This is a genomic window from Ruegeria sp. BG7 (genome assembly GCF_056535685.1).
In genome coordinates, this window is the sequence record NZ_JBQFIU010000001.1 from 3347511 (window position 1) to 3403065 (window position 55555).

57 protein-coding genes (2 of these 57 only partly in view) are annotated in these 55555 nt (G+C 56.9%); 24 read left to right on the plus strand and 33 right to left on the minus strand.

Annotated elements, in window-relative coordinates:
• The 4 genes from ACR3EH_RS16545 to purB form a co-directional block, all read right to left on the minus strand.
• Window positions 1–401 carry the start of a lysophospholipid acyltransferase family protein gene (locus tag ACR3EH_RS16545; protein WP_171185869.1) on the minus strand. It extends 523 nt beyond the left edge of the window, so 401 of the gene's 924 nt are visible here — the first part of the coding sequence; it begins with the start codon at window positions 399–401; its stop codon lies beyond the left edge, outside the window.
• A gap of 126 nt (window positions 402–527) precedes the next feature.
• Entirely contained in the window at window positions 528–1622 is a 1095-nt protein-coding gene (locus tag ACR3EH_RS16550; RefSeq protein ID WP_171185867.1) for a flagellar motor switch protein FliG, read from the minus strand.
• 69 nt (window positions 1623–1691) lie between these two features.
• On the minus strand, window positions 1692–2240 hold the full coding sequence (locus tag ACR3EH_RS16555; protein WP_171676116.1) for a tetratricopeptide repeat protein: 549 nt from the start codon (window positions 2238–2240) through the stop codon (window positions 1692–1694).
• Window positions 2241–2618: 378 nt separating this feature from the next.
• Window positions 2619–3923 carry an adenylosuccinate lyase gene (gene purB, locus ACR3EH_RS16560; protein ID WP_171090749.1) on the minus strand — a complete coding sequence of 435 codons (1305 nt, stop codon included), beginning with the start codon at window positions 3921–3923 and terminating at the stop codon, window positions 2619–2621.
• An 88-nt stretch (window positions 3924–4011) separates the two neighbouring features.
• Between purB and ACR3EH_RS16565 the strand changes: the two genes are divergently transcribed.
• From ACR3EH_RS16565 to ACR3EH_RS16575, 3 genes are all read left to right on the plus strand, one after another.
• Complete coding sequence (locus ACR3EH_RS16565; protein ID WP_171185866.1) at window positions 4012–4344, plus strand: hypothetical protein; 333 nt, start codon at window positions 4012–4014, stop codon at window positions 4342–4344.
• Window positions 4345–4510: 166 nt separating this feature from the next.
• Window positions 4511–5071, plus strand: coding sequence for a hypothetical protein (locus ACR3EH_RS16570; RefSeq protein ID WP_253746596.1), 561 nt, complete (start codon window positions 4511–4513; stop codon window positions 5069–5071).
• A 12-nt stretch (window positions 5072–5083) separates the two neighbouring features.
• Window positions 5084–5413, plus strand: coding sequence for a hypothetical protein (locus tag ACR3EH_RS16575; protein WP_171185864.1), 330 nt, complete (start codon window positions 5084–5086; stop codon window positions 5411–5413).
• Window positions 5414–5445: 32 nt separating this feature from the next.
• Here the strand turns inward: ACR3EH_RS16575 and ACR3EH_RS16580 are convergent, their stop codons facing one another.
• Window positions 5446–6660, minus strand: a complete 1215-nt coding sequence (locus ACR3EH_RS16580) for a bifunctional alpha/beta hydrolase/OsmC family protein (protein ID WP_171185862.1) — start codon at window positions 6658–6660, stop codon at window positions 5446–5448.
• 281 nt (window positions 6661–6941) lie between these two features.
• Here ACR3EH_RS16580 and ACR3EH_RS16585 point away from each other — a divergent pair, with 281 nt between their 5' ends.
• A complete protein-coding gene (locus tag ACR3EH_RS16585; RefSeq protein ID WP_171185860.1) occupies window positions 6942–7136 on the plus strand; it encodes a hypothetical protein in 195 nt (64 codons plus the stop codon).
• 10 nt (window positions 7137–7146) lie between these two features.
• Here the strand turns inward: ACR3EH_RS16585 and dddP are convergent, their stop codons facing one another.
• Window positions 7147–8490: a dimethylsulfonioproprionate lyase DddP gene (gene dddP / locus ACR3EH_RS16590; RefSeq protein WP_171185858.1), complete on the minus strand. Its 1344-nt coding sequence runs from the start codon at window positions 8488–8490 to the stop codon at window positions 7147–7149.
• Window positions 8491–8612: 122 nt separating this feature from the next.
• Here dddP and ACR3EH_RS16595 point away from each other — a divergent pair, with 122 nt between their 5' ends.
• Window positions 8613–9356 carry a heme-dependent oxidative N-demethylase family protein gene (locus ACR3EH_RS16595; RefSeq protein WP_171185856.1) on the plus strand — a complete coding sequence of 248 codons (744 nt, stop codon included), beginning with the start codon at window positions 8613–8615 and terminating at the stop codon, window positions 9354–9356.
• Window positions 9357–9391: 35 nt separating this feature from the next.
• Here the strand turns inward: ACR3EH_RS16595 and ACR3EH_RS16600 are convergent, their stop codons facing one another.
• The 5 genes from ACR3EH_RS16600 to ACR3EH_RS16620 form a co-directional block, all read right to left on the minus strand.
• Window positions 9392–10303 (minus strand): hypothetical protein, encoded by a 912-nt coding sequence (locus ACR3EH_RS16600; protein ID WP_371810733.1) that lies wholly within the window; start codon window positions 10301–10303, stop codon window positions 9392–9394.
• 199 nt (window positions 10304–10502) lie between these two features.
• Window positions 10503–11291 carry a lytic murein transglycosylase gene (locus tag ACR3EH_RS16605; protein WP_171185852.1) on the minus strand — a complete coding sequence of 263 codons (789 nt, stop codon included), beginning with the start codon at window positions 11289–11291 and terminating at the stop codon, window positions 10503–10505.
• 66 nt (window positions 11292–11357) lie between these two features.
• The gene (locus tag ACR3EH_RS16610; RefSeq protein WP_171185850.1) at window positions 11358–12005 is read right to left on the minus strand and encodes an MSMEG_1061 family FMN-dependent PPOX-type flavoprotein; all 648 of its coding nucleotides are present in this window, start codon (window positions 12003–12005) and stop codon (window positions 11358–11360) included.
• A gap of 127 nt (window positions 12006–12132) precedes the next feature.
• Entirely contained in the window at window positions 12133–13539 is a 1407-nt protein-coding gene (gene glnA / locus ACR3EH_RS16615; protein ID WP_171185848.1) for a type I glutamate--ammonia ligase, read from the minus strand.
• A 43-nt stretch (window positions 13540–13582) separates the two neighbouring features.
• Entirely contained in the window at window positions 13583–13921 is a 339-nt protein-coding gene (locus tag ACR3EH_RS16620) for a P-II family nitrogen regulator (RefSeq protein WP_050602105.1), read from the minus strand.
• Between the two features lie 169 nt (window positions 13922–14090).
• On the opposite strand from ACR3EH_RS16620, the gene ACR3EH_RS16625 reads away from it, so the two are divergent.
• The 3 genes from ACR3EH_RS16625 (at window position 14091) to tig (ending at window position 18646) form a co-directional block, all read left to right on the plus strand.
• Complete coding sequence (locus ACR3EH_RS16625; RefSeq protein ID WP_171185846.1) at window positions 14091–15695, plus strand: NAD(P)H-hydrate dehydratase; 1605 nt, start codon at window positions 14091–14093, stop codon at window positions 15693–15695.
• A gap of 308 nt (window positions 15696–16003) precedes the next feature.
• Window positions 16004–17128, plus strand: coding sequence for a porin (locus tag ACR3EH_RS16630; RefSeq protein ID WP_171185844.1), 1125 nt, complete (start codon window positions 16004–16006; stop codon window positions 17126–17128).
• 186 nt (window positions 17129–17314) lie between these two features.
• Window positions 17315–18646 carry a trigger factor gene (gene tig, locus ACR3EH_RS16635; RefSeq protein WP_171091203.1) on the plus strand — a complete coding sequence of 444 codons (1332 nt, stop codon included), beginning with the start codon at window positions 17315–17317 and terminating at the stop codon, window positions 18644–18646.
• A 101-nt stretch (window positions 18647–18747) separates the two neighbouring features.
• Here the strand turns inward: tig and ACR3EH_RS16640 are convergent, their stop codons facing one another.
• From ACR3EH_RS16640 to rpsF, 6 genes are all read right to left on the minus strand, one after another.
• On the minus strand, window positions 18748–19602 hold the full coding sequence (locus ACR3EH_RS16640) for an acyl-homoserine-lactone synthase (protein WP_171185842.1): 855 nt from the start codon (window positions 19600–19602) through the stop codon (window positions 18748–18750).
• A gap of 107 nt (window positions 19603–19709) precedes the next feature.
• Window positions 19710–20411, minus strand: coding sequence for an autoinducer binding domain-containing protein (locus tag ACR3EH_RS16645; RefSeq protein WP_171185840.1), 702 nt, complete (start codon window positions 20409–20411; stop codon window positions 19710–19712).
• Between the two features lie 237 nt (window positions 20412–20648).
• Window positions 20649–21137, minus strand: coding sequence for a lytic transglycosylase domain-containing protein (locus ACR3EH_RS16650; protein ID WP_171185838.1), 489 nt, complete (start codon window positions 21135–21137; stop codon window positions 20649–20651).
• 151 nt (window positions 21138–21288) lie between these two features.
• Window positions 21289–21909 carry a 50S ribosomal protein L9 gene (rplI, locus tag ACR3EH_RS16655; protein WP_171676112.1) on the minus strand — a complete coding sequence of 207 codons (621 nt, stop codon included), beginning with the start codon at window positions 21907–21909 and terminating at the stop codon, window positions 21289–21291.
• A 12-nt stretch (window positions 21910–21921) separates the two neighbouring features.
• Window positions 21922–22149 carry a 30S ribosomal protein S18 gene (rpsR, locus tag ACR3EH_RS16660; RefSeq protein WP_005608650.1) on the minus strand — a complete coding sequence of 76 codons (228 nt, stop codon included), beginning with the start codon at window positions 22147–22149 and terminating at the stop codon, window positions 21922–21924.
• A 28-nt stretch (window positions 22150–22177) separates the two neighbouring features.
• Window positions 22178–22531, minus strand: coding sequence for a 30S ribosomal protein S6 (rpsF, locus tag ACR3EH_RS16665; protein WP_171090718.1), 354 nt, complete (start codon window positions 22529–22531; stop codon window positions 22178–22180).
• Window positions 22532–22814: 283 nt separating this feature from the next.
• On the opposite strand from rpsF, the gene ACR3EH_RS16670 reads away from it, so the two are divergent.
• Both ACR3EH_RS16670 and ACR3EH_RS16675 read left to right on the plus strand, forming a co-directional pair.
• Entirely contained in the window at window positions 22815–23333 is a 519-nt protein-coding gene (locus tag ACR3EH_RS16670) for a hypothetical protein (RefSeq protein WP_171185835.1), read from the plus strand.
• 127 nt (window positions 23334–23460) lie between these two features.
• Complete coding sequence (locus tag ACR3EH_RS16675; protein WP_171185833.1) at window positions 23461–24033, plus strand: YceI family protein; 573 nt, start codon at window positions 23461–23463, stop codon at window positions 24031–24033.
• Window positions 24034–24094: 61 nt separating this feature from the next.
• On the opposite strand, the gene ACR3EH_RS16680 is transcribed toward ACR3EH_RS16675, so the two are convergent.
• Window positions 24095–25315 carry a cytochrome b/b6 domain-containing protein gene (locus ACR3EH_RS16680; protein WP_171185830.1) on the minus strand — a complete coding sequence of 407 codons (1221 nt, stop codon included), beginning with the start codon at window positions 25313–25315 and terminating at the stop codon, window positions 24095–24097.
• Between the two features lie 174 nt (window positions 25316–25489).
• Here ACR3EH_RS16680 and fabD point away from each other — a divergent pair, with 174 nt between their 5' ends.
• The 7 genes from fabD (at window position 25490) to mltG (ending at window position 31811) form a co-directional block, all read left to right on the plus strand.
• Window positions 25490–26428, plus strand: coding sequence for an ACP S-malonyltransferase (gene fabD, locus ACR3EH_RS16685; protein ID WP_171185828.1), 939 nt, complete (start codon window positions 25490–25492; stop codon window positions 26426–26428).
• A gap of 41 nt (window positions 26429–26469) precedes the next feature.
• Window positions 26470–27207, plus strand: a complete 738-nt coding sequence (gene fabG, locus ACR3EH_RS16690) for a 3-oxoacyl-[acyl-carrier-protein] reductase (RefSeq protein ID WP_171185826.1) — start codon at window positions 26470–26472, stop codon at window positions 27205–27207.
• 208 nt (window positions 27208–27415) lie between these two features.
• Entirely contained in the window at window positions 27416–27649 is a 234-nt protein-coding gene (locus ACR3EH_RS16695) for an acyl carrier protein (RefSeq protein ID WP_050602116.1), read from the plus strand.
• A 137-nt stretch (window positions 27650–27786) separates the two neighbouring features.
• Window positions 27787–28326 carry a GNAT family N-acetyltransferase gene (locus ACR3EH_RS16700; RefSeq protein ID WP_171185824.1) on the plus strand — a complete coding sequence of 180 codons (540 nt, stop codon included), beginning with the start codon at window positions 27787–27789 and terminating at the stop codon, window positions 28324–28326.
• Between the two features lie 123 nt (window positions 28327–28449).
• Window positions 28450–29193: a 1-(5-phosphoribosyl)-5-[(5-phosphoribosylamino)methylideneamino]imidazole-4-carboxamide isomerase gene (locus ACR3EH_RS16705; RefSeq protein ID WP_171185822.1), complete on the plus strand. Its 744-nt coding sequence runs from the start codon at window positions 28450–28452 to the stop codon at window positions 29191–29193.
• 194 nt (window positions 29194–29387) lie between these two features.
• Window positions 29388–30653: a beta-ketoacyl-ACP synthase II gene (gene fabF, locus ACR3EH_RS16710; RefSeq protein ID WP_171185820.1), complete on the plus strand. Its 1266-nt coding sequence runs from the start codon at window positions 29388–29390 to the stop codon at window positions 30651–30653.
• Window positions 30654–31811 (plus strand): endolytic transglycosylase MltG, encoded by a 1158-nt coding sequence (gene mltG, locus ACR3EH_RS16715; protein WP_171185817.1) that lies wholly within the window; start codon window positions 30654–30656, stop codon window positions 31809–31811.
• Window positions 31812–31896: 85 nt separating this feature from the next.
• Here mltG and ACR3EH_RS16720 read toward each other — a convergent pair whose 3' ends face one another.
• Window positions 31897–33162 (minus strand): DEAD/DEAH box helicase, encoded by a 1266-nt coding sequence (locus ACR3EH_RS16720; protein ID WP_171185815.1) that lies wholly within the window; start codon window positions 33160–33162, stop codon window positions 31897–31899.
• A gap of 799 nt (window positions 33163–33961) precedes the next feature.
• On the opposite strand from ACR3EH_RS16720, the gene ACR3EH_RS16725 reads away from it, so the two are divergent.
• Together ACR3EH_RS16725 and ACR3EH_RS16730 are read left to right on the plus strand one after the other, a co-directional pair.
• Window positions 33962–36478: a baseplate megatron protein TIM-barrel domain-containing protein gene (locus ACR3EH_RS16725; protein ID WP_253762105.1), complete on the plus strand. Its 2517-nt coding sequence runs from the start codon at window positions 33962–33964 to the stop codon at window positions 36476–36478.
• Window positions 36478–36774 carry a DUF7742 family protein gene (locus tag ACR3EH_RS16730; protein WP_480634839.1) on the plus strand — a complete coding sequence of 99 codons (297 nt, stop codon included), beginning with the start codon at window positions 36478–36480 and terminating at the stop codon, window positions 36772–36774. The genes ACR3EH_RS16725 and ACR3EH_RS16730 overlap by 1 nt, the downstream gene beginning before the upstream one ends.
• Here the strand turns inward: ACR3EH_RS16730 and ACR3EH_RS16735 are convergent.
• A complete protein-coding gene (locus ACR3EH_RS16735; protein WP_171185813.1) occupies window positions 36755–37093 on the minus strand; it encodes a TraR/DksA family transcriptional regulator in 339 nt (112 codons plus the stop codon). The two genes, ACR3EH_RS16730 and ACR3EH_RS16735, sit on opposite strands and share 20 nt — an antisense overlap.
• Window positions 37094–37177: 84 nt before the next feature.
• Here ACR3EH_RS16735 and cysE point away from each other — a divergent pair, with 84 nt between their 5' ends.
• Window positions 37178–37987: a serine O-acetyltransferase gene (cysE, locus tag ACR3EH_RS16740; protein WP_171185811.1), complete on the plus strand. Its 810-nt coding sequence runs from the start codon at window positions 37178–37180 to the stop codon at window positions 37985–37987.
• 7 nt (window positions 37988–37994) lie between these two features.
• Here the strand turns inward: cysE and ACR3EH_RS16745 are convergent, their stop codons facing one another.
• The 6 genes from ACR3EH_RS16745 to ACR3EH_RS16770 all read right to left on the minus strand — a co-directional run bounded on the left by ACR3EH_RS16745 (window position 37995) and on the right by ACR3EH_RS16770 (window position 43911).
• Window positions 37995–38237: a hypothetical protein gene (locus tag ACR3EH_RS16745; protein ID WP_171676110.1), complete on the minus strand. Its 243-nt coding sequence runs from the start codon at window positions 38235–38237 to the stop codon at window positions 37995–37997.
• A 155-nt stretch (window positions 38238–38392) separates the two neighbouring features.
• A complete protein-coding gene (locus tag ACR3EH_RS16750) occupies window positions 38393–39691 on the minus strand; it encodes a pyruvate dehydrogenase complex dihydrolipoamide acetyltransferase (RefSeq protein ID WP_171185808.1) in 1299 nt (432 codons plus the stop codon).
• 14 nt (window positions 39692–39705) lie between these two features.
• Window positions 39706–41076 (minus strand): pyruvate dehydrogenase complex E1 component subunit beta, encoded by a 1371-nt coding sequence (locus ACR3EH_RS16755; protein ID WP_171090679.1) that lies wholly within the window; start codon window positions 41074–41076, stop codon window positions 39706–39708.
• A gap of 15 nt (window positions 41077–41091) precedes the next feature.
• A complete protein-coding gene (pdhA, locus tag ACR3EH_RS16760; protein WP_171090677.1) occupies window positions 41092–42081 on the minus strand; it encodes a pyruvate dehydrogenase (acetyl-transferring) E1 component subunit alpha in 990 nt (329 codons plus the stop codon).
• A 176-nt stretch (window positions 42082–42257) separates the two neighbouring features.
• A complete protein-coding gene (locus ACR3EH_RS16765; protein WP_171185806.1) occupies window positions 42258–42557 on the minus strand; it encodes an FtsB family cell division protein in 300 nt (99 codons plus the stop codon).
• Between the two features lie 163 nt (window positions 42558–42720).
• Window positions 42721–43911: a phosphoglycerate kinase gene (locus ACR3EH_RS16770; protein WP_171676108.1), complete on the minus strand. Its 1191-nt coding sequence runs from the start codon at window positions 43909–43911 to the stop codon at window positions 42721–42723.
• Window positions 43912–44044: 133 nt separating this feature from the next.
• On the opposite strand from ACR3EH_RS16770, the gene ACR3EH_RS16775 reads away from it, so the two are divergent.
• Both ACR3EH_RS16775 and ACR3EH_RS16780 read left to right on the plus strand, forming a co-directional pair.
• Window positions 44045–44551 (plus strand): peptidylprolyl isomerase, encoded by a 507-nt coding sequence (locus tag ACR3EH_RS16775; protein WP_171090671.1) that lies wholly within the window; start codon window positions 44045–44047, stop codon window positions 44549–44551.
• Window positions 44544–45101 (plus strand): peptidylprolyl isomerase, encoded by a 558-nt coding sequence (locus tag ACR3EH_RS16780; protein WP_171185802.1) that lies wholly within the window; start codon window positions 44544–44546, stop codon window positions 45099–45101. Before ACR3EH_RS16775 ends, ACR3EH_RS16780 begins: the two co-directional genes overlap by 8 nt.
• A gap of 46 nt (window positions 45102–45147) precedes the next feature.
• Here the strand turns inward: ACR3EH_RS16780 and ACR3EH_RS16785 are convergent, their stop codons facing one another.
• The 7 genes from ACR3EH_RS16785 to ACR3EH_RS16815 all read right to left on the minus strand — a co-directional run bounded on the left by ACR3EH_RS16785 (window position 45148) and on the right by ACR3EH_RS16815 (window position 51184).
• Window positions 45148–45990: an alpha/beta fold hydrolase gene (locus tag ACR3EH_RS16785; protein WP_171185799.1), complete on the minus strand. Its 843-nt coding sequence runs from the start codon at window positions 45988–45990 to the stop codon at window positions 45148–45150.
• A gap of 97 nt (window positions 45991–46087) precedes the next feature.
• Complete coding sequence (aqpZ, locus tag ACR3EH_RS16790) at window positions 46088–46777, minus strand: aquaporin Z (protein WP_171676106.1); 690 nt, start codon at window positions 46775–46777, stop codon at window positions 46088–46090.
• Between the two features lie 111 nt (window positions 46778–46888).
• Window positions 46889–47698 carry a M90 family metallopeptidase gene (locus ACR3EH_RS16795; RefSeq protein ID WP_171185795.1) on the minus strand — a complete coding sequence of 270 codons (810 nt, stop codon included), beginning with the start codon at window positions 47696–47698 and terminating at the stop codon, window positions 46889–46891.
• A gap of 119 nt (window positions 47699–47817) precedes the next feature.
• The gene (locus ACR3EH_RS16800) at window positions 47818–48318 is read right to left on the minus strand and encodes a bactofilin family protein (RefSeq protein ID WP_171090660.1); all 501 of its coding nucleotides are present in this window, start codon (window positions 48316–48318) and stop codon (window positions 47818–47820) included.
• The gene (locus ACR3EH_RS16805; RefSeq protein ID WP_171185793.1) at window positions 48308–49639 is read right to left on the minus strand and encodes a DUF5930 domain-containing protein; all 1332 of its coding nucleotides are present in this window, start codon (window positions 49637–49639) and stop codon (window positions 48308–48310) included. Before ACR3EH_RS16805 ends, ACR3EH_RS16800 begins: the two co-directional genes overlap by 11 nt.
• Window positions 49640–49813: 174 nt before the next feature.
• The gene (locus tag ACR3EH_RS16810) at window positions 49814–50704 is read right to left on the minus strand and encodes a ferritin-like domain-containing protein (protein ID WP_171185792.1); all 891 of its coding nucleotides are present in this window, start codon (window positions 50702–50704) and stop codon (window positions 49814–49816) included.
• 18 nt (window positions 50705–50722) lie between these two features.
• The gene (locus ACR3EH_RS16815) at window positions 50723–51184 is read right to left on the minus strand and encodes a peroxiredoxin (protein WP_171185790.1); all 462 of its coding nucleotides are present in this window, start codon (window positions 51182–51184) and stop codon (window positions 50723–50725) included.
• A 68-nt stretch (window positions 51185–51252) separates the two neighbouring features.
• On the opposite strand from ACR3EH_RS16815, the gene ACR3EH_RS16820 reads away from it, so the two are divergent.
• Both ACR3EH_RS16820 and queA read left to right on the plus strand, forming a co-directional pair.
• Window positions 51253–54630 (plus strand): YhdP family protein, encoded by a 3378-nt coding sequence (locus ACR3EH_RS16820; RefSeq protein ID WP_371732052.1) that lies wholly within the window; start codon window positions 51253–51255, stop codon window positions 54628–54630.
• 42 nt (window positions 54631–54672) lie between these two features.
• On the plus strand, window positions 54673–55555 hold the 5' portion of the coding sequence (queA, locus tag ACR3EH_RS16825; RefSeq protein WP_171186235.1) for a tRNA preQ1(34) S-adenosylmethionine ribosyltransferase-isomerase QueA. It continues 164 nt past the right edge of the window; only the first 883 of its 1047 coding nucleotides appear in the window; the start codon lies at window positions 54673–54675; the stop codon falls past the right edge of the window.

Consider the following 55555-nt stretch of genomic DNA (forward strand, 5'->3'; position numbering starts at 1 on the left):
CCAAAATGCGCAGTAATCATCATGACCGGGCGCCCTTCGGCGACTGCTGCATCAAAGGCGGCAATGCCTGGGCCTGAAATCTTTGCTGTACTCTGACGCTCGGTGAAGCCCTCTGGCGAAAAATGCTCCATGATCGCCCGACCTGCATTGTCCGGCACATCACGACAAATCTTTTTAACCTCGGCATCGGACAGGTCAGGGCAGGTGAGCTTCAGATTGCGACGGATACGTGTGCGAAAACCAACCACCGGGGCCAGTGATCGCATGATCGCGCCCATGGTCGCGATGCGCCGTTCATAAGGAAGCAGGCGCATTGCCCCGATAATCCCCTGAAGGACCAGATTGGTGACATAGTATTTTCCAAGCTCAAACTTGCTGAGCTCCGACTTTTCGACGGGCATGGAGGCATCTCACCGCGTGTTGCGAAGTTCTGTGCCAGACATACAGGCCGATGTTGGTAAGCTCAAGCGTTCAGCAAGGTGCCAATCAAAGTGGACGGATCGCGGCGCATAATCTTGACTTAAGTGCTATTCGGCCTCTTCTTCGGGATCGACCAAAGCGATTGTTCCTGCATCAGCCAATGTCCGAATGGCACCAACCACCTGTGTCATCGCGTCTTCAGCTTCAGATTGCTTGACGCGTCCACGTTCGCCCATCTCTTCGCGCAGATTATCCGCCATGCGGGACGAGATGTTGGACAAAAGAAACTCGACCGATGCTTTGTCATCATCGGCGGCTGCTCCGGTTAGGGCCGTGACCAGAACGGGTTGGTCCACTTCGCGCAGTATGGCGGGAACATCGCGGGCTGCGATACGGCTGGAGATATGGGCGAAGGTAAAGATTGATTGACGCACGAGATCGGCAAAAGCGGCGTCATCCTCATCCAGTGCATTCAGCAAATCGTCACGCGTTGCAGCCGCAGACTGGTTCAGGATCGCGCCAACACGCGCGCCGGGGCCGTCATCGAACGCCTGAGCCGGACGCTGATCCAATTGCGCAGCCAAAGACCAGCCAATTCGTTCGACCGATTCGGGGGTGACGTTAGCCGTCTTTGAAACCGCGTAAGTGATCCGACGGGCCACCGGGCCGGGCATATGACCCAGCATCTGAGCCGCCTGTGCGGTGTCCATTTTGGACAGCATCACAGCAGCCACTTCGGTGCTTTCCGCCTGAGCCATGGCGGCAAGATCCTCGGCAGGGATGTCGCGCAGTCTTTGCCACGGATCGCCAACCTGACGTACACCCGCCACTTTGCGCAGACGGGCGGCCGTTTTGGGGGCGATTTTTCCGGTTACTGCATCCAGTGCTCCTGCCAGCCCGTGCGGAAACGCCAGCCCAAGGTTATTCAAAGCCTCGCTGAATTCCTGCGCCACGGCATCCAGAGTTACACGATCCACCAGCCCCATCTCGCCAAGTTGATGTGTCAGCCTTTCTTGCAGATCATCTGGCAGTTCTTCCAAAGGAAGATCCGCGCCTTCGTTGAGCAAAAGGCGCACAACAACCGCGGCCTTCTGGCGGCTGGTCAATGTCCTGGGAACAAGTCGCGGTGTGTCGTCATTCCCTGTGGCAAGCGGAGCGGATGCCCCGGGTGCCGCTTGTATCAATGCGTTTGTGTCCTGCATCTGCCTGTGGTGCCAAAATTTCTGAACCACAGGCAGATTACGGAGAATCGGGTTAAATAACCTTGAAGTTTAGTAGTTATAGGTCAGCCCGGTGCGGATGGCTTCACGCAACGATGCCTCGGCCCAGGTTCCTTCGCCACCACGTGCTTTGATCTCGCGCCATTGCTCGATCGCAAGATCGGTTCTGCCTTCGGCGACAAAGCCCTGTCCCATGTAACTGCGGGCGAGGATGTTGTCGGGGTTAGAGTTGATGGCATTGCTGTAGAAGACGTTTGCTAGCTCAAGCTCACCCATTTTGCGGTACGTAAAACCCCAATACGTCAGGACGCGATCATCGTCCTGATCCATGATGCGCAGAATGTTCTGAGCGTTCTCGAATTGCCCGTCATAAGCCAGCTCGCGCACGGCGTCATACAGCTCATCATCGGTGAAATTGGTCTTGTTCGGTTTGACACAACGCCCCGCGTCCTTGTCGTAGACGCGGCCAAAAAGGCACCTCTTGGTCGTGTTCGTTGGTTTTGGTGGGGTCGTGGTGCTGCCACCATCGCCGGCTGCATACAAAGCCGGTGCGAAGGCGAAAGCCTGAAGGGCAATAGCTGAAACTAAAACAAGGCGCATTTTCCTACTCCGTTCTTTGGGCTGCTCTGATCAAGCATAGCGCGATTTGATAAAAGGCTAACAATTGCGCTGTCGCTTTTATTCACAAGTAGGAAAGAAAAACCTCAGCTATTGACGGTTTTTACGCAACTATGGGCCTCGGCGTCCCATTGTGTTCCCGGCGCGCAGGACTGCGTTCGTTCAGTATGGGCGCTGCAGGCCAAAGCGACAGAGGCTGAGCAGCCAAGGGCCAATGCGCAAATCAAAGTCCGGATCATCAAGCTTCTCCTGTTCAGGAATGCGCGGACAAGATAACCGATTTTTGATGATCTGGCAAAAGAACAAGGCCCGGATCGCTGCGTGCGAACCGGGCCCCTGAACTGCTTGATCGCTTAAGAATTATTCGCCGAACACTCGGGCAAAGATCGTATCGACATGCTTGGTGTGATAGCCGAGGTCGAATTTTTCTTCGATTTCTTCAGGGCTGAGCGCAGCGGTGACATCCGCATCTGCCAGCAACTCTTCTTTGAAGTCGGTGCGATGTTCCCAGACCTTCAGCGCGTTGCGTTGGACCATGGCGTATGCGTCTTCACGGCTGACCCCGGCTTGGGTCAGCGCCAACAAAACCCGCTGGCTCATAACAAGGCCAGGGAACTTGTTCATGTTCTCCATCATGTTTTCTGGGAAGATCAGCATCTTGTCGACCACGCCAGTCAGCCGCGCCAGCGCGAAATCGAGCGTGATCGTGGCGTCCGGCCCGATCATACGTTCAACCGACGAATGCGAAATATCACGCTCATGCCAGAGCGCAACGTTCTCCATCGCTGGGATCACGGCCGCGCGGACCATGCGCGCCAGACCTGTCAGGTTCTCGGTCAGAACAGGGTTTTTCTTGTGTGGCATAGCCGAGGAACCTTTTTGACCCATCGAGAAGAACTCGGCCCCTTCCAACACCTCGGTCCGCTGCATGTGGCGGATTTCGATGGCGATGTTTTCGATGCTGCTGGCGATGACGCCCAGAGTCGCAAAGAACGCGGCGTGGCGGTCACGCGGAATGACCTGCGTGCTGATCGGCTCAGGCACCAATCCCATCTGGTCGCAGACATGTTCCTCAACGCGTGGATCGATATTGGCGAAGGTGCCAACTGCGCCGCTGATCGCGCCGGTGGCGATTTCCGCGCGAGCGTCCCGCATCCGCGACAGGTTGCGGTCCATCTCGGCGTAGAAGCGGGCAAAGGTCAGGCCCATCGTGGTCGGCTCGGCATGGATGCCGTGGCTACGACCGATGCGTACAGTGTCCTTATGTTCAATCGCGCGGCGCTTGAGCGCGGCCAGAAGGCCTTCAAGATCGGCGATCAGGATGTCAGCGGCGCGGGTCAGTTGTACGTTCAGGCAGGTGTCCAGCACGTCGGAACTGGTCATGCCCTGATGCACAAAACGGGCTTCTTCGCTGCCCACATGCTCGGCCAGATGGGTCAGGAAGGCGATGACATCGTGTTTGGTGACGGCCTCAATCTCATCAATACGGGCTACGTCGAACTCCACGTCTTTGGCTTTCCACACGGCCTCAGCATTTTCGCGCGGGATGACGCCCAGATCGGCCATGGCATCGCAAGCGTGTGCCTCGATCTCGTACCAGATGCGGAACTTGCTCTCGGGCGACCAGATGGTGACCATGTCAGGGCGGGAATAACGAGGAATCATTGGCGGCAGCACCTTTTTGTGATTGGGATGAGGCGTTGGCGCGGGGTTTAGCCCTGTGTGCAGCAGGGAACAAGAAGAGAGAGCGCCTATGAGACGGTTTGCCCTGATTTTGGCCCTTTGGCCGGGTGTTTTGGCCGCAGATGGCTTTCAGAAATTGTTAGGTGACGAAATTCTGGCCGCGCTGACAGATAAGAAGCTCGAATATGGTGCAGGGGTTTGGCAAACCTTCGAGGCCAGCATGAGCACGCAGTACTTCTCGGGTGGGCCAAGCGCCGGGCGCTGGGCCGTGCGCGAGGATCAGTATTGTTCGATCTGGCCGCCTTCAGACTTGTGGGCCTGTTACGATGTCTTCCGCAATGAGGATACAATTCGGTTCGTCGACGATGCGGGCGGCGAGACAGATGGCGTTTACGCGCAATAGAGGCGCGGACTTGTTAAGTGATTTCAAACCCATTCGGCGACGGCGACTGCACTTTGAAAGCTCACATGCGGGATCGTAATCCGCCCGGTCTTTGCGTGCCGGTACTGGACAAACTGCGTCTGGAAGGGTCAAGCTGCGTTTGCGGAAATCATCAGGTTATTAAGATATGCGTTTATTTTCAGGATCATTGCTGGCCGCGTGCGCTGCCGTGTGGCTGAGCGCGGCAGGGTTAGTGACGGCCGATACTCCGGTGACGTACACGGAAGATGGTCGTGCGTTGTTTCGTTTCAGTGTCCCTGATTTCTGGGTGCTGCGCACTGGCGGCCCGCGAGAGATCGAGGATTCCGAGCTAGGTGACACGCGCGGAGTGTCACGTGTCATGGGGATGCGCCCTGTGACAGACGATACAGTCTGGATGGGGTTTGTTTCGCCCGACGGCGTTGCATCCATTCAGGATGGTGTCCGCTACTTGCAGGATATCGACAAGTTTCTGGTCAACGATCCAACCGTTACAAGCACAAGCGACACACGTATCGGAGGATTGCCTGCGAAGGTGTTCCGGGGCACCGGACGCCGCGAAGGCAGGGGGGTCAGCTTTACAGCAACGCTTATTGACCTGCCGCGGGGCCGCGTTGCAGTTGCCGTGGCCATTCTGCGCGATGGTGCGAATCCGGACTATGCTGACGATCTGAACGCAGTCTTCGCGTCGTTCCGGTCGCTTCAGTAAGGAGAGGGTGCGATGAATTTTCAAATGATCAGACGGATTTCTCTTGCACTTGGGCTGGGCGCTGCAAGCTTTGGCTTGTCGGCCTGTGAAGGCGTCTCGGTTGGCGTTGGGTATGGATATGGGTACGACCCGTTCTACGACTCGATGCTTTGGAACGACTATTACCGCCGAGACGTAAATATCGACATCGACCGCCCCGATCGACCAAACCGGCCTGACCGCCCGGTTCGTCCTGAACGTCCGAAACCGCCGGTTGCCAAACCGCCTGCACGGCCAAGGCCGCCGACGGCGCGTCCACCTGCCGCACGGCCACCCATTCATCGGCCATCACCGCGCCGCTAAAAATTAAAGGCCGCCAGACAGGCGGCCTTTTTTTACGGCAGAAGCTCGGTTGTGATATGGGCGGAACCTTCCAGCGTTCGGTGTACCGGGCATTTGTCAGCTATCTCAAGCAGGCGCTGTTTTTGCGCCTGATCCAGCGGACCGGTCAGCCGGATTTTCCGACGAAACTGATCCACTTTGCCCTCATTGGCCAGACCTGCATCCTGCGCATGCACTTTGTCATGACAGACATCAACACTGACATTTGTCAGGGGCCAGCGTTTGCGGCGGGCGTACATTCGGATCGTCATGGATGTGCAAGCGCCCAGACCAGCGGATACAAACCCGTAGGGGGACATGCCTTTGTCTGTACCGCCGTACGAGACCGGCTCATCCGCGACCGCGTGGTGATGGGGTCCGGCCTGAATATCTTGCATAAAGCCGTTTGGGTCAGCCTCGGTGATACGCACAACACCTTCCGGGGCACCGGGTGGCGGGGCGGGTGGGCAAAGCTTTACGTAACGCGAAACCCATGCGGTTATCACATCAGCCGCATATTCGGCATCCTCAGCACGTGTGATCAGGTGATCGGCATCGTCGAGAGTCACAAAGCTTTTGGGATGTTTTGCCGCCAGAAAAATCGTGCTGGCGTTATCGATGCTGACGGTTTCATCCCGCGGTGCGTGAAGGATCAACAACGCAGCTTTGAGTTCGGCAATCGACACCGACAAGGCAGATTGCGCGATGTCATCTACAAAGGCTTTGCCAATGCGGAAAGGACGCCCGCCTAACGTGACTTCGGCACTGCCGTCCTGCTCAATCTGCGGTAAAGCGGCTTCGAAATGATGCGAGACATGACTTGGGTCTGCCGGAGCCCCGATGGTCACCACGGCTTTTATCGACGGAATGCCCGCCCGTGCACGCAGAACGGCTGCGCCGCCCAGCGAATGTCCGATCAACAGGGCAGGTGCCATGCTCCGACCAGCCAGGTATTGCGCGGCGGCAATCAGGTCTTCGACATTCGAGGTAAAGGTCGTGTTCGCGAACTCTCCTTCGGAATGGCCCAGCCCGGTAAAGTCAAAGCGCAGAACTGCGATCCCCATGGCGGCCAGTCGGGCAGATATACGTCGGGCCGCTGGGATGTCCTTGGAACATGTAAAGCAATGGGCAAAGAGCGCTGTCGCCAGCACCGGACCGTCCGGAAGGTCAAGACGCGCGGCCAGTTGGCTGCCGTCATGTCCGGCAAAGGTAATGCGTTCCGTGGGCATGTCGGCTCCTTGAATGAGTTGGGGGAACACCGACAATAGTGGGTTTATGTTGGTCCGGTCTCAACCCTTATGTCAGTCGCGTCACGTGAAGGTGAGAACTTTGTGCGCGTTTTCTCACCTGTGAACCATCATGTAGCTAAGCGTAGTGATTGAGAGGGCGGTCTTACAAACTTGCACTTATAGCATCATGTATTGTGAAGTTAGGCAAATCAAACATTCATTTTACTTATATTTTATTGGGACACATCTATGGATCGCAGTTGTCGACCAAGGAGATACCCATGTCACACGCAGAAATCACCGCCCGCAGCCCTGTGATGCACCCTCTGTGGATCATCGCGTTGCTACTGGCCGGTGTCACAGGCTTTGTCGCTGGACAGTCCTGGCCCGCAAACTTGAGCAGGCCACAGGTTCAAGACGAACCGATCCTGGAAGACTGGCACGGCAATGTCCGCCGGTCGCATTGGTCAAAGTGAGGCGTTGGCCTCACTCTGCCCCCATTAAGCGGGCATCGAACGGGTACTTTGTAAGGTTCTCATAGCCGTCCTCGGTAATGAGAACCTGATCTTCAAGCTTGATGCTGAAATCACCGCCAACCTCGCCAACGCAAGCTTCGACACACAGGACCATTCCGGGTTCCAGCGCATAGTCATAGGATCCTTCGACGGCCTTATCCGGATAGGCCACAAGCGGCCACTCGTCACACAGGCCCACGCCATGCATCAGGCAGCCGTATTTCTGCGCCTGAAACTTGTCGTCCAACCTGTGGGAATTTGCCGTCAGTTCCGGGATCATCACACCGGGTTTGAGCATCTCCATATTGGTCATGATGTGTTCATGTGCGTGCTGCATGGCATAGATCATGTCCGCCCGTGGTTTTTGATCGCCAATCCACCAGCTGCGCGAAATGTCGATGCAAATTCCGTAGGATCCGATCAAATCGGTGTCGAACGAGATGATCTCGTTCTGCTGCGTTATCCGAGGGCCGCATTCCTGAAACCACGGGTTGGTTCGCTGGCCCGAGGCCAGGAGGCGGGTTTCGATCCATTCCCCGCCGCGTTTGATGTTTTCCGCATGCAGAACAGCCCATATGTCATCTTCTGAGGTCTTCCCATTGCCCACATTGGCACGGGCAAACTTCTCCATTTCAGCTACCGCTGTCTCGCACGCATGGCTGGCGCAGCGCATAGCAAGGATTTCGTCCGGTCCTTTGATGGCTCGGGTCTTTTCGGTCAGCTCTTCGCCTTCCATGATCTCGAAACCTTGCGCCTCAAGCGCGCGCAGGCCGTGCAGCATGATCTTGTCCACGGCAAGGCGTTTGTTGCCGCCGCTGTGCTCTTCGATCAGCACCCGCACTTCATTCGAGAACACATCCGCCGCCACGTCGACCTTGTCGCCCCGGTCGAAATAAAACAGGTCCGCGCCTGAGCGTTGTTCACGCACCAGTGGGTTGAACGTGCTGAGGAAGGGCGAGTTCTTGTAATCCCAAATCACCATGTACCCGTCGGCACACAACAAAACGGCACGGAACGGGTTATGCGTGTTCCACAGCTGCATATTTGTGCTGTCGGTCGCATAGCGAATGTTCAACGGATCGAACATCAGCACGCCGCCATACCCGCGATCCACTACAGCCTGCGTCAGCCGCTTCCAGCGATGTTCCCGCATACGGGTCAGGTTGGGCAATTCCAGTCCGGCTGCGGCCCATTCATCAAACGCCAGCTGCGTCGGTCCGATCTCAATCCGGTCATTGTCGTTCGGAGTGCCGTCGCCCAAAGTTGCGCCTTTGGTGGGATCGATCTTGCGCGTGTCTCTGTAGTGATGATTCATGGCTGGCCTCGTCATGTGTTTTGGTGAAACTAGTGTGCCGATCTACAGCGTCTGAAAAAAATGCGACCGCGAGGTAGTCGTTTTCGACCGACACGTCGTCTGGGGCATGCTAAGCCTTTGTCATGAGGCAGATTCTGCAAAACACAATTCCGTACGATGTCCGAAATCCGCGTGCCTTGCCGGGGATACAACCGACGACATTGGAAAACTGGCTGCATCAGGACGATGCATTTTCTGGTCAGATGCAACGCCGTGAAGAGCTGCTTTTTGACCATCGAGACGATGTTCTGGCCCTTGATCCACAGGCGGAACCTGCCGCCCGCGAGCTGTTGGATCTTGTTTTGGCCCAAGTCTACCCTTCAGCCGGGGAGACGGTTGTCAGGCCCGATGGTGCAATGGTTTCTATCGACTACAATCGACCGTTGGATACGCTGTGCAAGTTGGTGCAGGAAGATTTCTGTATTCTTCAAAAGCGCGGGGATGAGCATGTTCTGACCGGCGCGATCCTGTGCTTTCCAGCCAGCTGGCGTTTGGCGGAAAAATTCATGCGGCCACTGATCGACATTCACGTGCCCGTCGAAAGCTATGACGACAGTATTGCGATGAGGGTTCAGCGGTTGTTCGATGGCATTCAGCCCGGGCGCCCATTGTGGCGTTTCAATGCCCTCTGGTATGAAGATCCCGAGCTATTCCAGCCCCGCAGTGTGCACGCACCGCGGGAAATTCGGGACCGGCAACAGGACTCTTATCTTCGGAGTGAACGTCAAACCATGTTGCGGCTGCCCAAGACGAAAGCGGTCGTGTTTTCCATCCATACGTATGTTCTGGCTGCGCACGCGGTTTCAGAAATGGAAAACCCCGCCTGACGGCGGGGCCTCCAAGGAGGGTCTTGGTAATTTGGTTACATGCCCAAGGCGTTGGCAACGTCGGCAAACGCATTGCTGGCGTTCAGTGCGACAATGGCAAACGTGAACACGAGCACTTGAGTGTTGAGGCGGAAATCTTCGCCCCGGACCAAGTTGACTGCAGCCATCGACAGGGCGATCGGTCCAGATACGCTGGCCAGAACGCCTGTCATACACCAACTGCTGAGGCGCAGAATGTCGCTTGGTCGTTCCTCATCTGTCGCCACATCAGCACTAGGCGCTGCCTGATCAGATGGAGCGACGTCATCACTGCGGAACGCAATGCTGAGCAATTGCTCATCCGTAAGCTGGATCGGCCGAGCCGTCGGAGCGTGCAGGGCAGTGATGTTGTCATCCAGTTCAGGCATTTTGACGTCGGCGAACTGACCGGTCAGGGACTGAAAGATCTGTTTCCTGTCTCGCGTTTCGCGACTTGGGGTCAAGGTATCGAAAGCGCTCATGAATTGTTCGACCGTCAGCACCGTGTGCGGTGACAGCCATTCAACACGCCGGGTCGAGCAGATGTCGACCATGCGATACAAGACGACCACCAGCATCAGTTCCGAGATTTCGGTATTATCCAGTATCGGCGACACGGGGGTGACTGACAGTACAAGCCGGTTCTGAGGATGCGAGACGCGGGGCTTTGTTATGGTTTTTAGCCCCGCGGCGCGATCCATGCGCTCGTATCGGTCTTCCTGCTCGGGTGTGCCTGTATCCAGCGTCAGCCGAACCAGATATTGGCTCGAGACGATGCTGGCCTCGGAATAGCTGAGCAGTGCTTTGCGCTCGACCAGATGGCCGTAGTCCTCAAGCGTTGTCGCAACGATGGTTCCAAAGCGCTCGAGCGCGCCAGTTGCGTCACCATCAAATTGCAGACCGCCATGGTAGCTATGCTTCCGAGCCACTGCTTTGTCCTTATTCAAGCATTGTTCGAAAGACACTCTAGCAACCGTTCTGGGGGAGAATTTGGCAAAAAATGCAAAAAAACGAAATTTTCCCGCGATTGATTACGCTTTGGAAACCAAGAAACTAAAGGCTTTTGTTTGTCACTGTGGCGGAAATGTGGCGAAAACGAGCGTGGCGCGTGTTTTCCGTGCGGCGACGCTATTGATCGATTCGGGCGGCCATGATGGCAATGGATTGCTGATACACAGAGGCCGCGTTCCACTGCTGCAAAACACGAAAATTTGGTTCTCCGGGCTGGTAACCGCGACCGGGTTTCCACCCTTTCTTGCGAAGAAAATTCGCGGTTGAGGCCAGAGCGTCCGTCATATTGTAGAAATCCACACGCCGGTCACCAGTGGCATCGACGCCATAGGTCAACGCGTTGCCGGGCAGGAATTGGGTATGGCCCAATTCGCCATGTTTTGCCCCTTTTGTCGCCATTGTGATACTGCCCATATCCACCAGTTTCAGTGCCCCAATTGCATGGGGAATAAAGAACTCGGATCGGCGACAATCATAAGCCAGAGTGGTTATTGCGGAAACAATCTGGCTATCACCCATGAAATTGCCAAAGCCGGTTTCCATGCCATGAATGGCGATCAGCACACCAGCTGGCACACCGTACTGGCGCTCGAAGGCTGCATAATAATTGGGGTTAGCGGCTTTGCGTTTACGTCCTTGCGCCACGATTGTGTCTGCCCCGCGGACCCGCATGAACTTGTCCAGCGAGTATTTGAAGCTTTTCTGGTTGCGATCTGCTGCAATGGTGCGCGTTGCGTACTGTGTCTGCGACAGCGCTTGCAGCCCCTTTTTCTTGACCCCGGCCTTACGTGCCTGTTTCGCAAAATCGGCTTTCCACGCTTCAAACCCGGCGCTGGTGTTCCCGCAGGGCGCGGCCAAAACAGGCGAGGTCAGTGACAAAGCGAGGATAGCTGCAAGGCGAAACATGGGCACAATCCGTTTGAGATGAAGTCTGAAGTCAGCGTAGCTGGGGCCTTGGGTTCGGGAAAGAAGTTAGTAGAGGTCCAGCTCTCCTTTCTCTTTAAGTGTTTCGAACCATTCGTCCGGGGTGGCCTTTATGCGGGCATGTTTCACCATCATGGCGTTCATGTTCGGCAGGTTTGAGGAATCCGGCCACGCGTCGGGCTGCCACAGGTTTGAGCGAATGACGCATTTGGGGCAATGCGCAAACACCGTATGAACGTGGATCAGCAGCGCCAGTTTCGGCGCATGGCCAGCAATGGCCATTTGCTCCAGTAGCTGCGGGTCCGCGCAGATCCGGGCCTCGCCCCGAAGTCTGAGGGTCTCCATCTTGCCGGGAACAAAGAAAATCACACTCACACGCGGGTCTTTGAGAACGTTGTGGAAGGTATCCACCCGTTTGTTGCCCGGACGGTCCGGGATAGCGATCAGTGTATCGGACAAGGCCTGAACAAAACCTGCAGGATCCCCACGAGGGGAGATATCCAGATATCCGTCGGGGTTGGCCGAGGCGATCAGGCAGAAGGGCGAAGTAGCGATGAAGTCGCGGCACATCTGGTCCAGTTCAGAGAGTTCTTTGGCAATGATCTGCGGGAGAGGGGTGCCGGAAATCTGAAGCAGTTCTTTTTCGGATGTCACGAAATTTGAGTATTTCGAAAAAGGTGAAGTGCTGAAGGCCATACTGTTGTCTCCGGTTGGGAGTGTCCTCTTGAGTTTGTTGAAACTCAGGCGACGCGTCAAATCATACCGGTAGAAAAGACAAGGGCGCCCGATTGGACGCCCTTGCAGATGTAAACCCAAATCCGGTTTAGCAGCTGTAATACATGCCGTATTCAACCGGATGCGGGGTGTGCTCGTAGGTTTCGACCTCTTCCATCTTCAGTGCGATGTAGCCGTCGATCTGGTCTTTGGTGAACACGTCGCCCTGCAGCAGGAAGTCGTGATCCGATGCCAGAGCTTCCAGAGCTTCGCGCAGGCTGCCGCAAACGGTTGGGATGTCAGCCAGTTCTTCGGCAGGCAGATCGTACAGGTTCTTGTCCATGGCTTCGCCCGGATCGATCTTGTTCTTGATGCCGTCCAGACCAGCCATCAGCAGCGCAGCAAACGCCAGATAGGGGTTCGCAGCCGGATCGGGGAAGCGGGCCTCGACGCGCTTTGCTTTCGGGCTTTCGGTCCACGGAATACGCACACAACCCGAACGGTTACGGGCCGAGTAGGCGCGCAGAACGGGTGCTTCGAAGCCCGGGATCAGGCGCTTGTAGCTGTTGGTCGCCGGGTTGGTGAAGGCGTTCAGGGTCTTGGCGTGCTTCAGGATGCCGCCAATGAAGTACAGCGCTTCGTCCGACAGATCAGCATACTTGTCACCTGCGAACAGAGGCTTGCCGTCTTTCCAGATCGACATGTTCACGTGCATGCCGGTTCCGTTGTCGCCTGCGATCGGCTTCGGCATGAAGGTGGCCGATTTACCATAGGCGTGGGCTACGTTGTGAATGACGTATTTGTACTTCTGCAGTTCGTCAGCCTGCTTGGTCAGGCTGTCGAAGATCAGGCCCAGTTCGTGCTGGCACGAGGCAACCTCGTGGTGGTGCTTGTCGACCTTCATGCCCAGACGCTTCATGGTCGATAGCATTTCCGAACGCAGATCCTGCGCCTCGTCAACGGGGTTCACCGGGAAGTAGCCACCCTTGACGCCCGGACGGTGGCCCATGTTGCCCATCTCATACTCGGTGTCGGTGTTCCACGACGCATCAGTTGCATCAACTTCGTAAGATACCTTGTTGATACTGTTAGAGAAACGGACGTCGTCAAACAGGAAGAATTCGGCTTCCGGACCCATGTAGGCGACGTCACCGATACCCGATGATTTCAGGTAAGCTTCGGCTTTCTGAGCGGTGCCGCGCGGGTCACGCTCGTACGCCTCGCCGGTGTCGGGCTCAACAACCGAGCAGTGAACACAGATGGTTTTTTCTGCGTAGAACGGATCGACATAGGCGCTTTCGGTGTCGGGCATCAGTTTCATGTCGGATGCTTCGATCGACTTCCAACCGGCAATGGAAGAACCATCGAACATGAAGCCTTCTTCCAGAAAGCCTTCGTCGACCTGATCGGCCATGATGGTCACGTGCTGAAGCTTGCCGCGCGGGTCGGTGAAACGGATGTCGACGTATTCTGCGTCTTCGTCCTTGATCAGCTTAAGAACTGCGTCCTTGCTCATTCTCTAGATTCCTCTGACTTGAAGATTGGAGGGTTTTGGAGGGTTATAGTGCGTCCGAACCGGTCTCGCCGGTGCGGATACGGATAGCTTGTTCGACGGGCGAGACGAAAATCTTGCCATCGCCGATCTTGTCGGTTTTGGCGGCCGAAACGATGGCTTCGATGGCGGCATCGACCTGATCATCGTCCAGAACGACTTCGACCTTCACTTTGGGCAGAAAATCGACGACATATTCCGCGCCGCGATACAGTTCGGTATGGCCTTTCTGACGACCGAAGCCTTTGACCTCGATCACGCTGAGGCCCTGGACGCCCACGTCCTGCAATGCCTCTTTCACTTCGTCCAGTTTGAACGGCTTGATGATCGCTTCGATCTTTTTCATCCCGGCTCACCTTGAATGGTTGTCTCAGGGGCAGTGATCACGTCTAAGATCGGGCGGCAATGTGATTGCGGATTTGGGCAGGTTGGGATGCATCGAAATCTGGCGACGTGCTAATTTATGGGCGTGTTGCACAAAAACTAATCAAAATTGAATCGAATGAGGGTGTGGGATGACGGAATTGCTGACAGCGGCGCAGATGCGGGCCATTGAGCAGGCTGCCATCGAATCCGGTGAGGTGACAGGTCTTGAGCTGATGGAGCGGGCCGGGCAGGGCGTTGTTGAGGCAATTTTCGAGGAGTGGCCAGAGTGGGACAGGCGAGGGGCCAGCCCCTCGCGCTCCCCGAGGTATTTGGGGCCAGATGAAGGGGATCCGCTGCGTGCGGTGGTGCTGTGCGGGCCGGGGAACAATGGTGGCGATGGCTTTGTTGTCGCCAGGTTGTTGCGGGAGTTGGGATGGGAGGTTGAGGTCTTTCTGTACGGGGATCCGGAGAAGCTGCCGCCGGATGCGCGTGTGAATTATGAGCGGTGGCTGGATGAAGGCGACGTTAATGTGTTCGCCGTCGATGCCAGCCCAAGTGACGCGGAATATCTTCAGCTTCCGAAGGACACTGATCTGATTGTCGATGGAGCGTTCGGAACCGGTCTTACCCGACCGTTTACAGGTGTGTTCTCTTTATTGGCGAATACTGAGACAAGGGCATTGCTGTGGGATCGAGGTGTAAAGGTCGTCGCAGTTGATACGCCAAGTGGCTTGTGCGCCGATAGTGGCCGCGTTTTAGGCAACGTCATTGTCGCCGACTTGACGGTCACGTTTCACAGTAAAAAGGTCGGGCATGTTTTAGGCGATGGTCCAACGTCCTGCGGGAAGGTGCAAACAAAATCGATTGGGCTCGAAACAGCTAAAAGCAGCCAGATTGTCCAAATGGCTTCCGTCGATGGGGCGAGACTGCGGAAGAAGACAGAAGGCCACAAGTACTCTCATGGACACGCTCTGATCTTGTCCGGAGGGGGCGGAAAAACAGGCGCGGCGCGATTGGCCGCGCGCGGGGCGTTGCGGATTGGTGCGGGATTGGTGACGTTGGGTGTACCGCCTGCGGCGGTCTTGGAAGTGGCTAGTCAGATCACGGCGCTCATGTTGCAGCGCGTTGAGGGAAAAGATGGCCTGGTCGAGGTTCTGAGTGACCCGCGCCTCAATGCGCTTTGTCTCGGCCCCGGGCTGGGAGTGGAACGCGCGCGTGAGTTGGTTCCGGTGGCTTTGGCAGCGCGCCGGGCAACGGTGTTGGATGCGGATGCGTTGTCGGCCTTTGCGGACGACCGGGATGCTTTGTTTGCGCAGTTACACGAAAACTGCGTGCTCACCCCGCACGGAGGAGAGTTTGCGCGGCTTTTCCCCGACATTGCGGACAATTTGAAAGCTGCGCCGACACAAGGCCCTGCCTATTCCAAGGTTGACGCAACGCGGGCGGCTGCAAAGCGCGCTGGGTGCGTGGTTCTGTTCAAGGGGTCGGATACCGTGATTGCCGCACCTGACGGGCGATGTTCGGTCAACTCGGCCTCGTACGAGAGGGCGGCTCCTTGGTTGGCGACCGCTGGATCTGGCGATGTGCTGGCGGGATTCATCACCGGGTTGCTGGCACGTGGGTATCAACCGTTGCAAGCTGCAGAGACTGCCGCGTGGCTGCATGTGGAATGCGCACTGCAATTTGGGCCCGGCCTGATTGCCGAGGACTTGCCGGAACAGCTGCCTGACGTGTTTAGAAAGATGAATATTTGAGTGTGTTGGCGGGGAATGGCCCAATCTACGTCAGATCGGCGAATTTTCGCCGATCAGGGCTGCGGGGGTGCAGAGTGAGTGTTTGCCAGACGCACAGACCGGAGGCAAAGTTGTTTTGAGCACCTCCGAAACGGACTGGTGGTGATGTATTTAAGCAAATGAAATACATTATAAAATTCTCTTGGCCTCTGCGTTCTGTGTTGCGAATTTGCCATTCCTTTACGAGACAGCGCGCGGGCATCTGGAACGTCGGTGCTCGATGATCAATTGGACGGGGCGTAACACCCGAACCATTCATGGTGAGTGAAATGACTTCTAAATTCAAAACCCTTTCCGCTGCCGCTGCGCTAACTGCAACGGCGGCAATTCCGGCTGCAGCTGAGCTGAAATACGAAAACAACACAGGCGGTTATGTGTTGCTTTATGGGCAGTTGCACCCAGCCCTGATTTCGGTCGATGACGGGCAGGACACCGAGACGCGGGTCCTCGACAACGACCTGTCGAACAGCCGGGTGGGCCTGCGCCTGATGCAGCCTTACGGTAGCAATGAGTTCCAGTTTTGGTTTGAAACAGGGCTTGGCCTGCCTGGTTCGGCGTCTGCTGATCAGTTTGGAACCAACGCTGATGGCTGGAATCGCGAAGATATTCGTCACGTGGATTTCTCGCTGAAAGGTGGGTACGGCAAGTTTTCGGCGGGGCAGGGCAGTATGGTCGCTGACGGTGCCGCTGAGGTGGATCTGTCATATGTCGGAACCGCGCTGTATTCGTTCACCAACGATGAAAACGCCGGCTTCTTCTATCGCGACACCGCTGGAATGCTGAGCGGTATCACGGTTGGCGATAGTTCCAGCAACTTTGACGGCTCGCGCCGTGGGCGCATCCGGTATGACACCCCAGCATTCAACGGGTTCTCGGCGGGCTTCGCCTATGGGCAAAACATTCTGTCCAGCAGCGACGACGATGACTACTACGACGTTGGTCTTTTCTATGAAAACACCTTCGCCGGTGGCGTGGAATTCGCGGCAGCTGTTGCATATTCGGTGCGCGACCGGGACGACAATTCCGGCGATCGCAAGGACACGATTGGTTCGGCGTCTGTCCTTCTGCCAAGCGGGCTGGGATTTACGATTGCTGGCGGTACGCGTGACGACGATCAGGCCGGGGCGACGGATCCGAATTACTGGTATGGCAAAATCTCATACGAAGGAAATTGGATCGCCTGGGGTAAGACCGGTGTCGGCATAGACTACTATGACGGTTCAGACTTCGACAGCAACGGGTCGGACACCAAAGCCTGGGGTATCGCAGTTGTTCAGAAGGTTGATGCAATCAAGACAGATGTTTATCTGAAGTACCGCAACCACGACTTCGATGATGGTTCATCCTTTGACAACAACGAAGCATGGGTTCTAGGCGCACGCTGGAAGTTCTGATCGCTGTAACTGGATTAAAAACGAGCGCCCCGGTTTCCGGGGCGTTCTTTTTTGGGGGAATAGGCGATCAAATACAGGTGGATTCTGCCTTTGCCCCTTGCACGTACGCTGCTGGGCAAATAGAAGGCGTCAAATTTGCCCGGCGCGCCCTTTTTGCGCGCCCCGAATCCTATGGGGACTACCATAATGCAGGTTACAGAGACGCTGAACGAAGGTCTGAAACGCGGCTACAACATCGTTGTGACCGCAGCCGAGCTGGACGACAAGGTCAATGAAAAGCTGACCGAAGCGCAGCCGGAAATCGAAATGAAAGGTTTCCGCAAAGGTAAGGTGCCGATGGCACTGCTGAAAAAGCAGTTTGGTCAACGCCTGCTGGGCGAAGCGATGCAGGAAAGCATCGATGGCGCGATGAACAAGCACTTTGAAGACAGCGGTGACCGCCCTGCGCTGCAGCCCGAAGTCAAGATGACCAATGAAGATTGGAAAGAAGGCGACGACGTTGAAGTGGCCATGTCTTACGAGGCACTGCCAGCGATCCCCGAAGTTGACCTGAAATCCGTCGAGCTGGAGAAGCTGGTGGTCAAAGCTGACGACGCGGCTGTGGAAGAAGCGCTGAACAACCTGGCTGAAACCGCGCAGGATTTCAAAGCGCGCCGCAAGGGCTCGAAGGCGAAAGACGGCGACCAGATCGTTTTTGATTTCGTTGGCAAGGTTGACGGCGAAGAATTCGACGGCGGTTCGGCTGAAGAGTACCCTCTGGTACTGGGCTCGAACAGCTTCATCCCCGGTTTCGAAGAGCAGCTGGTTGGTGTGAAGGCCGAGGAAGTCAAAGACGTCAACGTGACCTTCCCTGCAGAGTACGGTGCCGAGCACCTGGCCGGCAAAGACGCTGTTTTCACCTGCACCATCAAAGAGGTGAAAGAACCGGTGGCCGCAGAGGTCAACGACGATCTGGCCATGAAGTTCGGTGCTGAAGATCTGGATGCCTTGAAGGGGCAGATTTCGGAACGTCTGGAAGCAGAATACGCAGGTGCATCGCGTGCTGTGATGAAGCGTGCTCTGCTGGACGTGCTGGACGAGAAAGTGTCGTTCGACCTGCCACCGTCGCTGGTGGACGCTGAAGCCAAGCAGATCGCACATCAGCTGTTCCACGAGGAAAACCCGGACGTGGAAGGCCACGATCACGGCGAGATTGAGCCGACTGAAGAGCACACCAAACTGGCCGAACGCCGCGTGCGTCTGGGTCTGTTGCTGGCCGAGTTGGGTCAGAAGGCCGAGGTCGAAGTGACCGACGCAGAAATGACCCAGGCGATCATGAACCAGGCGCGTCAGTACCCGGGTCAAGAGCGTCAGTTCTTTGAATTTGTTCAACAGAACGCTCAAATGCAGCAGCAGATGCGCGCACCCATCTTCGAAGACAAAGTCGTCGACTATGTGTTCGAACTGGCTCAGGTCAACGAAAAAGACGTGAGCAAAGACGATCTGCAAAAAGCCGTTGAGGCACTGGAAGAGGAGTAATCCTCTTCCGCCCATTCTTACGAATGGGCACAAAAAAACGGAGCCGCCTGCTAATCAGACGGCTCCGCATGGGTGGCTTTTGTACCTATGAGGTGAGGGGGTCAGGCCTCATGAGCAAAAGCACGGGGGGTTTGTAGCAGAGCAGTCTTCTGCTCTGGTGTGAACGTGTTCGAGAGCGTTTCGATCAGCCTCAGCACATCTTGCCGTTCAGCTTCTGTCTTCGCGGCGCTCATCTGTTCCACAAAATACTTTTCAAGATCAGTCAGTGGTTTGTGATCCTGATTGGCAGGGCTTTGTGCTGCGGCTTTCTTGGCTGCAAAGAGGGCCAGTGCCTCTTCGTCGTCGATGAAGACATCGTTGTGAATGTCCGCAAACTCACGCAGACCCGCGATGCGTTCGTCTGTGCAATCCAGCAGAGCAGCCAGCGCATGAACTTTCCCCATTGGGACAGTTTGGCCGACATAGTCATACGGGGCGCAATTCGAGCGTTTCAGGACCCGATCCATGACCGGATCGATCACGGTGATGATGTCCTGAATGCCTGCGTTCTTGGCATATTCCAAAGAACCGATCATCAATTCGCAGGTTGCGTATGAAACCGAGTTCTTTTCTTTGCCGCGTGTGAGACGCTGGGTATCTACGCAAAAGCGGGTCGATTCCCACATGGTTGCGCTGCGCAGTGGTGCTTCGCCGCAAAGGATCGCCGAGAAGACATCCGACAACATGTGAGGGCCGGTGGTCTGGAGGGCACGCACGGCTGCGACGACATTCCCCTCATCGTCGAGTCCGATTACATATGCCGGGTCCAGATGATCGAACTCGTCGATTTCTTTTCCGTCTTCTATTTTGACGTCCCATCCAAGACGTTCGCCAAATACACGTGCTCTCAACTCGAACATTTCGTCAAGAACTTCGCTGAACATATGTCTGTTCAGGCCATCTACCACGATGATCATTTCTTCCCCCTTCGAGTGGTTGTTCGGTAAATACGACGTTACCGGTCCCAGGGGATTTTTCTATTGGGGGTTTCCCGTATTTTGGCGAAATTAAGCGCTTTTTTTGATTAACCTGGGGTAATTAGCCCAATCGCAATCGCGCGTCCAACAGCCTGCGGGGTGGTCAGGGCACTAAGCTTTTCCCGACTCGAACGCAAGTGTACTTCGACGGTCCGGTGCGAAATCGACAAAATATCGCCGATGTCCTGCTGAGATTTGCCAGCTGCGACCCATTGCAGGATCTCTGCTTCTCGGGTCGACAGGGTTGGATGGTAGAGCGCGCTGGTCAGCTGATCCGACGAAACGACGTTGTCGTGAATGTGTACTGCCATGGATTGCAGGTCGCTTATCACGTGGGTGTAGAGCTTGCGCCACTCTTCCTTACTGCAGTCGCGGGTTGCACTGAGCAGCCCGATATCGCCGTAAGGACCGCGCACAGGAATCGTAACACCTTGACTGGGCAGGCCAAAATCATGAGCGTCTCGGAAAACACGCTGGAAATCGGGGCTGCGTTCAAGGCGGCTCCAATCCACCGGAGCAATGCTGCGGCGTGCCATGTGGATGGTTGGGTCGATCATGATCAGACCCTGGTTCTGGTAATGCTCTGTCCACTCATCGTCATACGTGACAAAGCCAGCCACAGATCCAGCGGCAGGGTTCATGCCTGCATAAGCAGCATGGTCCATTTCATGCTTGTCACAGATTTGCCTTAGAAATTCGGTGTAGCGAACTTCTGAATCCGGCAGAGTGCTCAGATCGACAATTTCCATGCGGCGCCTACCAGCTGCGGCCCATCTTAACTGCCCGATGGTGTCGTCGAGCATACGTATTCAACAGAGTGGAACCCGGTTACCTCACTCAACCAGAACATCATATTTTCTTAATCCTGACAAGCAGAGGCATCAATTGTCTGCGCTATTCAGGATATTGTGACATTCAATAGAGCATTTTTGTCACTATCCCGCCTCAAGTGCTAATTTTCAGGCGAAAACTGACGCTAACTACCGTCAAGGTGCGGGTTTGAGCCCGGTTTCTACCAACAATCCCCGTGCTTTGGCTTCGGGCCAATACCCTTTCGCATACAAAAAGATCGCGCGTTGCTGGTCTCCGTCGGACAGCAGCCATGCTCCGCGCAAGTACTTGCCCGCGAATTCCAGGTTGGTGTCCGCATTTAATAGTCCCTCGGCGTTACCTTTGTACCCCATCGATCGTGCGGTGGCTGGAAGGATCTGTAGCAGCCCATAGTAGGGGCGGTTCACGGCCCAAGGGCGGTGTGTGCTTTCGCGAATAGCCAGCTTGTGGACAAGCTCGCGCGGAAGCTCGTAGTGATCAGCCCATTTGTTGATCGAGGCTCTGAGTTCCGGCGTCTCATTTGGATAGAGGGGCGGATTGAATTGAGTGGTGTCGGCTTTGGAGACTTCACCTCCACCGCATGCAAGCAGCGGAGTTGTGAGCAACAGGGCAAGGAAGCTGCGGCGGGGGAAAACGGGCATCATGAATCTCCGGTCAATAAGGCGGTATGATATGGAACGTCTGTTCGGTCGCAACTCTAGCGATCAATTTGGGCCTAAATTTGCTGGTTTGGCTGCGGCATAAAAAAGGCCGCACAAAACGTGCGGCCTTTGTCTTGTTCAAAGCGTAGCCAGATCAGGCTTTGGCTTCGTCTTCCTCAACCGGAGCAGCTTCGGCAGCCAGGTCATCGTCTTCCGATGCGGCCGAGCCGATGTCGTCGAACAGTTCGGCGATTTCGAATTCAGCGGCGGCTTCTTCTTCAGCAGCCAGTTCCTGAATCGATTTGCCAGATGCCTGCAATTCGGCTTCTTCTTCCGAACGGGCAACATTCATCTTGATCTCAACTTCGACCTCGGGGTGCAGGCGGACAGCAACAGAGTGCAGACCCAGTTCTTTGATCGGAGCGACCAGAACGACCTGTTTCTTGTCGACTGTGAAGCCTGCTTCGGTTGCAGCGTCTGCGGCGTCACGCGGGGTGACCGAGCCGTACAGAGCGCCAGCATCCGATGCCGAGCGAATCACGATGAACTGCTGACCGTCCAGCTTTTCAGCCAGTGCTTCAGCTTCTTTCTTGGTTTCCAGGTTGCGGGCTTCCAGCTGCGCTTTCTGAGCTTCGAACGAGGCAATGTTCGTCTCGGATGCACTCAGGGCTTTGCCTTGGGGCAGCAGGAAGTTGCGGGCGTAGCCGGGCTTGACGTCAACGACGTCGCCCATCTGACCCAGTTTCGCAACGCGTTCCAGAAGGATAACTTGCATCTCAGTCTCTCCTTACTTCACGGCGTAGGGCAGCAGGGCGAGGAAGCGGGCGCGCTTGATAGCACGAGCCAGTTCACGCTGCTTTTTCGCCGAAACGGCGGTGATGCGCGAAGGAACAATCTTGCCGCGCTCAGAGATGTAGCGCTGCAGCAGACGGGTGTCCTTGTAGTCGATTTTCGGCGCGTTCTCACCCGAGAACGGGCAGACCTTACGACGGCGGAAAAATGGTTTTGCGGCCATGGTTTAGTGTCCTTTCCTCAGGCGGTGATCAACGGCGCTCGCGGCGGTCGCCACGCTCGTCACGCTTCTGCATCTGAACCGACGGGCCATCTTCGTGACCGTCGACCTTGATGGTCAAAACGCGCATGACATCGTCATGCAGGCGCATCAGGCGTTCCATTTCCTGAACCGCACCCGAGGGGGCATCGGTCTTCAGGAAGGCATAGTGGCCTTTGCGGTTCTTGTTGATCTTATAGGCCATCGTCTTGACGCCCCAGTACTCGCTGTCGACAAGGCTGCCGCCGTTGTCCGCCAGTACGGTGCCAAAGTGTTCAACGAGGCTTTCCGCCTGCGCGTTGGACAGGTCCTGACGCGCGATCATTACATGCTCATACAGTGGCATGTGCACTCCTGTTTATATCAAGGCGCATTTCATAGGCGGGGCCATTTGGTCCTTCGCGACCCTGCCACGAGAGGCTGCGCGATTCATATGACTGCGAAGGATGGCCCCGTATACACGTTTGAACCGCAGGGGCAAGACCCGCCACATATGCCTTGGTGAAGTCGCCCAATTTCCTTTGGGGTGCCCAATTGCTGACGCTTTTCGGCTCAAAGTTGTTTTACATACCGGACATTACCCGGAACCAACTGAAAACCGACAGTAACCTTATAAAGGGTGAAACGTTATGACCGCGACGAACACAAACACATACCGGGAAGAAGCGGCTGGATCGCGCTTTGAACACTCGGTTCCGGTAATGATCGCATTTGCACCGAATTGGAAGGCGCGCTTGATCCTGGCGCGGATGGTTGGCGCATTCCTGATCGTGTCAGCGTTTTCAATGTGGCTGATGCCGGGGTCGGTCATCGGTGCGGATGTCTGGCCGATCAAGATGGTTGCTTCGATGCTGTTTCTGATCGTTGGGGTCAGCTTGCTGACGATTGAGGTTCTGGATCCGCGTCCCGATGCGTATTTCGATCCTATTCGTCGCGAGGTGCGGGTATTGCAAAAGAACGAAGATGGGCGCCCACAGACTGTTTTGCGTCGCAGCTACGACTCCTTGGGTGGTGCACGCTTTGAAGAGAACGAAGTGCACTTGTTCGACGTGGACGGCAGCCTGTTGATGAAACTGCCGCTTGAATCGGCGGATGTCAGCCGAGCCCTCAAAGGGCAATTGAGCAAAAGCGTAACAATTTTCGGCTGATTTTTATTCTGTTCATAAAGGAACAGAGATTGTTAGCCAAAAGAGGTTGTGTGCCGCCCTAGGGCGGCACATCTTGTTTGTGAGCAACCCCCATCGGCTTGCACACAAAAAAAACGCGGAGATTGTTATGAAATCCATCCTTCTTGCTGCGGCTTTGGCCGTTTCGGCAACTGCTGCATTTGCCAGTGCCGAGAAATATGTACTGGACCCCAGCCACAGCCAGGTCATCTTCAACTATGATCACCTTGGCTTTTCGACCACTTACGGCATGTTCTCGGGCTTTGAGGGCGAGATCATGTTCGATCAGGAAAACCCGGCGGCATCCAGCGTTACGGTTTCAATGCCGGTTATGGAGATGTTCACAGGATGGAAGCCTCGGGAAGACCACTTCATGACCGAAGACTTCTTTGGCGCTGCCGAGGGTGATCTGATCACTTTCGTCTCGACCGGGATCGAGGTGACGGGTGATGATACCGCCAATATCACCGGCGACCTGACCATGAATGGCGTAACCAAATCGGTTGTTCTGGATGCCAAGTTGAACAAAGTGGACAATCACCCGATGGCCAACAAGCCTTGGGCAGGTTTCAACGCGACCACAACGCTGGTTCGCAGTGAATTTGACCTGGGACAATTTGCACCGTTCGTAAGCGACGAAGTGCAGATTCAGATCTCGGTTGAGGCTCAAAAGGCTGAGTAAGTCGAAGGACTTGAAAGATTAAACCGCCGGTGAGTATCTCACCGGCGGTTTTTTGTTGGCATTAATGACTGCGGCTGGCGGTCAGGTCGACAGAAACAGAGACGGCAAAGCCCAGGGACTCTTCGGTCGGCTGTGACGTGCCGACGTTGAAATCCAACCGGTTGAGTTCAACAGAACCCAACATGGTGGCCGTATCGCCCTGAAGCTCCAGGGAAAACGGCAGAACGATATCCATTGTTTTGTCGCGGATGGTCAGCGGGCCACGGGCTTCGTACCCGGTTTCGGTCTTGAACAAATCTGCGGTGAACTGCGCCGTAGGGAATTGTGATGTGTCAAAGAAATCGGAACCCATGGCCTGATCGGTGACCGAACCAAGGCTCAGAGAGCCGATGGCTATGTTAACGTCCACAGATCCCGCAGGGCCGACTTGTGCAGGTTCGTCGAAGGTGATGGCAGCGGTCCAGTCGGCAAAAGATCCGGTGACCGGGCTGCCCAACTGAGAGATTGTTATCGACAAGGCCCCGGTCTGCACTTGCCAGTCAGATTGAACTTCGGCGAGTTCGATGTCGGCATCGTCGGCCTCGCGTGCGAATTCACCTGTGACCCAGCCGCCAGTCAGAACCATGCCCCAAACCGCCACGGCAGCAAGCGCAGGGACAAGTGAATGGTGTTGATGCGGCGGTTCTGGTGCGTCCGAATGACCAGGCAGCATTCTTCGCAATGTACTGTCCTTGTCGATGACGTGATGTTTCAGCGCGCCAACAATGTGCAGCGCCAATGAACCCACCAGAACCCACATGAACAGCCAGTGAAGGACTCCGGTCATCTCGGCCACGGCTTCGGACTTGGGAACAAACGGCAGGTTTTGCCCAAAAGGCCAGAGGATCGGTGCGAACCCTTCTGTCGCGGCGTGGTGGATCCAACCGCTGAGTGGAACAAGGACCAGCGAACCGTATAGAAGCCAATGAACGGTTTCAGCTGCAAAGGCCTCGGGCTTGTTGTCTGCATTTAACAAGCCGGGTTTTGTTTGTGTGAAAGCCCACAAAATGCGCGCCAATGCCACGAAGAAGACAGCGATCCCTACAGTTTTATGCAGCGAAAAGACGCGCGCGGCGCGGGCGATCTGGGCCTCGGTTGGGGCGGTGTCTGCGTGAAGAACCGCGTATGCCAAGTTATCTGCGATCCAGCCAAGCGGCAGGGCTGTCAGGATCAGAAGGGCTGTGAGCCAGTGAAACGTCTTTGCAACGCTTCCGTAACTGGAAAATGAATTGGTCGCGGCCATGAAAATAAGACTCCGGGATTCTCTGTCGCGTCCAACGTAAAGACGCGTGAAACTGACACAAGTAAGCGCGGACGCACAGCAACGGTGCCAGAATGCAGAATGCAGGCAGCGCTTGTGCCAGACGAGCAGTCAGTTTACACCCCGCCGCAACCTAACAGTATGCATGAGGTTGCAATGACACTCGCGTTCGTTTTTCCAGGGCAGGGCGCCCAGACAATCGGTATGGGCAAAGCTTTGGCCGAGGCTTATCCGGCGGCGCAAGCCATCTTTGATGAGGTGGACGACGCTCTGGGTGAGAAACTGAGCAGCCTTATCTGGGAAGGCGACATTGCTGAGTTGACGCTGACACAAAATGCGCAGCCCGCATTGATGGCGACGTCAATGGCCGCAATGCGCGCCTTGGAGGCCGAGGGTGTTTCGATCAGCAAAGCCGCATTTGTGGCGGGGCACTCGCTTGGTGAGTATTCCGCTTTGGCCGCTGCTGGAACGTTGTCTGTCGCTGACACCGCGCGCCTGTTGCGCACGCGCGGGCAAGCCATGCAAAGCGCTGTGCCTGTGGGCGAGGGCGCGATGGCTGCCATTCTTGGCTTGGATCTTGACGCCGTGCGCTCTGTTGCTGAAGAGGCCGCGCAGGGCGAAGTGTGTCAGGCGGCAAATGACAACGATCCAACCCAAGTTGTCGTGTCCGGTTCAAAAGCCGCTGTCGAGCGCGCTGCCGAGATTGCCAAGGAAAAAGGTGCAAAACGGGCTGTTATGTTGCCCGTAAGTGCTCCATTTCACTGTGCGCTGATGCAACCTGCTGCAGATGTAATGGCGGAAGCCCTTGCTGCGGTCGAAATCAAGGCACCCGCTGTGCCCCTGGTGGCGAACGTACGCGCCGAGGCGGTCAGTGATCCGGATTTGATCCGGCAGTTGCTTGTCGAACAGGTGACTGGGTCGGTCCGCTGGCGCGAGAGTGTGCAGTTCATGGCGGCGCAGGGTGTGACTGAGACATGGGAGATCGGCGCAGGCAAAGCGCTGTCTGGTATGATCCGCAAGATCGACCGTGCCATTGCAGGCAAAGCTGTGGGCACGCCGGAAGATGTTCAAAAGGCCCTTCAGGCCGAATCGTAAGCTAATGCGCGTCTTTGCCGACGCACCAAGAGGGAAACTGTATGTTTGATTTGACAGGTAAGAATGCGCTGATCACCGGTGCATCGGGTGGTATCGGTGGCGACATTGCGCGTGCACTGCACGGGGCGGGTGCAACGGTTGGATTGTCCGGTACGCGAGTCGAACCACTGCAAGCCCTGGCAGATGATCTGGGCGAGCGCGCGCATGTGCTGCCCTGCAATCTGAGCGATCCGGAAGCCGTGGAGGCGTTGCCAAAGCAGGCGGCCGCGGCGATGGGATCGGTGGACATTCTGGTCAACAACGCCGGAATCACACGCGACAACCTGTTCATGCGCATGTCCGACGAAGAATGGCAGAACGTTATTGACGTGAACATGACCTCGACCATGAAACTGTGCAAAGGCGTGATCCGGGGCATGATGAAATCGCGCTGGGGCCGGATCGTGAATGTCTCGTCCGTGGTGGCTGCAATCGGCAACCCTGGGCAGGCGAACTATGCGGCATCAAAAGCCGGAATGATCGGCTTTTCCAAGGCCTTGGCCCACGAAGTTGCAACGCGTGGGATCACAGTGAACGCTGTGGCACCGGGATTCATCACGACGGCTATGACCGAGAAACTGACCGAGGAACAGAAAAAGGGTCTGTTGGTCAAAGTTCCTGCGGGTCGCATGGGCGATCCTAAAGAAATTGCTGCGGCTGTTTTGTACCTTGCAAGCCCCGAGGCGGGTTATGTCACTGGAAGTACCTTGCATGTGAACGGCGGTATGGCCATGTTGTGATCGCGACAGGGGCGAACGCGAAAGCGTTTGCCTCTCGCGTCGACTATGCTATAGGCGGCGCATCTATGCGGGGCCGGTCTTTCAGGTCGGCCTTCTACTTTCCCGGTTTCCCGGGACCCAAACCGCCCGAAACGGGCAAATCAAGGCCAACCCGTGCGGGCAAGGGCAGAATCGGGCAGACCGCCCTGTAAAGGAATGAGGAATAGACATGAGCGACGTCGCAGATCGCGTTAAGAAGATCGTTGTTGAGCACCTGGGTGTTGAAGAAGACAAAGTCGTGGAAAACGCGTCTTTCATCGACGATCTGGGCGCAGACAGCCTGGACACCGTTGAGCTGGTTATGGCGTTCGAAGAAGAGTTCGGCATCGAGATTCCCGATGACGCAGCCGAAACCATCCAGACCTTCGGCGACGCGGTCAAGTTCATCAGCGAAGCGTCCTAAACGTTTCTTTCTGATCAAAAGCGGCGCTTCCGAGCAACGGAGGCGCCGTTTTTTATGTCCGCGCAAAATTCGCACTTGCGTGGCCATTTTCCACTGCGCACTGTTTCCATTGAGGCAAAACTCAAAGTGGACAGGGCATGATAAGATCCACTCCAATGATAAATACCGCGCGTTTGACGCTCTGCGCCATGCGCCCGGAGGATTTTGAACGGTTCGCTGAAATATGGCGTGACCCGTGTGTCGTGCAGCACATTGGCGGTACGCCCCGATCGCGAGGCGAAGCTTGGGACTCTTTTCTGCGCAATGCCGGGCACTGGCAAATGGCCGGATTTGGCCAATGGGGCGTGATGCAGCAATCGACGCGCACGCTGATTGGGCAGGCGGGGTTCTTTTATGGCAACCGACGTTTGGGCGAGGATTTTGATGGCTTCCCCGAAGCAGGTTGGATTTTGGCCCCCGAGGCACAGGGTCAAGGGTTGGGGTATGAGGCGGCCAAGGCGGCTCATGACTGGTTCGACCGTGTGATTCCGGGGCCTTTGGTGGCGATGGTAAACGCATCCAATTTGTCGTCCCAGAAGCTGGCCAAAAAGCTGGGCTATGTTTTGATGCGCGAAGGGGTGTATAATGAAACCCCGGTTCATTTGTTGCGGCGCAACGGACCACCCGCCCGCGCGTAATTCCGCCAGTTCGCGTATATGCCGCAAAATGGCCAAACTGTGCCGATCCCGGTAAATCGGGTTTGGAACGTTCGACCTATGCTACCGGGGATTTTCAGAGCGATTGAGCGGAGGAACAAGCTCATGAGGATTTACCCCACGATGGAACTGCAGAATGGCCGGTGTGTCACGCTGGACAAAGGCCGTCTGGATAACGCGATGATCTGGCACGTGAATCCGGTTGAAACCGCGCGGAGCTGGGCTGAGGCGGGTGCCGAATGGATGCATCTGACCGATTTCGACGCGATTGAAGGCAAAGATACCAACGTCGAACTGGTCGAGGAAATCATTCGCGGAGCAGAGATTCCTGTGCAACTGGCCGGTGGTATGCGCACGCGGGAACAGGTGGAGCATTGGATCGACAAAGGCGTAGGGCGCGTTGTCATCGGCACTTTGGCCGCGCTGGAGCCGAATCTGGTCAAGGAACTTGCCAAGCTGTACCCAGACCAAATTGTGCTGTCTGTCGATGTCTGGCAGGGGTATGTCATGACCGATGGTTGGCGCAACCAGAGCGCGTTCACACCCGAAGCATTCATTGACGCATTCGAAGGCGTACCATTTGCTGCGATTGTCGTGACAGATATCGACAGTGACATGAAAGATGTAGACGCTCAGCTTGGTCTGATTTCCGGAATCGCCGGGCATTCGAGGACCCCGGTGATTGCGAGCGGTGTTGTGCGCACGGCGGACGATATTTCCCGTCTGGCTTATATTCCGAATATCTCGGGCGCAATTGTCGGGCGGGCGCTGTTCCGTAAGTCGCTTGAGTTGTCAGATGCTCTGGAGATGGCTAAGGCCGCACACGAGCCAGTGGCGCAGTTCCAGTAAGCCGAATAAACAAACCATTCCGCCCTTTCTGCTGCGCGCGTGAAAGGGCGGGTACTGAGTTTTTCCCAAAATACGCGTTTCTCTGGGTGATCGGCGGCAGGATGCCGGCGCGGAAATCGCCCTTGCTCTTGCCCCCGCACCCCGGGCCGGGGTATGAGCGGTTCTCATAACAGGAAGCAGGCAAGAGGCACTTCATGCGCAGAGTCGTTGTAACCGGTCTTGGATTGGTCACTCCTTTGGCCAGCGGGGTCGAGGAAACATGGTCGCGGTTGCTGGACGGGGAATCCGGCGCAGGCCCCATCACGCACTTTGATGCGGTCGGCAGCGGGGTCACAACGACCTATGCCTGCGAGGTGCCGCGCGGGGATGGAACCGACGGAACGTTCAATCCCGATGATTGGATGCCGCCGAAAGAACAGCGCAAGATCGAAGACTTCATCCTGTATTCGATTGCGGCTGCGGAAATGGCCTGCAAGGACGCGAACTGGTTGCCGGAGGATGAGGAAGACCGTCTGCGGACAGGTGTTCTGATTGGTTCGGGTATCGGGGGGCTGGGCTCGATTGCCAATACAGCCAATCTGATCCGCGACAAGGGTCCGCGTCGGGTGTCGCCGTTCTTTATTCCGGGTGCTCTGATCAATCTGGCCTCGGGTCAGGTGTCTATCCGCCACGGGTTCAAGGGACCGAACCACTCTGTTGTGACGGCATGTTCGACTGGTGCCCATGCAATTGGCGATGCCAGCCGGATTATCCGCGCTGGTGATGCGGATGTCATGGTTGCAGGTGGCGGCGAAGGCTGCATCTGCGAGATCGGGATTGCAGGTTTCAACGCCTGTAAGGCTTTGTCGACGAAATATGCAGACGACCCGAAGAAAGCCAGCCGTCCCTATGATGTCGACCGTGACGGGTTCGTCATGGGTGAGGGCGCGGGCATCGTGGTTCTGGAAGACTACGAACACGCCAAGGCGCGTGGAGCGAAGATTTATGCCGAGGTTCTGGGCTATGGCATGTCGGGTGATGCCTATCACATCACCGCGCCGTCAGAGGATGGCGATGGGGCCGAACGTTCGATGAAGGCCGCGCTGCGCAGTGCCGGGCTGGAGCCGAAAGATCTGGACTACATCAACGCGCATGGCACCTCGACCATGGCGGATACGATTGAGTTGGGTGCTGTGGAACGCCTGCTGGGCGATCATGCGTCAAACGCCACAATGACCTCGACGAAGTCGGCCACCGGGCACTTGCTGGGGGCTGCGGGCGCGATTGAAGCGATCTTCTCGATCCTGGCGATCCGGGATCAGGTGGCGCCGCCGACGATCAACTTGGACAACCCGGCTGTCGAAACACCGATTGATCTGGCACCGAATGCCAAGCGCGAGCGCGAGATCAACGTGGCTCTGTCAAACTCGTTTGGGTTTGGCGGTACCAATGCCAGCGTGATCTTTGGAAAGGTCAGCTAAATGTGGCGGGCCATTGCTTCGAATGCGCTGACCATGTTGGTGGTCGGCCTGTTCCTGATGGGCGGACTGATCCTTTGGGGGCAATCTCAGTACAAAGCGGAAGGCCCGCTTGAAACCGCTATCTGCCTACAAGTCAGAAGCGGGTCGAATATGACGCGTGTCAGTCAGGAACTGGAAGATCAGGGCGCGATCCGCAATGCAACATTGTTCCGTATGGCTGCGGATTATACGGACCGCGCACAGCAGCTGAAAGCCGGTAGCTTTCTGGTACGCGAAGGTGCGTCGATGGAGCAGATCATTGCCGAGATCACCAGCAGCGGGGCCAGCACGTGTGGATCCGAGATCGAATACCGCATCGGCGTGACCCGTGCCCAGACACGGGTACGCGAGTTGAACCCGGCGACGTTGGATTTTGATGAAATCGCGTCTTTTGATGCTTTGGAGGAAGAGGCCCCAGCAGCCTATACCGAAAAGCGTAGTGAAGCGGACACTCGGTATCGCGTATCCTTGGCCGAAGGCGTGACCTCATGGCAGGTGGTTGAAGCGTTGAAGTCCTTTGAGGCGCTGACCGGAGAAGTGACTGAGATCCCGGCTGAGGGTATGTTGGCCCCGGACAGCTATGATGTTGTGGCTGGTCAGGACCGCAATGATGTCCTGAAGGCTATGCAAGACAAACAGCAGCTTCGAATCAACGCGGCCTGGGAAAACCGTCAGGATGGCTTGCCGTTGGAAAGCCCCGAAGAGATGCTGATCCTTGCTTCGATCATCGAAAAGGAAACCGGAGTTCCCGAAGAGCGCGGACAAGTAGCCAGCGTGTTCGTGAACCGCCTGAATCAAGGGATGCGGTTGCAGACGGACCCGACAGTCATCTATGGCGTGACCAAGGGGCAAGGCACTTTGGGTCGGGGTCTGCGGCGCAGTGAGTTGAACCGCCCAACGCCGTGGAACACGTATCAGATCGATGGGTTGCCGCCGACCCCGATTGCGAACCCCGGTTTAGCAAGTCTTGAGGCCGCCGTTGCGCCGGATGACACCAGCTTTGTGTTCTTTGTGGCCGATGGCACGGGCGGTCATGCCTTTGCAGAGACATTGCAGGAGCACAATCGTAACGTAGCCAAGTGGCGCGAGATTGAAGCTGAACGGAACTCGGGAAACTAGACCCAAATTTCAAAACTACGAAAAGAAACGCCGACGTCAGAGGAATATCCGACGTCGGCGTTTCTTTTTGTATTGGCTTTTGGTGTTAAGCGGCAGGGCGTCTGCGGCGGGGTCGGCGACCCTTTCCAGCCGAAGGCTTTCCATCGCCATTGGCTGGTTTGGGTTTGAACCCACGACGGCGATTATTTTGGCGGCGCGCTGGTTTTTGGGGTTCAACACCTTCAGGCATTGTGCCGCTTGCGACGGGAATTTCGATCTTCATCAGTTTCTGAATCTGACGCAGCAGATCGACTTCTTCAGGTGCACAAAATGCAATGGCCTCACCTTCACGCCCGGCACGCGCCGTGCGGCCGATCCGGTGGACATAGTTGTCAGGCACTTCGGGTAGATCGAAATTGAAAACATAAGCAACGCCAGGGATATCGATGCCACGCGCGGCAACGTCGGTGGCCACCAGAATGGTTACCTCACCTTCGCGAAACGCCTTGATCGCGCGGTCCCTTTGCCCCTGGCTTTTGTTGCCGTGGATCGAAGCCGCGTTGTACCCATCGGCAACCAGACCCTTCATCAACCGTTCGGCCCCGTGTTTGGTGCGGGTGAACACCAATGTCAGCGCATCGCTGTCTCGTGAGAGTATTTCTCGCAGCTTTGCTGGTTTTCCGGGTTTCGACACAAAGTGCAGCGACTGTGTGATCTTGTCAGCGGCCTTGCCTGGAGGCGATACCTGAACTCGTTGGGGGTTGGTCAGGTACGCGCGGCTAAGCTCTTCCATCTGTTTTGGCATGGTAGCCGAAAACAACATGGTTTGGCGTGGAGTACCCAGCGCTGGTGCAATTTTGCGCAGGGCGTGGATAAACCCCAAATCCAGCATCTGGTCAGCTTCGTCCAAAACCAGATGGCGAACCGAGCTGAGATCGACGGCGCCACGGTCCATCAGGTCAATCAGGCGACCCGGAGTGGCGACTAGAATATCTGTGCCACGCGCCAGGAACATGATCTGCTTGTTGATCGATTGTCCGCCCACAACTGTCCCAACGCGCAGCTTGGTGCCTTTGGTCAAGACGCGCAGGCTTTCGGCGATCTGGTTCACCAATTCGCGGGTCGGCGCAAGGATCAACGCCTTGGCTGTCTTGGGATCAGGTTTTCCAGGCTGAGCCAGCAGGTGATCAATCAGAGGCAGGCCGAAGGCCAGTGTCTTGCCGGTACCTGTTTGGGCAAGACCCAGAATGTCGTGGCCGTTCAGCGCAAGCGGGATGGCTTGGTTCTGAATCGGGGTAGGCTGTGTGAAATTGGCGCTTTTCAGCGCTTTGTTGAGTGCGGGGGCAAGGCCCAGCATGTCGAAGTCGAACAAAAAACTATCCTTTATGTCCGGAGCTATTGCCCACGGACAGGTCGTGACGGGTCGCGCGCGGCGACCTGCAGGGGTTGTGCGAGACCTCGGGACAGGCAGGCGCACCCTGCGCTATCCGGTCGTCGCGTCAAGAACCCTGCGTGATGGGGAACTGTAATGTGGATCGGGCGCTGTAGGGCGGAAGAGGTCCGCGCAAGCTCACGCAGCAGCGCTTTGATTGGCGGCAAATGGGGGTTGAGGGAAGGATTGTCAAGCTGGCATTTGTAAATGGAGCCATGCGTTGGAAGTGAGGGTGTCAAAATTAACGCGATTCTTAGCCCGGTTTCGAGTGACGCCCTGAAGCAAGAGGGTGGTTTTAATGGTTTTTCAACGAGAGCAGTATTCGCGAAGCAGCTATGTCGGGGGCTAAAATCTTACTTCTGCGTACGCTCCCCGTTGCGTTCGTGTTGCGTAACAAATTGACATTGCGTACTTAAATCCGTATGAGTTGTGTCATGCTAGAAGAAGTGGGCAACGGAGGCGGGGAAACCCGGCGGCCGTTTTTCGTTTCTCTCGTGCGGAGAAAACTCACGCATGAGATCTCAGGCAAACATGACTTTGATTACCCCGGAAGAGCGGATTTCCCAGACGGCTGACTTGTTGCAGTCGCTTGAGAGGTCCATTCGCGATCTGCGGCAAGCGGCGGAAGACCTGCGCAAACAGATCGGTGCCGGGGAGGATGCAGATCTTGCTGGTTCAGCCAGGCAACTCGGGCAGTTAGAGGGGCTGATCCGAAGTTGTCAGAAAGTGGAGACAAGCTTTGTCGAACAACATCACAGACAAGCCGGAATCGCCCAAGGGGGCTATGCGCTCGACCTTGAGCGCGCTCGATTTGAAATCGGGTGCAGGTTGGCTCGCCTCCGCCGATGCTGCGGTGCGAGAGAGATTTCTGAGTGAGATCGGGGAGGGGGGGCTGTGTGCCCTCCCTTTCCTGTTTGAGTTTTGGGCGCTGCCGCATCAGTTGCCTCCCGAAGGAAATTGGCGGTCCTGGGTGATTATGGGCGGGCGCGAGGCTGGCAAAACGCGGGCCGGATCTGAATGGGTGCGGTCGATGGTTGAAGGGTCCAAGCCGTTGAATCGTGGTGAGGCGCGTCGTGTGGCGTTGGTCGGTGAGACCTTTGATCAGGTGCGCGATGTGATGATCTTTGGCGATAGCGGGATTTTGCAATGTTCGCCGCCGGATCGACGGCCTGTTTGGAAGGCATCCGAGCGCAAGTTGATTTGGCCCAACGGGGCCGAGGCGCAGGCGTTTTCGGCGCATGATCCTGAGGGATTGCGGGGGCCGCAGTTTGATGCGGCGTGGGTGGATGAGCTGGGCTGTGCGGCAATCGACAAGGGCACAAACCAGCCAAACAAGTTCCTCGACCCCAAGTCCTCGGAATCGCTGTTGCCAGCTTTTTCGAACGGATTGAGGGATGATTACATTCAGGCGCAGTATTTGACCGCGACACTAGGATACTGGAGCGATCCCGCAGTTAATCCAGTGTCACATATCTATGGCGCTCGGATGCTGGATTTGGCGAACGCGTACGTTTGGGCGTGGGATACCCGTCCGTTTCCAACATTTCCAAATCTGCAGAGCCAATGGGACGATGGAGAAAACTATGCCAGAGGGCATTGGCTGAACGGGCGGTCCGGGTCGCGGACACTTGCATCTGTAGTGACCGAAATCTGCCATGGGGCAGGGGTGACAGACATCGATGTTTCGCGGCTTCACGGCGTGGTTCGGGGCTATGTGATCGAAGATGTGACAAACGCACGGTCCGCTTTGCAACCTTTGATGCTGCGTTACGGGTTTGATGCAATTGAACGGGACGGTCAGTTGCGGTTTCAGATGCGAGACGGTTACGGTGCGGTCGCACTCAACCCTGATCATCTGGCCATCAGCAGCGATCTGGAAGGCGCGGTTGAACATCGGCGTGAGGCTGAGGCCGAGATGACTGGTCGGGTTCGCCTGCGCTTTGTGCAGTCGGATGCGGACCATGATCTTGTCGTAGAAGAGGCCGTACTCCCTCAGGACAAAACCCATTCCGTTTCGGTGAATGAAATGCCGTTGTCGATGACCCGGGCAGAGGGTCGTCAAACCGCGGAACGCTGGCTGAGTGAGGCAAGGGCCTCGCGTGATACCGTGCGCTTTGCGCTGCCGCCGTCGCAGATACATCTGGGTGCCGGGGATCTGGTGCGATTATCAGAGGTCGAAAACAGCCCGATTTACCGCATTGACCGACTGGAAACATCGGACCTGCAACTGGCCGAGGCGGTTCGGGTCGAACAAGGTGTCTACAAGGCTTCGGACCTGCGCGAAGATGCTCCGACAGTGAAACCCTATGCTGCGCCGACCCCTTTGCTGCCGGTTTTTCTGGACCTGCCGTTGTTCACTGGCGCAGAAATTCCGCATGCCCCTTATCTGGCTGTCACGGGCGATCCGTGGCCCGGCGCGGCTGCGGTCTATACCTCGTCAAGTGACGAAGCTTACGCGCTGGGCGACATAATCCAGGGCCAAGCGATTGTTGGTGTCACCGAAACCCCGCTGTATCGTGCCAGCGCAGGTGTGTGGGACGAGGGTCCGGCGTTGCGGATCAAGTTGGTGACGGGTCAGTTGGAATCCCGCCCCCGTGGTTCCGTTCTGAATGGCTTGAATCTGGCCGCTATCGGCGATGGGTCGCCGGGCAACTGGGAGGTTTTTCAGTTTTCCGATGCGGTTCTCGAAGCGCCCGGACTCTACGCCTTGTCCGGGCGTCTCAGGGGGCAGTTGGGCACTGACGCGTTGATGCCGGATGTCTGGCCGGATGGCTCAGTTTTTGTTCTTCTGAATTCTCAGATCCAGCAGACAAGTTTGTTGCGCAATGAGCGTCGGATGGCCAAACACTACCGCATCGGGCCTGTGGATCGCAGTTACGATGATCCGTCTTTCCAACATCTGATAGCGTCTTTCGATGGTAACGGATTGCGTCCTTACGCACCGGTGCACCTGAAAGTTCAATCCGGTCTGTCCGGCGATGCATTTTCATGGATCAGACGCGCGCGTCTGGACGCGGATGATTGGTCGGGGCTGGAGATACCTCTGGGCGAAGAAACCGAATTCTATCTGGTGCGCATCCGTGCAGATGGAACATTGCTGCGCGAAGATCTGATCGCGGAACCACGCTGGACCTATTCCGCAACAATAAAGGGGGCGGACGGTTTGACCGGCGCGTATGAGGTCGAAGTGGCGCAGGTGTCAGCCGTCTACGGCCCCGGTCCGTCAACCCGTCTTTTGGTGGGGCAGGCAGCCTGATGCGGCCGGTTCTGCATGGAGATGTCAGTGCCGCAGCGCGTGCTTTATTGGCAGCGCCTCAGGCAGACCGGACCCGTCTATGCGTTCGGATGATTCATGAAGCAGAACTGGCTGACAGGCATCTTGAACGCACGGGGCGACTTCATCCCGTTTACGGCAACGGCTCGCTGATGGCCGTTGCTCGAAACAGAACCCTGGCGCATGAGCCGGGGTTCGACGACTTGCAATATTGCCAATGTTTTGAGACGGTTTTGCACCATCTTTCCAAATTTTTAGTCACCCGGCAGCGCAGTTGACACATCTGATGGCGGCCAAGTCCAGCGTCAGCCGTGCATCCGGAATTCGGTCGCCGCAATCCTCGCAATACCCGTATTCCTCCTCTTCAATGCGTACCAAGGCGGCTTGAAGACGGCTTTTTTCAATATCGCGATTGGTTTGTTGCGCCTTTGCCATGGCCTGGTTTTGCAAGGCATCCATGCGACTCAGTCGGCCAACCGCTTGTTGATCCAGTTCAACGACAGCCTGCGCCTTTTGACCTGACGCTGAAAGCTGTTCCAACTCGGCCAGTCGCTCGCGAATTTTTGTTTCAAAATATGAGCTTTCGAACTCATTCATTTTTGTTGCATTGCAGATCACGGGTTTGCGTTTGGTCTTTTTACCACTAAATGGCATTCTAGGCGCAGCAAAGGATGAAAAGCCATGTTTGAAAAGCGCAGTCACGTAACACCGGTTGATCCGGTTTGGACCCGCATCACATCCGAGGCCCACGCGGCCGTAGAAAAAGAACCACTCATGGGTGGTCTTGTGCACGCCTGTATCCTGCATCACCGCAGCCTTGAACGCGCGCTTTCCTATCGGATTTCGGCCAAGCTGTGCTCGAACGAGATGTCGATGATGGTCTTGCGAGAGATTGTCGACGAAGCATATGCCGATGATCCACATCTGATCGAAGCGGCGCGGGCCGATCTGATGGCCGTTTACGAGCGTGACCCCGCATGTCACCGCCTGTTGCAGCCGATCCTTTACTTCAAAGGGTATCAGGCGATGCAGGCCTATCGGGTTGCGCATTGGCTGTGGACAAAGGGTCGCTATGATCTGGCCTATTTTTTCCAGATGCGCTCGTCCGAGATTTTCGGGATCGATATTCACCCGGCTGCAAAGATCGGTAAGGGCATCATGATTGACCATGCCCATTCCATCGTTATTGGAGAAACAGCGGTTGTCGGCGATAACGTTTCAATGTTGCATTCGGTAACGCTGGGCGGAACCGGCAAGGAAGAGGAACAGCGCCACCCCAAGATCGGCAACGGGGTTCTGATTGGGGCCGGAGCGAAAGTTCTGGGCAATATCGAAGTTGGCCATTGCAGCCGTATCGCTGCGGGTTCAGTGGTTCTGCAACCTGTACCGGCTTGCAAAACAGTTGCCGGTATTCCAGCGAAGATCGTGGGCGAGGCGGGATGCGATCAGCCTGCGATCTCGATGGACCACATGCTGGGCAAAGACCAGTAGTTAAAAATCACTTCAAGCGGTTGGTGCGTTTCTCCAACCGCTTGCGCTTGCGTTCCTCTCGTCTCTGCTGACGCAGTTCTTTGCGCCGTTTTTGTTCAGCTTTCTGTTCGGCAATCGCCTCAGGGTCGTTGTTTTTGAATTTCGAGTGCTCGCCCGGATAACTGTTCGGTTTCGCACAGACCTCGCTTGGTGTCGTCCCAGCCAAAAGGACCAAAACTACCAGGCTTTTTACAAGGTTCTTGCGGACCACAGAGCACCCTCCTTCTGACTTAATCTTGTAGAAGAAGGTGGGAGGTCAATGCGCTTTAGGCAATTGATACGCCAATCACACGGGTTCAATTCAGCGCCAAATGATCAGATGACCCCCGCCCAACACGAGCTTGGGCGAGGGTATGTTTCAGTGCCTCAGGCCAGCATGACCATCGGATTTTCCAGATTGTCGACAATGGCCTTGAGCAGTTCTGCCCCCAGCGCTCCGTCGATGACGCGGTGATCCACGGACATTGTGACAGACATAACGGTTGCCACGGTCAGCTCGCCATCATCTCCGACAACAGGCTTTTTCACACCGGTCCCTACAGCCAGAATTCCGGCATGTGGCGGGTTTACGATTGCATCGAAGTTGTCGATGCCAAACATACCCAGATTTGAGACGGCAAAGGTGCCGCCCTGATACTCATGCGGTGCCAGCTTGCGTTCGCGGGCGCGGGCTGCAAGGTCTTTCATCTCGGTCGACAGGGCGGACAAGGACTTCGTGTCAGCATCTTGCAGAACCGGGGTGAACAGGCCGCCCTCAATCGCAACAGCAACGGCGACGTCCGAAGGCTTCAGTTGCAGCACGCGGTCACCCGCCCAGACTGCGTTACAGGCCGGAACCTGTTGCAGTGCGTTTGCGACAGCTTTGATGATGAAATCGTTGACGCTCAGCTTGACGCCACGGCCTTCCAACTGCTTGTTCAACTGGCTGCGGAACTTGAGCAACGCGTCCAGCTTGATGTCACGACGCAGATAGAAATGCGGGATGGTCTGTTTGGCTTCGGACAGGCGCGCGGCGATGGTTTTGCGCATACCGTCCAGCTGGATTTCCTCGTACTCGCGCCCTTCATACATCCGAGCGACCATGTCTGCCGACGGCCCGGTTGGTGCCGCAGGCGCAGATGGAGCAGCGGTAGCAGGCGCTGGAGCAGCTGCAGCCGGTGCGGCTGTGGCGCTTTCCACATCCGCCTTGACGATGCGACCATGCGGGCCAGAGCCGGCGATCTGCGATAGATCAAGACCTTTTTGCGCCGCAATGCGACGGGCCAGTGGTGAGGCGAAAACACGACCGCCATCAGCCTTGACCGGAGCAGCCGGGGCAGGGGCAGAGGCTGGCGTCTCGGACGCCGCTGGCGCTGCAGTTTCTGCTGCGGGCGCAGCCGCAGGCGCGGCGGCAGGCGTCGCACCAATGTCATCTGCGCTTTCGCCGTCTTCCAGCAGAACAGCAATGGCGGTGTTGACCTTAACGCCTTCGGTTCCCTCGGCGATCAGGATCTTACCGATGGTGCCTTCATCAACGGCTTCGAACTCCATCGTGGCCTTGTCGGTTTCGATCTCGGCCAGCAGGTCGCCAGAGGAAACGGTGTCGCCTTCCTTGACCAGCCATTTGGCAAGCGTGCCTTCCTCCATGGTGGGTGAAAGGGCGGGCATCAGAATTTCGGTGGGCATCTGTCTGTCGCTCCTTACCGGTAGGTCACTTGTTTGACGGCGGCGATCACCTCATCGGTGGTGATCAGGGCCAGCTTTTCGAGGTTCGCGGCGTAGGGCATCGGTACATCTTTGCCGGTGCAGTTGATGACCGGGGCGTCGAGATAGTCGAACGCTTCCTGCATCACGACCGAGCTGATGTAGCTGCCGACCGAGCCTTGCGGCCAACCTTCTTCCACAGTCACCAGACGGTTCGTCTTCATCACCGAGTTGATGATTGCGCCAGTGTCCATCGGGCGGATTGTGCGCAGGTCGATAACTTCGGCACTGATGCCTTCTTCCGCCAGTTTGTCGGCGGCTTCGAGTGCGTATTGCATGCCAATGCCGAAGCTAACGATGGTCACATCCGAACCTTCACGCCAAATACGCGCCTTGCCCAGCGGGATGGTCAGGTCATCCACCTGCGGCACGTCGAAAGAACGCCCGTAGAGGATTTCGTTTTCCAGGAAGACAACCGGGTTGGGGTCGCGGATCGCCGATTTCAGCAGACCTTTAGCATCGGCTGCCGAGTAGGGCATCACCACCTTCAGGCCGGGTATCTGCATGTACCACGCTGCATAGTCCTGAGAGTGCTGCGCAGCCACTCGGGCGGCGGCACCGTTAGGACCGCGGAACACGATGGGGCAGCCCATCTGACCGCCTGACATGTAAAGCGTCTTGGCAGCAGAGTTGATGATCTGGTCAATCGCCTGCATGGCGAAGTTGAAGGTCATGAACTCGACAATCGGTTTCAGACCTCCAAAGGCTGAACCAACGGCGATGCCTGCAAAACCGTGTTCGGTGATCGGCGTATCGATCACGCGCTTGGGTCCAAACTCGTCCAGCAGACCTTGGCTGATTTTATACGCGCCCTGATATTCGGCGACTTCTTCACCCATCAGGTAGACGTCTTCGTCACCACGCATTTCCTCGGCCATCGCGTCACGCAGCGCTTCACGGACGGTTTCGGACTTCATCTCTGCATCTGCGGGCCAATCGGGCGACAGGTCAACGACCGGAGCAGCGGGGGCAGCGGCAGAAGCGGGGGCCTCAACCGCCGCAGGGGCGGCCTCGGTCACCGCTGCGGCTGCGGGGGCAGCCGCTGGCAGGGCAGAGGCGTCTTCGCCTTCTTCCACCAGAACCGCGATAGGGGTGTTCACCTTGACCCCTTCGGTACCTTCAGCGATCAGGATCTTGCCAATGATGCCTTCATCAACGGCTTCAAATTCCATCGTCGCCTTGTCGGTTTCGATCTCGGCCATGATATCGCCAGAGCTTACAGTGTCGCCTTCCTTGACCAGCCATTTGGCCAGGGTGCCCTCTTCCATTGTGGGCGAAAGGGCGGGCATGAGAATTTCGGTTGCCATGTCTTATTCGTCCTCTCAGGCGTAAATGTCAGTCCAGAGCTCTTCGACGGAAGGCTCGGGGCTTTCTTTCGAGAATTCGGCGGCTTGATTGACGACCTCTTTGATTTCTTTATCGATCGCCTTCAGATCATCCTCGGTTGCGTGTTTGCCGGTCAGCAGCAGCTCGCGCACATGTTCGATCGGATCGCTTTGTTCGCGGACCTTCTGAACTTCCTCGCGGGTGCGGTACTTGGCCGGGTCAGACATCGAGTGGCCGCGATACCGGTAGGTTTTAACCTCAAGGATGTAAGGGCCTTTGCCCGCACGGCAGTGGGCCACGGCTTTCTCACCTGCGGCCTTAACCGCCAACACATCCATACCGTTGACGATCTCGCCGGGAATGCCAAACGCCTCGCCGCGCACGTAGATGTCTGGCGACGATGTTGATCGCGCCTGCGCTGTACCCATAGCGTATTGGTTGTTTTCGATCACAAAGACCACTGGCAGATCCCAGAGAGCAGCCATGTTGAACGTCTCATAGACCTGACCTTGGTTGGCCGCGCCATCACCGAAATAGGTGAATGTCACGCCACCGTTCTCTTTATATTTGTCAGCAAAGGCCAGACCTGCGCCCAGCGGAACCTGTGCACCAACGATGCCGTGACCGCCATAGAAATGCTTCTCTTTCGAGAACATGTGCATCGAGCCGCCCTTGCCTTTGGAAAGGCCGCCTTCGCGCCCGGTCAGTTCGGCCATAACGCCGCCCGGATCCATACCGCAGGCCAGCATATGGCCGTGATCGCGATACGAGGTGATGCGTTTGTCACCTTCCTGTGCGGCGGCTTCGAGGCCGACAACAACCGCTTCCTGTCCGATGTAAAGGTGGCAGAAGCCGCCAATCAGACCCATACCGTAAAGTTGACCGGCCTTTTCCTCGAATCGGCGGATCAGCAGCATCTCGCGGTAGTAGGTTTTGAGCTCTTCCGCAGAAACATTTGGTTTCTTTGTGGTTTTTCGCGCAGCCATTGTGGCGATCTCCCCCTTTCGGACAGATAGTTTAGCGTTAAACTATCTTCTAAAGCATTTCGGGCGATCTGGCGAGTGTTAATGTGACGCAGCGTCGGTTTACGCTAAGCTGCGCTTATCAAAGCAAAATGAATTGTTGGTAGAGAAGGGCTGCTCGACGAAAAAACCAAGTCCGCTTAGCGAATGACGATCTCGTCCGCGCGGATCATACCCAGAACCGAGCGTGCCTGCTGGTCCAGAAGGTCCAGGTCAAGATAAGTGTCAGATAACCGTAGCGTCAGGTTCTCCATCTCGGCGATCTCGGTATTCAGCTTCGCCAAATCGCGCGACAGAGCGTCCCGTTCCGCTGCAATCTCGACCCGCCGGAACAGGCCATAATCTCCTTGTACGGCGGCAAAGGTGAAATAGACACCCAGCATGAAAGCCACCGAGAAGAAAGCAACTGCGCCCAAACCGGGCCGATGGGAACGGGACACTCTGTTTACCGCCGTATGAAAACTTGCCTCAATAACGGGTCCTTTTCGAACCTCTTTCAGCACTATGTCACAGGTGATTCGGCTTGTGAATCCCCTGATTCCCAAAAATCAGGGGATGAGTCAGAATGTCTCGCAAGGTAAGCGAAAGCGCGCCGCGACAGGACTACTGTTCCAATGCGGCTACACCGGGCAGGGTCTTACCCTCCATCCATTCCAAGAACGCGCCGCCCGCAGTGGAGATGTACGAGAAATCATGCGCCGCGCCCGATGCGTTCAATGCGGCAACGGTATCGCCGCCACCGGCAACTGAGACCAACTGGCCCGAACGGGTCAAAGCCGCCGCTTTCAATGCGGCCGCATTGGTCGCTGCATCAAAGGGTTCCAATTCGAACGCGCCAAGCGGGCCGTTCCAGATCAGCGTTTTGCTTTTTGCAAAGATCTCGGTGATCGCGGCGACGCTTTCAGGACCTGCATCCAGGATCATGCTGTCTTCGGGGCATTGATTTGCGGGCAGGACCTGATGCGGAGCATGGGCTTCGAATTTGTCTGCAACCACAATATCCGTGGGCAGAACAATGATGCAGCCTGAGCTTTCGGCTTTGGTCAGGATTTCGGCAGCGGTATCCGTCATGTTCCGCTCAGCCAGCGATTTGCCGACGTTCAGACCTTTTGCGACCAGAAAGGTATTGGCCATGCCACCGCCAATGACAAGATAGTCCACCTTGTCGATCAGATTGCCCAACAACTCCAGTTTGGTGGATACTTTTGCACCGCCTACGACAGCAGTTACGGGCCGTTTAGGGGCACCCAGTGCGCCTTGCAGCGCTTGCAATTCGGCTTGCATCAGGCGACCTGCACATGCGGGCAGAAGGCGCGCCAAAGCCTCGGTCGAACTGTGGGCGCGGTGCGCGGCTGAAAACGCATCGTTGCAATAAACGTCCCCCAGCTTGGCCATGCCTGCGGCCAGATCAGCGTCGTTCTTGGTCTCGGCTGCGTGAAAGCGCGTGTTTTCCAGCAGCAATACCTGACCCGGTTGCAACGCATCGGCGGCCAGTTCAGCCTCGGTGCCCACGCAATCGGCTGCAAACAGGACAGGGGCGCCAAAGGTGCTTTCCAGTGTCGGCACCAGTTGCTTGAGTGACAAGTTTTCGCGTCGCTCGCCACCCGGGCGACCGAAATGGGCCAGTAGGATCGGCTTACCACCGGCGGCCAGAATATCGCGCACTGTCGGTGCGATCCGCTGGATACGGGTGGCGTCGGTCACAACACCGTCAACGACAGGGACATTGATGTCCACGCGCACCAGCACGCGTTTGCCGTTCAGATCCATATCGTCCAGTGTTTTCCAGCCCATCGTGCAATCCTTCCCAGTGGCAACCGATTTAGGCGGTTCTTTTCCTGCATTTTGCCCTCAGGTCAATGCGTCACTTGGCATTCACGCGCTTGGCGCATAGGTATTTGCGCAAGACAAACGACAGGAGGGCCACATGGCCGAGATCAAAGATCCCGAAAACACAATCATCATCGAGCTGAAAGGCGGTAACGTCGTCATCGAGCTGTTGCCCGACGTGGCCCCCCAGCACAGCGCGCGGATGAAGGAACTGGCCCGTGGCGGAGAATATGACAACGTAGCCTTTCACCGTGTGATCGACGGTTTCATGGCGCAAACCGGCGACGTTCAGCACGGCGATATGGAAGACGGCTTCAACCTGCGCATGGCGGGCACCGGTGGGTCGTCACTGCCGAACGTTCCTGCCGAGTTCTCCAAACTGCCCCATGATCGCGGCACGCTGGGCGCGGCACGGTCGCAAAACCCGGATTCGGCCAACTCTCAGTTCTTCATCAACTTCAAGGACAACCACTTCCTGAACGGTCAATACACCGTTTATGGCCGCGTGATCGATGGCATGGAGCATGTGGATGCCATCGTTCGGGGCGAGCCGCCAGCGAACCCGGATCGCATGATCAGCGTCAAAGTGGCCGCCGATGTATAAGCTGGCTGCGGTTTTTGCACTGGTGACCAGCCCGGCACTGGCCAGCGGTCTGCAGATTGAGGTCGAAGGGGAAGGGGCCAATGGCACCATCTCGATCGACTTGTTCGAGGACGTCGCTCCCAAGCATGTGGAACAGATCACTGCGCTGGCCACCGACGGTCAGTATGATGGCGTCGTGTTTCACCGCGTGATTGACGGCTTCATGGCACAAACCGGCGACGTGCAATACGGCAATTCCGGTGCGGACGGGTTTGACATGCGTTACGCTGGACGCGGCGGATCCGACCGTCCTGATTTGCCGGCCGAATTCTCCGAGGTCACCTTTGACCGGGGCGTGGTCGGCATGGCGCGTTCGAACGATCCGGATTCGGCCAATTCGCAGTTTTTCATCATGTTCGAACCCGGCCCGTTCCTGGACGGGCAGTACACTGTGGTCGGTCAGGTGACCGATGGCATGAACGTGGTGGATGCGATCAAACGCGGGCATTCCCAGACCGGAGCGGTCACGGGCCAGCCCGACGTGATGAAAAAAGTCACCGTCACTGAATAAGCAGTGAAAGCCCGGCGCGGCCCAAAGCGCCGGGTTTTTCTATGGTTTATTGATCGATAAAGTCGCGGATAGCTTGCGTATAGGCATCCGGCTTCTGAAACGAAGCAAAGTGACTGACATCTTTCAGAACAAGCAAGTCTGCCCCCGGAATAGCCTCGGAAATTGCCTGCGAATGTGCCATTAGGATAGCTTCGTCATGCGCGCTTTGAACGACCAGTGTCGGGACAGTGATCGACGACAGCGCCTCCAAACCACCGGGTTTTTCGGTGCTCCACATAGCAGCAACCCCGCCCAGGAACGCTTCGAATCCATCTGGCGTGGGGGACATTGCTGCATAATCTTCGGCCATCATGCCGACATAGGCGCCAAACACTTCGTTGGTTTCTACTGACGGATCGATGCCATCCAGCGTCACATTACCCGCATGAGCAAAATGACTGGCCAACCGTTCCGGGTTGGTGCTCGAAATCGAATAGCCGATGTTGGCCCCGTCGGACCAGCCAACCAGATGCACTTGATCGATCTCCAGATGATCCAACAAAGCCAGGTAATCCTGCGACAGCAATCCGTAGGAATATGTGCTGCCATCATTGGTTGATCGCCCGTGCCCGCGAGTGTCGGCAACGATCACGGTGTGATCTGCGGCAAGATCCGCAACCTGCGCTGCCCAGATGTCACCATGCGCCAAGCCACCATGGATCATTAAGATCGGTGTGCCCTCTCCGTCTCCATAGGTGGCGTAGTACATATTGATCCCATTGATTTCAGCAGTTCCGGACGTGTTGGCTGGGGGCATCTCTGGGGCTGCTGGGATGCTCAGCCGCGGGTCGGCAGCCCAACTGGCGGTGGCCAGGCATCCCAGTACAAATGTAGTCGCTGTAATCTTCATAATATCCTCCCGTTGATCCCGAGCCTTGGTTCAGCCGGGCGTTACGGAAGGATACGCTTGTTTTTTACTGACAGGGAAAAAACCGAGTCAGTTCACGTTAGTCTTCAGATGAAGTCATTTTCCAGATCAACGCACCGACCGCGCCGCCGATCAGGGGTGCCACCCAGAACATCCAAAGCTGTGCCAGCGCGGGGCCGTCTGCGAACAGGGCGACTCCGGTGGACCGGGCGGGATTGACCGATGTGTTGCTGACCGGAATTGACACCAGATGGATCAGTGTCAGTGCCAGGCCAATGGCAATCGGTGCGAAACCAGCCGGTGCCTTATCTGAAGTTGCGCCCAGAATGATGAAGATGAAAAAGGCCGTCATCACAATTTCGATCACCAGAACGGACATCATCGAATAGCCTTGCGGGGACGCGTCTCCGTATCCGTTTGATGCGAACCCTCCGACCCCTTCGAAACCGGGTGCTCCGCTAACGATCAGGTACAACACAATGGCGGCTGCAATCGCTCCGACAACCTGAGCGACCCAATAGGGCAGCAGATCTTTGGCTGGAAACCTTCCGCCAATCATCAGCCCCAAGCTGACCGCCGGGTTGAAGTGACCGCCAGATATCGGACCAACCGTGTAGGCCATTGTCAGAACCGTCAGGCCGAAGGCGAAGGACACGCCAAGCCATCCGATGCCGACATCTGCAACTCCTGCGGCCAAAACGGCACTGCCGCAGCCTCCGAGAACCAGCCAAAAGGTACCGAAGAACTCGGCAAGTAATTTTGACGACATGAAATTTCCTCCACAATGCGATGAGGTTAACTGTAATTCAAAAATTAACTTTTGTTAAATTGAGGCGAACGGGGAATTCCCGGATGCCCTCTCACCCCAGGCGACAACCGACTAATGCCATTGTGCAGGATCCAGGTGAAAAAGTTTCGACAGCTGTTTGTAGACCTCTGGGTCAGAGTTGCGGAGTGCCTTTGGTCGCTCAAAGAACACTTCAACTGAAACGGCGAAAAACTCTTCGTGCCCTTCCGCGCCGTAGGGGTCAATTACGGTTGGGCGTCCCATTTCAACGGCCTGTACATGGGCGTCATAAGCCGTCAGAAACGCGGCCTCCCACTCCGAAAAGCTCTGGTTGGCGCTGAGAACGGGCACACCATTGGCCGACCCTGTCAGATCGTCGATCTGATGTGCGAATTCGTGAAAGACAACGTTTTGTCCGTCATGATCGTTCATCGCACCACGTTGGCTGTGCGCCCAGGACAGGATCACCGGGCCGCGATTCCAGCTTTCGCCAGTTCGCACGATTTCTTTTTCGGTGACGACATAACCGCTGTGTCGGCTCTGTCTGGATTTGAAAGCACTGGGATAGATTAGGATGGTGGTGAGGTTGTCATACCAAAGCTCAGTATTCACAACCAACAGACAGGCTTGCGCGGCGATGGACATCTGCATGTCTTCTGTGACATCCAGACCGTCGCAACCTATAAACTCGACCTGATCGAGAAACAGGTTGATTTTGCCTTCCAGCTTTGCGCGCAGGTCTTGCGGCACTTTCTGCAGGATCGGGACCTGAGCGTCGATAAGCCGTCGTTGCTGATCGCTCAGCGGCGCGGCCAGCAGGGCCCGGCGGGCCTGTTGCTTTGACCAAAAGTAATACGCCACACCACCAGCGATCAGGGCGACAAGTAACAAAAAAACCAACATGGTCCGACCCTAACGCGATGTCAGCGGGATCAAAACCAGTTTCACAGGCAAGCAGTTGTTATAAAAAAAGACGCCGCAGGTGTTTCTGCGGCGTCTCGGGTCTGACCTGAAAGGTCGAATTATTGTTTGACGTCAGCCGCCGGGTTCGACCCCCCCTTGGCGCTGCGGCCAGGGTTCAGCGGATCGTCCTGACGCTGCACCGAACCTTCGAAATGCGCACCGCTTTCGATGGCGATGGTCTTGTGGATGATGTCGCCTTCGACACGCGCGGTCGAGGTCAGGCGCACCTTCAGGCCACGTACCCGGCCAACGATGCGGCCGTTGATCACGACGTCATCGGCGGTGACTTCACCTTTGATGGTTGCAGATTCACCAATGGTCAGAAGATGAGCACGGATGTCGCCTTCGACAGTGCCTTCCACCTGAATGTCACCGGAGGTCTTGATGTTGCCGGTGATGTGCAGATCCGAGGACAGAACCGACGCAGGCGGCTTTGGCTTGGGCGCAGTGGCAGGTTTCGACTCGGTTGGAGCAGGGGCCGCTGGGGTCGCCGGAGCGGCAGGTTTGGCCGCCTCAGGTGCCTTGGATGCGGGCTCGTTGATTTTGCTTTTAGAAAACATTTCTCGCAGCCTTGATGTAAGTCATTGGGTTCACGGGCTTTCCGTTCACGCGCACCTCATAGTGCAAATGCGTGCCGGTGGACCGTCCGGTGCTACCCATATCAGCAATATGATCCCCGCGCGAGACCCTTTGACCAACCTTGACGTTGATCTTGGTGTTATGAGCGTAAAGTGTCTCAATTCCAAACGCGTGCTTGATTTTCACAAGCCGTCCGAAACCCGACTGCCAACCTGCGTGGGTGACCACACCGTCTGCTGTCGCGAAGATATCAGTGCCGTGCGCACCAGCGAAATCCGCACCGTTATGCATCCGACGACCTCCGGTTTTGGGGTCGCGGCGTGTGCCAAATCCGCTGGTGAAACGCACTGCACTGTTGACCGGGCTGGCGAAGGGGGCCTTTTCCGCAGCAATCCGGTACAGGTTCAACTGATCCATCTGTTGAAGCAAAATGTTCGCGCGGGCCTCGTCGGCAGACAGCTCGTCCTCCTCGCCACGCGTGCTAAGGGATAAAGGGGTCAGCGGACCGCCCATACCGCTATATCCGCGCCGGACCTCTTCGATGATACGATCGGTGGGCATCCCCGCCTGGCGGAACATCTTGTCCAGCGGTTCGACCGAGATCACCATGGCGTCTTCCAACTGGCGGAAGATCGCGTCGCTGCGCTCTTGCATCAGACGAATTTCCAGTTCCAGTTCGTCCCTCTGAACCAATGCATCTTGCGCGTCCGAAGCGATCTGGTCGCGTTCTTCGGCAGTGCGTGCCAACGCATCCGTCATGAAGGCCATCTGCACCGGGGCGGTAGAGGCCGTCATATACATGTCGGTGTCACTGGTTTCCTGCTTCAGGGTCGCCAGCTCAGTCCGTGCCTCTTCCCGTTGCTTCATGGTGCTGCGCAGGGTGGTTTGGATGACCTCGATGCCGGTCTCAAGCTCGCGGCGGCGGTTTTCCGACGCCAGCAGCTCGGACTGCATAGCGGAAATCTGCTCAAGCGCTGCATTAAATCGGTCTTGGGCCGCAAGGGCCTCTTGCGCGCGGGCGTCCCGTTCTGCGGACAGGATGTTCAGGCGTTCCTGATAGGTCGCCTGATCGCGTTTGGCTTGTTCTCTGAAGTTGCCAGACCCGATGCTGTCCATCAGCAGAATGGCCGTCGCGACCGCTGTCCAGCCGACCATGACAGCAACGCCAGCCACCGCAATCACCTGCGTTTCCGAGCTAAGCCGGATAAAGCGTGTGTCCTTGTCAGATTTCAGAAAAACCCGGCGTTCCGGGAAATGCCGCTCCAGCAGCGAATGTAACTTTATTGTCAGACGTGTTCGCACGCGTCTTACCTCTCATCCCCAAGATCGGGACCGGTCGTGGTGCAATAGCCGTCCCTTGGGCCGATTGCATAAACGGCTCGTCGTGAACGGGCAAGTTTGTTGACCAATCTGCGTCAAACGGCGCAAAAATCCCCCTGAGATCGGCGAGAACTTGCCGAAAATAACGAAGAAGTGTCAGTTTGTGACTTCTCCGGGCGCAGGCAGATCCTCGGTCAGGGGCCAATAGAAATCGGGTGGCAAGCCAGCTTCAGCGCGCTTTTCCTCGTTAAAGGGTGGTTTCAATACGCCGTGAAAATAGCGTCGGACCAGCGCGTGAAACACATCCTTTGGGTCGGCATTTTCGCGACCGCACAGGAAATGAAACCATTTCGAGCCATAAGCAACATGGCCGACTTCTTCGGCATAGATCACCTCAAGAGCCGCAATGGCTTGGTCCAACGTGGCCTTGCGAAAGATCTCGATCATGCCGGGGGTGACATCCAGACCGCGTGCCTCAAGCACCATGGGAACAACGGCCAGCCGTCCCATCAGATCTTCGGCAGTGTCCTCGGCAGCGCGCCACATGCCTGCATGGGCGGGCAGGGCGCCGTAATGGCTGCCCATGCTTTCCAGGCAATCGCAAACCATCTCGAAATGGCGCGATTCTTCTTCGGCGCATTTCACCCAGTCGTCGTAGAACCCGATGGGCATGGAAACGTGACCGAACCTGGCAATGATGTCCCAGTGCAGATCGACGGCGTTCAATTCGATATGGGCCACGGCGTGCAACAGCGCGATACGCCCGGCCTCGGTCCCGGGTTTCCGCTTTGGCACTTCGCGGGGCGACAAAAGCTCGGGCTTGTCTGGGCGGGCGGGGTTCAAGGGGGGTGTTGCCGTGCCAATCTCGATTGGGTCAGTTTCGCCCTTGCGAGCAGCAAACCAAGCGGCGGCGTGCGCTTTGGACAGGGCGGTCTTGGCCCGCCCGTCCGCTGTTGTCAGAACCTCTGTCGCCATCTGTGTCAGTGTCTTGGTCACGGGGTCGCTCCGCCTCGGTCGTGTCGAGGCGGGTCTTAAACCGGATGGCATGACAGGTCGAGGGGGGGCTTACAGCGCCTTCACCGCCTCAAGCACCTCGTCCACATGACCGGGCACTTTGACTTTGCGCCAGACCTTGGCAATGCGACCTTCAGCATCAATTACAAAGGTCGAACGTTCGATGCCCATCGACTTGCGCCCATACATGTTCTTTTCCACCCAGACGCCATAGTCCTCGCAAACGGTCGAGTTTTCATCCGACAGAAGCGGCGTGGTCAGCCCATGCTTGGCCACGAACTTCTCATGCTTTGCGACGCTGTCGCGTGAGATGCCGAAAACGTGAGCACCCGCATCCGCAAAGGCCTGAAGCTGTTCTGAAAAACCGATGGATTCCTTCGTGCAGCCCGGCGTATCATCACGGGGATAGAAGAACAAAACCACGGTGCCACCGCGCAACGCCGAAAGCGTCACCTCGCCACCGCCGTCGCGCGGCAAAGTGAAGTCGGGGGCCATGTCAGAAATATCGGGCATTGGAAACTCCGCTAAAGGTTTTTAAAGGCTGCCTGATATCATAGGGCGACACGTGCGGGTTGGAAGGCGTGAATAGCAAATTGAAGCAACGCGAGGACGACGAAGGGGAGGCACCGAACAAACCGGTACGCCGCCGGTCGCGTCGTCGCGCTGCCGGGATTTGGGCCATGCGCGGGGCGATCATGCTGGTGCTGCTGGCGATGTTCACCGGTTTCATGATTGTGGGCCAAAGGATGCACGCGCCCGCCTGGCTCAGGGACAGGGTCGAGACGCGGTTGGAACAGGCTCTGGGCGGGCTGCAAATCCGGTTTGGTGACGTCAGTTTTATCATCCATGAGGGCTGGCGGCCCCGGCTGCGCCTGACCGATGTGTCCATCAGCGACGCGGCGGGCCAACAGATTGCACAGGTCTCGGATATGCGCGCCAGCCTTGCTATGCGGCCTTTGCTGCGTGGGCATGTCCGCCCGAAACGCATTATCCTGAGCGGTGCGCAGATCGCGCTGACCCGCGACACGGATGGGGCTTTGATCCTGACCGTCGGATCAGGCAGCGCACCGGTGCAAGAGGCACCGAATCTGGCGGAGTTGATCGAGGCGTCTGATCAGGTGTTCCTGTCTCCGGCACTGTCTGCACTGACTTCGGTCGAACTTGATGCAATCACGCTGGATTACCTGGATTTGCGGCAGGGGCGGTCCTGGGTGCTGGATGGCGGGCATATTCAGGCAAACCGCAGCGATAATGAGGTGCGACTGGCCACCGGGTTCTCGGTTCTGGCCGGGCGGGACTACGTCAGCGCGATCGAGGCCAACTATTCCAGTACGCTTGGCAGTCCAGCTGCGCAGTTTGGCATCTCGGTCTCGGACCTGCCCGCAGAAGACATCGCCGGCCAAAGCCCCGTGCTTGCGTGGTTGCAGGTTCTGAGGGCCCCAATCTCGGGGGCTTTGCGGGGCAGTATCGACGAAAGCGGTGCTATCGGGACAGGTTTTGCAACTCTCAACCTTGGTGCGGGGGCCGTGCAACCCAATCCCGAAACACGTCCGGTGCCGTTTGAATCTGCCCGCACCTATTTCACTTATGATCCGAAATCCCAGGCGCTGAACTTCAACGAGGTTTCGGTGGTTTCTGCCTGGGGTAAAGTACAGGCGGACGGCACGGCATTTCTGCAGGGCGTGGAAGAGGGCGTTCTGGACAGCCTGACCGCGCAGATGCGTTTGTCCGGCATCAACGTGAACCCCGCCAATCTGTTTCCCGAACCAATCCAACTGTCGCGCGCCAGCGTGGATTTCAAAATGGTCTTGGACCCGTTCGAGTTGCAGCTAGGGCAGGTTACCATCGAAGACCCGGGGCACATCATACGCGCGTTTGGGGTGCTGAGCGGTCGTCCTGACGGTTGGGCGGTCAAGCTGGATGCCCATCTGGATCAGATGACCTCGGACAAGGTGCTCAGTTACTGGCCTGAGCGCTTGGCGCCCAAGCCGCGTGAGTGGGTCACCGATAATCTGTACGAAGGGGTTCTGTCGGATATGGACTTTGCCCTTCGGCTTGAACCTGGATCGAAACCCGATCTGTATTTGGATTTCGGATTCGAGAAGGCCAAAATCCAGTTCGTTAAAACGCTGCCGCCAATCGAAAACGCGCAGGGTCAGGCAAGTCTGCTCAATCAGCGCTTTACCGTTACCGCACAGCAGGGGGTGGTGATTGCCGATGAAGGTGGTGCCGTGGATGCTTCGGGCACGTCGTTCATCATACCTGATACGGATATCAAGAAATCAGCCCCTGCAATCGCGCGTATCCAAGCCAAAGGCAGTGTGACGGCGGCCTTGTCGCTGTTGGATCGTCCGCCTCTTGAATTGTTGACTAAGGCCGGGCTGCCTGTCGACCTTGCCGACGGAACGGCATCTTTGGCTGGTACGTTATCGTTGCCGCTGAAAAAGGGGCTCAAGTTTCAGGACACCGAGTTTCACTTCGACGGCCATCTGGCCAACCTGTTGAGCGATCGTCTGGTACCCGGATTTACTGTCAGCGCCGCTTTGCTGGATCTGTCCGGAAACCAGTCCGGTGTTCAGATCAAAGGGCAGGGACAATTCGGAGATGTCCCGCTTGAGGCGCTTTGGCAGCAGCCGATTGATGGAAAAACCGCACAGCGCAGTACATTGACAGGCCAGATCGAATTGTCGCCACGCCTAATGGATGAAATCGGCGCAGGGCTTCCGCCGGGGATGTTGACCGGGTCCGGGATTGCGGACATCTCCTTGGGGCTTGGCGCGGACGAGCCACCGAAGCTGTCCGTTTCGTCGGACTTGCAGGGCGTTGCGCTTGCGATCCCGGAACTTGGTTGGCGCAAAGCGACGTCCGCTTCGGGATCTCTGACCGCCGAAGCAACCTTGGGTAAACAGCTGAAAGTGGACAGCCTGCGCATTGAGGGCGCTGGCCTGCGGACCAGCGCCTCCATCACGTTTCGGGACAACGGCGATTTTGATCGCATCCAATTCAGCTCATTCGATATTGGTAATTGGTTGGCGGTTCCCGCCGAGATGATCGGACGTGGTGATACCGTCCCGGACATACGCGTGCTGGGCGGTGTGCTGGATATGGGAAAAGCGACGTTTGGCGAAAGCAGCGGTGGTGGCGGGGCTGGTCCCAAGCTGGATGTTGCACTGGACCGCCTGCAAATCACCGAAGCTGTGGCGCTGACGGGTTTTCGGGGCTCATTTCAAACAACCGGGGGGGTGAACGGGGGATTTACGGCGCAGGTCAATGGTGGGGCAGCGGTTTCAGGGCAGGTGACCCCACGTGGAAACCGCAGCGCTGTGACGCTGACATCGAAAGACGCGGGGGCCGTGCTGCGTTCTGCCGGGGTGCTGACCCAAGCACGTGGCGGAGATATGAACCTGAACCTCGAGCCGGTCACAGCGCCCGGCAACTACGACGTTATTCTGAGGATTGTGAACACACGCATCACCGATGCTCCTGCCATGGCGGCATTGCTGAACGCGATCAGCCTTGTTGGCCTGCTGGACGAGATGGCTGGACAGGGCATCTTTTTCTCGGCCATAGACAGCCGCATGAGGGTCACGCCCACCGAGATCAAAGTGCTCAGCGGCAGTGCAGTCGGACCATCCATGGGCCTGTCCTTCGATGGCACCATCGACACAGTGAACGAGATGCTAAACCTGCGCGGGGCCATTTCGCCGATCTATTTGCTGAATGCCGTCGGCAGCGTCTTTACCCGCAAGGGAGAGGGGGTGTTTGGTTTTAACTATACCCTCAAAGGACCGCTCGCGTCGCCGAAAGTGTCGGTCAACCCCTTGTCTGGCCTTGCTCCGCTGTTTCTGCGCGACCTGCTGCGCCAGCCCGCCCCAAAGGTGTCAGACGGCCCCAATGCGGTTCCCCTGAAACCAGACGAGCCGAAACCCACCTTTGGCTCGCGTCCCAGCGACCGCTGAGAGCATATGGCCGAATCCCTTTCGGGGATGTATGGCGCGCGCATGAAACTCAGCGATTTTGATTTCCATCTGCCCGAAGACCTGATTGCCACGCGACCTGCCAGTCCGCGCTCGTCTGCGCGTTTGCTGGTGGCACAGGGCGATGTGACGACGGACAGCCATGTGTTCGACCTGCCGGATTTTCTGCAACCAGGCGATCGGCTGGTTCTGAATGACACGCGCGTTATCCCGGCACGGCTGAACGGGCGCCGTCATCGGGACAGTGCGCAAGGCCCGGTCTCGGCAGGGATTGAGGCCACATTGCTGGACCCTCAGGCCGATGGCACATGGTCGGCACTGATCAAGCCGCTGAAAAAAGTGAAGATTGGGGAAGAGATTGTCTTCTCGGACGATCTGAGTGCAACGCTGTGCAAGGTTGAGGACGGTCAGGCGTATCTGAGGTTCAACCTGAGCGGAGAGGATTTTGATGCCGCGTTAGAGCAGGCCGGTGCGATGCCCCTGCCACCTTATATCGCGGCCAAACGTCCCGCGGATGAACAGGATAGGACCGATTACCAAACCATCTGGGCGCGAAATTCTGGTGCGGTTGCCGCCCCGACCGCCTCGTTGCATTTCGATGATGCGCTGATGAGCGCGTTAGCGGACCGAGGTGTTGGTTTCACGCACGTCACCCTTCACGTGGGCGCAGGCACGTTCCTGCCCGTCAAAGTAGAAGACGTGACGACCCACAAGATGCATGCAGAATGGGGGCAGGTGAGCCCTGAGGCAGCAGCCGAGATTCAGGCGACCAAAGACGCAGGCGGGCGTGTAATCCCGGTGGGCACCACGGCATTGAGGTTGATCGAAAGCGCCGCGCTGTCCGGAACAATCCAACCTTGGGAAGGGGACACCGATATATTCATCTATCCCGGTTTCAAGTTCCACG

Coding starts and splice junctions, on each gene's coding strand:
- ACR3EH_RS16565 (WP_171185866.1), top strand. CDS start 4,012: ATGAGACGGTTTGCCCTGATTTTGGCCCTTTGGCCGGGTGTTTTGGCC.
- ACR3EH_RS16670 (WP_171185835.1), top strand. CDS start 22,815: ATGACCGCGACGAACACAAACACATACCGGGAAGAAGCGGCTGGATCG.
- ACR3EH_RS16595 (WP_171185856.1), top strand. CDS start 8,613: ATGAGGCAGATTCTGCAAAACACAATTCCGTACGATGTCCGAAATCCG.
- ACR3EH_RS16815 (WP_171185790.1), bottom strand. CDS start 51,184: ATGCCCGATATTTCTGACATGGCCCCCGACTTCACTTTGCCGCGCGAC.
- ACR3EH_RS16780 (WP_171185802.1), top strand. CDS start 44,544: ATGTATAAGCTGGCTGCGGTTTTTGCACTGGTGACCAGCCCGGCACTG.
- rpsF (WP_171090718.1), bottom strand. CDS start 22,531: ATGCCACTGTATGAGCATGTAATGATCGCGCGTCAGGACCTGTCCAAC.
- ACR3EH_RS16555 (WP_171676116.1), bottom strand. CDS start 2,240: ATGCGCCTTGTTTTAGTTTCAGCTATTGCCCTTCAGGCTTTCGCCTTC.
- fabF (WP_171185820.1), top strand. CDS start 29,388: ATGCGCAGAGTCGTTGTAACCGGTCTTGGATTGGTCACTCCTTTGGCC.
- glnA (WP_171185848.1), bottom strand. CDS start 13,539: ATGAGCAAGGACGCAGTTCTTAAGCTGATCAAGGACGAAGACGCAGAA.
- dddP (WP_171185858.1), bottom strand. CDS start 8,490: ATGAATCATCACTACAGAGACACGCGCAAGATCGATCCCACCAAAGGC.
- ACR3EH_RS16640 (WP_171185842.1), bottom strand. CDS start 19,602: ATGATCATCGTGGTAGATGGCCTGAACAGACATATGTTCAGCGAAGTT.
- fabG (WP_171185826.1), top strand. CDS start 26,470: ATGTTTGATTTGACAGGTAAGAATGCGCTGATCACCGGTGCATCGGGT.
- ACR3EH_RS16650 (WP_171185838.1), bottom strand. CDS start 21,137: ATGATGCCCGTTTTCCCCCGCCGCAGCTTCCTTGCCCTGTTGCTCACA.
- ACR3EH_RS16680 (WP_171185830.1), bottom strand. CDS start 25,315: ATGGCCGCGACCAATTCATTTTCCAGTTACGGAAGCGTTGCAAAGACG.
- ACR3EH_RS16785 (WP_171185799.1), bottom strand. CDS start 45,990: ATGAAGATTACAGCGACTACATTTGTACTGGGATGCCTGGCCACCGCC.
- ACR3EH_RS16675 (WP_171185833.1), top strand. CDS start 23,461: ATGAAATCCATCCTTCTTGCTGCGGCTTTGGCCGTTTCGGCAACTGCT.
- ACR3EH_RS16570 (WP_253746596.1), top strand. CDS start 4,511: ATGCGTTTATTTTCAGGATCATTGCTGGCCGCGTGCGCTGCCGTGTGG.
- ACR3EH_RS16620 (WP_050602105.1), bottom strand. CDS start 13,921: ATGAAAAAGATCGAAGCGATCATCAAGCCGTTCAAACTGGACGAAGTG.
- ACR3EH_RS16695 (WP_050602116.1), top strand. CDS start 27,416: ATGAGCGACGTCGCAGATCGCGTTAAGAAGATCGTTGTTGAGCACCTG.
- aqpZ (WP_171676106.1), bottom strand. CDS start 46,777: ATGTCGTCAAAATTACTTGCCGAGTTCTTCGGTACCTTTTGGCTGGTT.
- ACR3EH_RS16645 (WP_171185840.1), bottom strand. CDS start 20,411: ATGGAAATTGTCGATCTGAGCACTCTGCCGGATTCAGAAGTTCGCTAC.
- rpsR (WP_005608650.1), bottom strand. CDS start 22,149: ATGGCCGCAAAACCATTTTTCCGCCGTCGTAAGGTCTGCCCGTTCTCG.
- fabD (WP_171185828.1), top strand. CDS start 25,490: ATGACACTCGCGTTCGTTTTTCCAGGGCAGGGCGCCCAGACAATCGGT.
- ACR3EH_RS16775 (WP_171090671.1), top strand. CDS start 44,045: ATGGCCGAGATCAAAGATCCCGAAAACACAATCATCATCGAGCTGAAA.
- ACR3EH_RS16810 (WP_171185792.1), bottom strand. CDS start 50,704: ATGCCATCCGGTTTAAGACCCGCCTCGACACGACCGAGGCGGAGCGAC.
- ACR3EH_RS16605 (WP_171185852.1), bottom strand. CDS start 11,291: ATGTTTCGCCTTGCAGCTATCCTCGCTTTGTCACTGACCTCGCCTGTT.
- ACR3EH_RS16755 (WP_171090679.1), bottom strand. CDS start 41,076: ATGGCAACCGAAATTCTCATGCCCGCCCTTTCGCCCACAATGGAAGAG.
- ACR3EH_RS16575 (WP_171185864.1), top strand. CDS start 5,084: ATGAATTTTCAAATGATCAGACGGATTTCTCTTGCACTTGGGCTGGGC.
- ACR3EH_RS16630 (WP_171185844.1), top strand. CDS start 16,004: ATGACTTCTAAATTCAAAACCCTTTCCGCTGCCGCTGCGCTAACTGCA.
- ACR3EH_RS16730 (WP_480634839.1), top strand. CDS start 36,478: ATGCGGCCGGTTCTGCATGGAGATGTCAGTGCCGCAGCGCGTGCTTTA.
- pdhA (WP_171090677.1), bottom strand. CDS start 42,081: ATGGCTGCGCGAAAAACCACAAAGAAACCAAATGTTTCTGCGGAAGAG.
- tig (WP_171091203.1), top strand. CDS start 17,315: ATGCAGGTTACAGAGACGCTGAACGAAGGTCTGAAACGCGGCTACAAC.
- ACR3EH_RS16735 (WP_171185813.1), bottom strand. CDS start 37,093: ATGAATGAGTTCGAAAGCTCATATTTTGAAACAAAAATTCGCGAGCGA.
- ACR3EH_RS16580 (WP_171185862.1), bottom strand. CDS start 6,660: ATGCCCACGGAACGCATTACCTTTGCCGGACATGACGGCAGCCAACTG.
- rplI (WP_171676112.1), bottom strand. CDS start 21,909: ATGCAAGTTATCCTTCTGGAACGCGTTGCGAAACTGGGTCAGATGGGC.
- purB (WP_171090749.1), bottom strand. CDS start 3,923: ATGATTCCTCGTTATTCCCGCCCTGACATGGTCACCATCTGGTCGCCC.
- ACR3EH_RS16625 (WP_171185846.1), top strand. CDS start 14,091: ATGACGGAATTGCTGACAGCGGCGCAGATGCGGGCCATTGAGCAGGCT.
- ACR3EH_RS16795 (WP_171185795.1), bottom strand. CDS start 47,698: ATGTTGGTTTTTTTGTTACTTGTCGCCCTGATCGCTGGTGGTGTGGCG.
- ACR3EH_RS16550 (WP_171185867.1), bottom strand. CDS start 1,622: ATGCAGGACACAAACGCATTGATACAAGCGGCACCCGGGGCATCCGCT.
- ACR3EH_RS16610 (WP_171185850.1), bottom strand. CDS start 12,005: ATGGCCTTCAGCACTTCACCTTTTTCGAAATACTCAAATTTCGTGACA.
- ACR3EH_RS16585 (WP_171185860.1), top strand. CDS start 6,942: ATGTCACACGCAGAAATCACCGCCCGCAGCCCTGTGATGCACCCTCTG.
- ACR3EH_RS16700 (WP_171185824.1), top strand. CDS start 27,787: ATGATAAGATCCACTCCAATGATAAATACCGCGCGTTTGACGCTCTGC.
- mltG (WP_171185817.1), top strand. CDS start 30,654: ATGTGGCGGGCCATTGCTTCGAATGCGCTGACCATGTTGGTGGTCGGC.
- cysE (WP_171185811.1), top strand. CDS start 37,178: ATGTTTGAAAAGCGCAGTCACGTAACACCGGTTGATCCGGTTTGGACC.
- ACR3EH_RS16705 (WP_171185822.1), top strand. CDS start 28,450: ATGAGGATTTACCCCACGATGGAACTGCAGAATGGCCGGTGTGTCACG.
- ACR3EH_RS16800 (WP_171090660.1), bottom strand. CDS start 48,318: ATGTTTTCTAAAAGCAAAATCAACGAGCCCGCATCCAAGGCACCTGAG.
- ACR3EH_RS16750 (WP_171185808.1), bottom strand. CDS start 39,691: ATGCCCACCGAAATTCTGATGCCCGCCCTTTCACCCACCATGGAGGAA.
- ACR3EH_RS16770 (WP_171676108.1), bottom strand. CDS start 43,911: ATGGGCTGGAAAACACTGGACGATATGGATCTGAACGGCAAACGCGTG.